Source organism: Brevibacillus sp. FSL K6-2834 (assembly GCF_038592925.1).
Classification (GTDB): Bacteria; Bacillota; Bacilli; order Brevibacillales; family Brevibacillaceae; genus Brevibacillus; species Brevibacillus borstelensis.
Map to the genome: position 1 here is coordinate 1,335,172 of NZ_CP151945.1, position 57,671 is coordinate 1,392,842.

The window sequence follows — 57,671 nt, forward strand, 5'->3', positions numbered from 1 at the left end:
CGGTGAAACGCGGGAAGCCGAGGATCGGATCAAGTCCGACCGTGGCGAGCAAAAGCCCGACCAGACCGGCAATCAGTCCTTTGACCAGCGATTTGCCGGAAATGCTGGCAATGATGCTAAGACCGAATACAGCCAGAGCAAAGGTCTCCGGTGCGCTGAATTCGAGAGCGATCGTAGCCAGAACAGGGGAGAGAAACATCAGGATGATGATGCTGATCGTGCCTCCGATAGAGGAGGAGAGAGTCGCGGCACCGAGTGCTTTTCCCGCCATCCCTTTTTGTGCCAGGGCATAGCCGTCCAAAGCGGTAGCCGCGGCTGCGGGAGTTCCTGGTGTTTTCAACAAAATCGCTGTAATCGAGCCGCCGTAGACGCCGCCGAAATATACGCCGGACAGCAGCAAAAGACCTGCGACAGGCTCCATTCCAAACGTCATCGGCAAGATCAGTGCGACTCCCATGGTGGCGGTGAGTCCGGGAAGAGCCCCTACCACGATCCCGATAATGACGCCGACGACAGCCATCAGCAGGGCAAAGGGGTCAGTCAGGATGTTCGTTAACCCGTTTACAAATAGATCAAACATGCGGTTCCCTCCTTATTCTCTACTCGAACAAGACGCCTGCAGGAAGGGGAACCTGCAGCACTGTTTCAAAGATGAGGTAGATAAACAGCGTAACCAGGACGGCTACGAGAATCGACGCAATCGGCTTCCGATAGCCGAACAGCCACATGAAACCGAGCAAAAACACTGGTGTCGCCAGATGGAAACCGCCGAGGTAGACGAGTGCCAAAAATACGAACATACAGACAAAACCAAGAATGGTCCGTCTCCAGGACGTAGGAGGCCCGGCTTCTTCGGCCGCCTGTCCGGGACGGAATGCGGCTGCGATCAGCACCAGCGACATCAGGATCAGGCCGCCGGCGATCAGGCGGGGAAAGAATCCGGGGCCGACATCTGTATCGCCGACCGACGGAAATTGCCCCGACGTGATCCAGACCGCTACGGACAAAAGAATGAGAGCAATACCGACAAACAGATCAGTCTTCTTCACGAGCTACCCTCCCTAAAACGGAGGACACGGGGAGTGCACTACAGCATCGCCCGTGTCCAGCGCTTCTTACTTTTTCAACCCCAGATCGGAGACGAGTTTCGTAAACAGCTCACTGTCTTTTTTCACAGCTTCTGAAAAGGCTGCATCGTCAGCATAGGATACGCCCAGGTTCATTTTTTCCAGTACATCTGTAAACGCCTTGTCTTCCGTTACTTTTTTCGCGGCGTCTTTCAATACGGTGACGACGTTGTCCGGTGTATCTTTCGGAACCGCGATTCCTCTCCATGTACCGATGGACAGATCGATTCCTTTTTCTTTCATCGTCGGTACGTCTTTGAACTTCGGCAGGCGCTCGTCAGCCATGACGGCCAGCATTTTCAGCTTGCCCGCTTCCACCTGTGCAGCTACTTCTGCCGGGCTGACGGAAACAGCTTCGATGTGCCCGCCGAGCAGAGCTGTCACAGCAGGATTGGCCCCGTCAAAAGGAATGTGGTTGAATTTGGTATCAATTTTCTGTTCCAGCGCGGTTGCAGCCAGATGCCAGATCGCGCCTGTACCGGAGTTTCCGATACGCACCTTGCCCGGGTTTTCCTTGGCGTAGGCGACAAATTCCTCGATCGTGTTCCAAGGAGCGTCTGCACTGACCGTAATGGCTGCCGGGTCCGCATTCAGGCGGGCAACCGGTTTGAAGTCATCCGGCTTGAAGGTGGCCAAACCGAGTGGAGGAAGCGTTGTCATTTCCACTGTGACCAGCGTCAGCTTGTAGCCGTCCGGCTTTGCCTTGGCTCCCTCGCTCATGCCTACGGCACCGCCGCCGCCTGTCTTGTTCACGACGCCGATGGATTGGGGCAGAACTTTGTTCGCAGAGTCCGCAAATGCCCGGGCGACTGCATCGGTTCCGCCGCCGGCTGCGTAAGGAACGATCAGTTCGATTTGCTTTTTCGGATACGCTTCTGCCTCTCCTGCTGCTTGATCGCCAGAGGGAGCAGAGGAGTTGCCAGAACCGCATCCGACGAGAGATGCGATAAGAGCGGTAGCGGCGAGACCAGAGAAAATGCTTTTCAATTTCATGATGTCATCCTCCAATAATTAAGGAATGTGTTCATAGTGTTCCTTTGAAAGCAGTACATGGGCAGTGCGTAGACAATTTGTTTATAAGTCATTTGTTCCTTAATGAGGAACATTGTTCCTAAATACTGTGAAAAAAATTACCCTCGGAATCCAAGGTGTTTGGAGATTTCACGAGCGTAAAAGACGACGCGATCCATGCAAAACTTCACTTTCTCTTCATCCATGCGCATCGTTGGGCCGGATACGCTGAGACCGGCGACGGACTCGCCATTGTGGTTGAGAATGGGAGCTGCGACACAGTATATGCCGGGCTCATGCTCTTCTTTGTCAAGCGAGTAGCCTTTTTCTCGGATTTCCTGGAGATTCGCGAACAGATCATCGATCGTGGTGATCGTGTTTTCGGTAAACTTCTTCAGACCCTTCTGCTCGACGATTTTTCTGACGTCACTCTCCGGAATATGGGCAATGATCGCTTTTCCGACACCCGTGCAATGAACGGGGGCACGTTTGCCGATCAGCGAATACATGCGGATGGTGTAAGGGCTTTCAATTTTTTCAATATAGACCACTTCTCCATCCTCCAGCACGACCAAATGGGAGGTTTCGCCCGTTTCCTGCACCAGCCGGCTCATGATCGGGTTGGCAATTTTTCGTATTTCCAATGATTGTGATACGATCGACCCCAGTTCAATCAGCTTCAGACCGAGAAGATAACGCTCGCTAAGCGGGTCTTGTCTGACGAATCCCTGGTTTTTCAGGGAAGAGAGCAAGCGGTGTACAGTGCTTTTCGCGAGTTCCATCCGGTTGGATAATTCAGTAATACCCAAGCCGTCCACATTTTCCTTGAGCAGGTTTAAAATGTGCAGAGCTCTATCGACGGATTGAACCGAAGAGGTATCTCTTGGAGTCTTGATCTTTCTCCACCTCCTGATTGTTCCATAATAAGGAACAGTGTTCCTATTTCGTATTCTCTGAATTCATTATAAAAATAGTCGAATCTCATTGTCAATAAAAATCGAGAAAACGATTTCAATGAAAGTGCATACTACTGATAGGAAAAATGAGTCAATGCGAGAGGGGGGAACAGTGATGAGGAAAAACTTTATCCGCTACTTGATCTATGTATTTGTGGCCGTGGCTGTGCTGGTAGCGATTGCCGCCTGGTATCTCGATCCGTATCAGCCGGATGATGCCGCGATGCAGGCTATGCGTGACGGGGATGGCGTCAACGTAACTGAACGAGGGGGGCTGATCGTCTTTGAAGGCGGTGAAAATATTCCTCCCGGGATCATCCTGTATCCGGGCGGATTGGTCGGTCCGGAGAGCTATGCGCCTCTTGCCAGGCTGATGGCTATGTCCGGCCATCGGACCGTTATTGTGAAAATGCCGCTGAATCTTGCCTTTACCGGGGTTGACCGTGCGAATGATGTGCTGCTGGCTTATCCGGAGGAACCGTTCGTGATCGGCGGGCATTCACTCGGCGGGACGATGGCCTCACGGTATGCAGCCAGTCATCCCGAGCGTGTCTTGGGGACTTTTTTTCTGGCATCGTATCCCGATCAAAAAGGGAGCTTGAAGGAAAAAACCATTCCGGTGCTGTCTCTGATCGGATCAAGAGACGGTGTGGTGAACAGCTCGGCCTATGAAATGGCCCGTCAGTATCTCCCTGACAATACGGTCTACTTGAAGATTCCCGGGGGCAATCATGCTCAATTCGGAAGCTATGGGGCCCAAAAAGGAGACCAGCCCGCCGCAATTCCCCCGGGAGACCAGTGGCAGCAGACCGCCGCTGTGCTGAAGGAATGGATGAAATCGACGGTCGCCGGATTGGATCGAAAATGAAATGACAGCCGTCTCATTGCCTGTCGATTCCGCGGTGTATCGCCGGCTCAGAGATGATCCCGGAAACCACCCCTGTAATGCGTATGTTTTCGGAGGGCAGGATCAGAGGCGGAAGATCGTTCGTGCAGGTAAAAACGCATTCTACCGGATTGACGTCTTTGGCAATACGAACGATATACTGTCCCTCTTGACGTACGAGGACGGGCCTGCCTGTGATCGGTTCCATGGAAAAATCAGAGATGAGCAGGGCATCTCCGCTGGAAATGCCGAGTCCGGCAAGACCGTCGTCCTGCATCAGCAAGGCAAAGCGGGCTACATGATAGCTCGCTGCGGCAATCCAGGGCATCAAGGAAAGCTCTTCGTCATCCAAAGACAAGTCAAAAAAGCGGGAGCTGTAAGCGTCTCCGGCCAAAAATACTTTTTTCATTCCGAACTCCTTTTTCCTTTTTATCGGTTTATTACCAATTGATGGGGTGGCCTTTTGCGTAAAGCCTGCCCAGCAAGCGGTCGAATCTTTTTTGGGCCAGGGCGAGAGGAACGCGAAAGATTCGGGCCAGCAAAAAGGGAGCCTCATAGCGGTTGCAGTTTTCCAGCAGTGGCACAAACATCGGAAACGGCATGAGCAGATGCTCGGCAAAGTGATTCGCTTGCGCTTCCTGCCAATGGATCATCGATGTGCTCCCTATCGGCTGGATTCCTTCATGCAGCAGCAGATGTCCAAGCTCATGGGCGATTTTTTCCCGTCTCGAAGGCAGAGGGAGGCGCTCGTCTACAGCGATCACGTAGCGGTTGGGCAGATAGGGATGCGGATGCGCCCGACTGCGTCCGGTGATGTTCCACAGCTCGATCCCGTACGCTGCACAAAGCTCGGTCAGGTGAATCTCTTCCGGCTGCTTGATGTCATGAAGCTCCAATAAATCATAGACGCGCGACTCTAGCCAGGTCTGCGGCTCGAAGACGTCGGAGACTAGTGAGAACATGAGTGACGACCTCCTTGATTAGGGAACGTTTGTTCGTTTTTGTGGCGGAAAGAATGCCCCTGTTAAGAGAGAGTCCTGCAAAAGTCCACCTAATATCTGTAAACCGTAACCCTAGTGCCCTTAGGTACTGGGGTTTTAAGTATCGAGAATGTAGCTGTAGTGGGGAGAAGCATGTTTCCGATCTGCGCTCCGGTCTACGTCCTGCAAGGATGTGAAACTGTCCGCTCCACAGCGATCCCGGGGGAAGCGCAAAACGGCGCGCAGCTCCGGGGTTTACTCATAGATTGCGCTTCTGTTTCCCCGGGCTCGCTGTTCCGCTTGGCTGGACTCCGCCAGTCGCTCCGCCTGGAAACATGCTTCTCCTCCGAAACAGTAGGTTTTCAACAGGCTGAAACCCAATGCCCCTTCGACACTGGGTTTGTTGTACAATGAAAAGAAAACGAAAGAGTTGGAACCATTGCTACAGCCCTCTAAACAAATCACGGCATCCTTCCATGCCGAATTATATAAACTAATTCCCGCGGATCACCCTTTACGTAAAATCAATGAAATCGTAGATTTCACATTCATTCATGAGTTGGTTCGTTCCTCTTATTGTGAGCATTACGGAAGACCTGCTAACGAACCCGAACTCCTGTTTCGTCTATTGTTTTTACAAGTTCTCTACAATCTTTCGGATGAACGCATCATTCAGGAAACGCAGGTAAACCTCGCTTATAAGTGGTTTTTAGGTTTAAATCCAGAAGATCCCCTTCCTGACCCCTCTCAATTATCCCGCTTTCGTAATCATCGGTTAGGGGCCGGAGCCGTGGATGAGGTGCTTAAATCAGTTGTACGTCAGTGCATCGAAAAAGGACTTGTGAAGTCAAAGACGATCATCATGGATTCCACCCATACACTGGCAGCTTCACAAAAACAAAAGCCGCTTGAAGTACTGCGGGATGCGGCGAAGCGCTTATTCCGTGTTGTGGTGAAAAAGCATCCAAAACTCGAAAAGAAACTCCCACGGTTACCGGAGTTGAAGAAAGATCAAGAGGATGCTGAGAAGATCATGCTTCACTACTTGGCGGAACTTGGAGAGACTGTCGAGACTTTGTTACCCGATCATGAGGGTTCCATCTCGGAGAAGGTCAAGATCGCCAAGGCCATCGTGGAAGACGAACGTCTCCTCGCCAATAAAGGTATTATGTCGGCCATTGATCCAGATGCACGCTTTGGATGGAAGAGTAATACGAAATCCTTTTTTGGCTACAAAGAGCATATTGCCATGACCGAAGAAGAAATCATTACGGCTGTGGAGGTCACCGGAGGAAGTACGGATGACGGAAAACAATTCAAACAACTTTTGAACCAATCGCTTGACGTAGGAATAGAAGTACAAGAAGTGATTGCTGACACCGCATATTCGGGTAAAGATAACTTGGACGAGATGAAAGCCAAGAAGATTCAACCCGTCGTCCCACTAAACCCAATCGTACATAACGGAGGGCTAAGGCAAGAAGGTTTTGAGTACAACAAGGATGCAGACTTTGTTATTTGTCCGGCAGGACAACATAGTATCCGAAAGGCTGTCCAAGGAAGCAAGAGTGGCAAAAGTCGTTCTCTCGTTTTCTACTTCGATACGGAGAAATGTAAGACATGCCCACTTAGGGAAGGCTGTTTCAAACCAGGAGCGAAGAGCAAGACCTACTCCATCCGGATCGTGGCGGAAACCTACAAGGCGCAAATCGAGTTTGAAAACAGCGATACGTTCAAAGAACGTATTCGTCGCAGATCGATTATTGAGCACAAAAATGCTGAATTAAAAAGGTATCATGGGATGACCAAGGCCAAGTACCGTGGTCTCTTTCGTATGCGAATACAGGCAATACTTACGACTTTCGTCGTAAATGTAAAACGGATGATAAAATTGGCAGAAAAAATGCAGCCCGCCTCTTAAAGGAGAATGGGCTGCATTTTTCGTTAAAGTCCTTTTTTGTAAAAAATAGTGTGGGTTACCCGATCCGCAAACCTCAAAAGAGGTATTTTGCAGGCCTCTCTTAAGAGGGGCTATTTTTATTTTTCTCTTTTTATTTTTTCCGTAATCGCATACAGGGATGGAGTGCGGGATTCTTTCACCTGATGAACCCGCATCTGTTTTTTCAAATCATACCAGTATCGGCGAATCTCTTTTTTCTCTTCTTCGGACGCTTCCAGATAACCGTCGAGAAAATAATAGTCATCCGGGTCGTCGATTTTTTCCTGCAGCAAATCCTCCAATGATCGGTTGTGGCTCTGGACCGCGGCAGCAGAGGAGGAAGCAAGCTCATCGTCCACGCGGCCAAGCAGCCAGTCTGTGGAGACCTGAAGGATGTCTGCCAACTGCGCCAGCATCTCATTTGGCGGTGAACTGTGGTTGTTTTCGTAGTTGCTGATCGTGCCTTTGGTTGTCTGGACTTTTTCCGCCAGTTCTTCCTGCGTCAGTCCTTTTGCCTTGCGGGCTGTTCGTAAGCGCTGGGAGAGCATGAACGAACCAGTCCTTCCTGTTAGTGAGTACAACTATATTGTACATGATTGGAGATATTTAGGGAAGTGTGTATGAAAAAATTGTGATAAATGTATTGACTAACAAGATACTTGTACTTTATGATCGGATTGTCCTGTATGAATGTGGAAAAAGTACAAATATCCTGTAAGTGAGGAGTGAGATGATGGAAACATGGTTTGCATTTTCTACAGCAAAAGTAAATTGGCCGGCTACACAGCGGAGAGTGAAAAAAGCGCTCGATCTGGCGCGCGATTTTATTCGCATGGGATTTCATCCGGGGATCGAGGCACGGACGACAGCGGGCTGGCACTCAACACCCTCTACGGTCACGAACAAGTTTCGCAGCAGCACAGAGGACGCAGCCGTCCGCAACGCGACGATCGAACAGGAGCGGCGGGAGTACGTCGAGCGAATCCTCGCAGCGGTCAATCGCCTGTCTTCCCGGGAACGGGAGCTGATCTGGACGCGCTGGTTTGACGGCGAGGACCGGACGGATATAGAGGCCTACATCATGCTGAATATGACGCATTCATCGTACTACCGGACCCGCAGCAGTGCGTTTCGCAAGCTGGCCGGGGGGCTTGGCATGGAAGTATATCACGAAGAGGAGAGTCCCGCGTGAAACGATTTCGAAACGGATGCGGCACACATGTTTTTCCTCTGCTTGTTACGATGGCAGTGTGACATTGTGTGAAAGGAGGGATGAGTGATGGAGGAATTGCATCTGGAGTCGATCTTGCAGCAGGGGCCGTTCGCGGCTCTTTTTGTTTGGCTCTTGTTTTATGTGATGAGAGCCAACCGGGAGCGGGAAAACCGCTTGCAAGACCTGCTGGACAAGTTCAGCGAAAAATACGACGTGATTATCGGCGAGCTGCGCGATATCAAAGAAAAGGTAGGTGAGTAACGTGAAACCAACACGCATAGGAAAGTGGAGGCGTCTGGCTGTTTGGGGGTGCCTGATCCTGGTGGTCATGACGATGCCCGGCTTTAGCCAGACGGCCCACGCGCATGAAATCATTGAATTGTTTCAGAGGAGCTACAATCCGAATCCTGAGCCGGAAAGCCCCGAAAGGACGCAACAAGCGCTTGATTACATTTCCAAGAGAAAAAAGGACAGGATGTCACACACAAGCGCTAGTGCGGCACGGCAGCCTCAAGCTGGTGCGGCTGCGGTCCGCGATACGTTTGAACCGAATGACGACTATCCGGAAGCCTACCCGGCAAAAAACGGGTATTCTTACTTGTCATTGCTTTCGACAGAGTCCGATTTCGATTATTACCGCTATGACTCCGGAACCTACTCCGGCATGTTGACGGTCAAGCTTACCGTCCCGAAAGACAAGAACTACGACCTGATCGTCATGGAAGGGACCAGCAAAAACGTCGGCTCAAGTCTCGGGCGGGAACCGGGGGCGGCGGAGAAGGTTGCCTTCGAGGCTAAAGCCGGGACAACGTATTATTTTGTCGTCTTCAGCATGGATCAGCACTTCAGCACGACGGACCGATACAACCTCATAGTCGGCAACCCGTCCGAGCTCGCATGGGGAACGCCGGTAGATATCGATGTTCCGGAAGGCGTGGTGCCGGGTTATCGGATTACGGCTCCGGCGACGGGAAATTTCCGCTTTTTCACATCTCCTTATGCGGGGACGGGATTGCCAAACGACACGCTGCTTTTGCTTTTCGAGGATGAGCTTATGCAAAAACTGTTGGGCGGAAATGACAATGCGTCAGAAGATACCGTCTTTTCAGAGCTTGACGTCAATCTGACCAAAGGCTTGACCTACTACCTGTACGTGGCTCCTTCGGCAAACGACGGCCAGGTCCACGCCAGGCTGACGGCTGCATCCAAGCCGAATGTGTCCGCAGAAGTCCCGATTCTGCACGAAACCGAAGCCAACGACGGCAGCGTGGCGGAGCAGCAGATCATCACACTGGAGGGAAGCGTATTTGCTCCAACTGTCTCCTCGCGCCGGGTCAGCTTCAACAACCTTCCGGAAGGCTTGGAGACCCAGGTGGTCAGACTGAACGATAAACAGCTGGCAATCCGTTTCAGCGGAAAAGCGCTCTCGCATGAAAACAAGGATTCCGGCGAAGCATCCGTGACTATCTACAAGGAGGCGATTGTCGGGGCTCTGGAGGATGTGACGACGAATCCGTTCTCCTTTGCGTTTACCGACACGCCTGCTGTCACCCTGCAGGCACCCAGGGATCTGGACGTCGCTGCCTCGCAGTATCAGCTCATAAAATTTACCCCGCCCGCGACGGGTACCTATGAGATTTACACCGACTATTTTCTGGGAAATCCCGCGGAGGGCACCAGCGATACGATCCTCTCGGTCTACGAGGACTACGAGCGGACCCGCCATCTGGCGACCAATGACGACGGCAAGAAGCCGCCTTTTTCCAGTGTCACCCTGCTTCTGAACGGAGGACAGAACTACTTCCTCAGCGTGTCAGGCTGGAACGGGAAAGCAGTTCACGCCAGGCTCGCTGTCCGCTACCTCGGCGTCGAGTACGTGTACAACGAAAAAGGGCTGCTTGTCCAGATGAAGCAGGACGGCAAAGTCCTCGTCGATTTCTACTACGACAATAACGGAAATTTGATACGAAAAGTCGTTCGCTAGAAGAACGAAAAGGAGGCAAACTATGAGACGAAACAAGTCAATCGGCATCGGCTTCAAGCTGCTTTTGTCGGCGGCTTTGCTGATTCCAAGCGTCGTTCAGGCCCAAGGGGCGGTGCAAAACGGGCTGCTCCATAGCGGCAAGGCGAATGCAGCCCCTGACGCAACGAAGCTGCCGAGCACAAAGGAATGGCTGGCGCAATTCACCAAGGCTGCCCAGGAGACAGCCGAAACGACGCTCGAACCGGCAGAAATTCCTTCCTATAAGGACGAGGAGATCAGGGCAATGGAGTGGGACCCGTTTGCCGCCGACGCGATCATCCGCATGAAGGCTGAGCTGGATCGCACCAGCCTGCAGGTAGCCGCCTGGTTTTATCCCCAGGTGGACCGGCTGCTGTCCCACAATGAAAAGGTAGAGAAGTACGGCTGGACCGATCGGGATGTGATGGGAGTGATTGCAAAGATCCCGGCAGATAAGTATGACAGACTGGTCAAAGAGGTTCCGGTCGTCGGAGAGCGTTACCGCAAGTGGCAAAGCATGCAGGCAAAGCAGGTTGAAAAAGAAAAAGTAGAAAAAGCTACCGTTTCGAAGCAGGCAAAAGAGACGGATTCAGCCAAGGCTCCTAATGCGAGGGTGTCTGATCCTGACCTGCCGGATGCCGTGTACGATCCGACCGGGCTTACGTATCAATACAAGCGTTCGATTGATTCGCCGGTAGACGATGTACGCCGGTCTTCCACTATCACAGAGACAGACCTCGTCCTCGAAGGCAAGCACGGGATGGATTTGAGGCTGGAGCGGACCTATTCGCAGTTTGATTCCATTCTGCAGCGCTTCTATTACAGCACCCGTGGCAACCGGAGTACCACAATCGGCAACAAGCATGCACATACGTACCATATGCCGTTAGGTTGGAAACTGAATATCCCCATGTTCGAAGAGATGGATCATGGAGATACGAGTTGTAATTACTCTTCAAGCAGTTCTCAATACGTGTGCGACTATCGAGGAGAAGGAACACGCTATATCTTTACACTGGATGACGGAACGGTACTAGAGTCTTCGTCAAAGAAAGGGGACTGGGTGAACTATCCTTACAGCGGTGCAGAAATGTATTACTACAAAGATAAACCGTCCCAAAATGGCGTCAAAGAAATTGCTACACTCAACTACAATGGCTACTCTTATCAATTTACAAAGGAAAACTTTGACTCTGAAGTATCTGAGTCGATAGATGTCATTACCAAAAGAAACGCATATGGGGATACAATTGTGTACAAAATTCCGGCAAACCGCGACCCAATCGTGATCACGGATAGTGTCGGACGATACATTGAATTAAAAAAGGCGGGCATCATCCAGCATATCAAGGTGTATGCCGACTCCACCAAGAGCAAACTGTTGAAGCATATCGAGTATGCATGGGGAACAGACACGACTCCAGACCGGATCATCGAGCATGATATTAACGGAGGAGGCAGCAAGGTTATTGCGGAGTACTCCTACCTTGATCCCTATTTATTTGGACAAGCCGAGTTTAACCTTCGTGGAAGCTACTATCTGCCTGCGACAAACGAACAGATTCCACTGGACTACAATGGAATAGAGAATTCAACCTATCTGAAGGAAGACAGGAACGCACGAGACTACGTGAACTATCAACTGCTCCATCAAGTAAAGTATCCAGTAGAAGGTCTTACAATGACCTACTCCTACAGCTCCTATGATCCAAATGCGGATGATTTTCTGAGCCGCGGCGTCGTCCGGAATTATTACGACAAAGAAAAGCTCACCTATGTCACATACCATCCGGTGACCTCCGTTAATATCCGTTTTGCCAAGACGCCGCACCCCGATCGTCCGGCTACAGAAACGTATTCGAAAACCATCTACTATCCAATCACGAATAAAGAGATATGGAAAACGAAGAAGGACGAATCTGTCCGATTGAAAAATCAGACGAAGCGAGACGGAGCGGTCGCAGTCTCCCGGATCGTGCAGGAAGGCATGCCCAACCAGGAAAAAACGTTTGCAGTCAATCCAGATAAAACGTTCTTGCTCCGCTCTGTCAAAACCTACATCGGCACAGGGGCGGACACGGACAAGATCAAAGGCAGTCTCAACATGACTGCGGATGGAAAAACGTATCGCTACCACCCGGTATCGTATGTGAGCCACATGTATCGCGGCAGAGAAACGAAGCCTCTTTACACATACGAGTTTCTCGGAAGGCCCGCTTCCATGACGCCGGACGCCGACGTGTATCAGTTCTTGCTCTCGCCAGATGTGGCAAGTGTGGAGAAGGTAAGAAAAAGACTGGCACAGTACGCACAGGTGACAGAATACAGCTACAATGCGTACGGCGATCTGGTCAAGCTCATCGATCCAAAAGGAAATACGACCAGTTGGACGTATCTGCCGCCGACGACATTTCGCCTTCGCCTGCTTTCGGAGATGAGCCGAACTGCCGCAGACAATCCAAAGCATTTTCACAAGGAAACCTTTACGTACAACGCTGACAAGCTGCTGGAGGAGGAATACATCCTCGATTCCTACCCGGACGGTGCCGACATCAAAACCGAGGGAATCGGACGATTTTACACCTACGAGAACAAGCGGATATCCTCCATTCAGCATATGACGATCGGTTTGGACAATAAAAACCTGGTCCAAAACTTCCCTGCCTACGACAGGTACGAGCTGAATCCGACCGAAATCAATATGCAGGTCGAGACTTCCCCTGGAGTCAAAACAAAGCTGACCTACCGCTTCGCCTACGACGAGCTGGGCAGAGTCACTGGGCGCACCTACCCAGACCAAAGCCAGGCTGCCTACGAATACGACTTCCTCGGACGGCTCACGCGCGAGCAATTTGCCAATAAGGGGGAAACCCGCGCAATCACCTACAGCTACGACGATGACAAACGCAAGGTGACAATGACCCTGCCGGACGGCACGAAGAAGTTCACCCATTTTACTCCCGGCGGTGAAGTGGAATACGAAGGCCAGATTGGAACGAACGGTCAAATCCGCCCGCTGCAATACAACACCTATTCGCCAGATGGAGAGCGCTTGCTGTCGAGTGCTCCTTACGCCATGGACAACCGGGCGACCACATATGTATACAATGAGGACGGCTCGCTCTGGCAACAACGCGAACCTGTCGGCACGACAATCTACCTGCGGGCGAATGCCCTCGTGGACGCTGGCAACAGCCGCTACCTCCCGACTGATACGGGCAAGAGCCTGGGACCAAACGGACTTGGAACAACCCAGTTTTACGATAGACACGGCCAACTGGAAAAAGAGATCAGCGAGACGGCGGACGGACAGCAAAAGCGCACCACTGCCTATGTGTACAACGCATTCGGACAGCTCTCGCGCAAGACGGAGCAGGAACAGAGCGGAACGTCGCGCTCCTGGTCGTACCGCTACAATCCAAGCGATAAGCTCGTATATCTGCTCGATCCCGAAAAGAACGAGTACCGATACGGCTACGACCCATATGGAAACCTTATCCAAGTAACGGAAAACAACACCCAGACGACCAAGTACCACTACAATGCCCTTTCCTGGAAAATCAGCGAAACGGACGTTTCATCTGGAGCCGCGGAGACATTCGGCTACACCCCGAACGGCAAAGTTTCGGTGTTCACGGACAAAGCGGGCAACCGCCACGAGTACGCGTACACGCCGTTTTACGAGCTGTCCGAGCTGACGACAAAAGACACGGCCGGTACGGTGAAAAACCGGGAAACCAAAGAGTATTACCCGAATACGTCTTTGGTAAAGAAAGAAACCAACAGCAATGGCCCGAACATCCAGTCCACCAGCCCGCTGTATCGCGAGTTGTTCTACACCTACGATCCGTTTCTGCGGATGAACAGCTTCACGGCATTTGGCAGACTCTATCAGATTCGCCATACGGACGCCGACGACCAGATGGATCAGTTGATCTACCCTGGAAATAAAGCGGTTTCGTACCGCTATGATGACGCTATGCGCTTGACAGAGGTTACCAGTCCGGGACTGGACGGCACCCCGAAGACCGTTCGCTACGCGTATGAGCTCAGCGACGCGGGAGACACCTACACCCTGACCTATCCAAACGGCGTGAGCCTGGTGCGCAAGCGGGATTCGTTCGGCCAGGTCGACACACTGAAGCATTTCAAGAGCGGCACGTCTGTATGGCAGGAGAAGAACAGCTACTCTTTCGGCAACGTGACGAGCATTGAGCGAAACGGCACGACCTACCGCTACGAGTACGACAAAGTGGACCGCTTGACGAAGGAAAATGTGCCAGCGGGAGAGAATCGTTATTCGTATAACGGCCGAGGCAGCCGAATGACCTTTGAAGGCACGCTGCCGGCGATGCCAAGTACAGCCACCTACACCTTTGACGAGCGCAACCGCCTGAGAGGCGTCACCAATGAAAAGACGGGAGCCAAGGCGGAATATACGTACTATCCGGACGGCCTCCGTGCGACGAAGACAGCAGATGGCGGCGAAACCCGCTACGTGTACCTGAACGGCAGAGTCATCGAGGAGCTGGACAAAAACGGCCAGCTGAAAGCCCAGAATATTTGGGGGAATGAGCTGCTCTCCCGAAAGGACGTTGCGGCGAACAAGCGCGGCTACTATCTGTACAACAGCCACGGGGATGTCGTGAAGGTCGTTGGGGAGAACGGCGAGGAACTAAACCGCTACGAGTATGATACGTGGGGGAATCTCACGGCGAAAACGGAGGGGATGTCCAACCCGTTTACCTATAGCGGGGAGATCTTGGATGGCGAGACCGGGTTCTACTATCTGCGGGCGAGGTACTACGACCCGACGGTGGGGCGGTTTATTTCGGAGGATACGTATAAGGGGCAAGTGGATAATCCGCTCACACTGAATCGGTATACGTATGTGCATAATAATCCGTTAGTTAATATTGACCCAACCGGTAACTACTGTGTTTCCGCAAATGGTAAAAATGCTCACGGAGGAGATTGTAATTCAGACAGCAGTATATATTTAGGTGAAGACAGGGACTTTGTAGGTCGACCAATTTTGGATAATGGTAAGATCAAAGGATATATTGGCGTATCTGGACCAGGAAATGGTTCAGCGGATTATTGGTCTACTTACAAAGATGATTACAGCTATGTTAGATGGGTAAGTGGTGACAATGATTATTACTATAGTCTAGAAAGTTCTACACAGCAGAGACTCAAGTACAAGCTACTGTCAGGCTATATGAAAGAACAGATTGAAATGGGGTTTCCTGATTTTATAGCAGGTCTTGATTTTGCAAAAAATGTTAGATCTGGATCAGGAATCGTCTTAAGTTTTGCAAAAAAAGGAGGAAATATAGGGAAGCAATACAAAGGTACCCCTAGAAATAATCAAGCTCAAAATAAACAGGTAAGAGACATTGTCACCAAATATAAATTAAATAAAGATCAACAAAGAAAATTACACGATGAAATTTCAGGACAAAATTATGATTTCCATACTATTGAAGAAATTGCAAAAGAAATAAAAGCAGGGAGATTTTAAATTTTTGAAAGAAAGGTGTAAAATGAAAAAAATAATTGAGAAAAAATTACAGGTTTTGATTGGATTACCGGTTGAGAATGCAGGAAGATCGGGGAACCTAACGTGGTTTAGTTTCGGTAAAACAAAAAAAATAACCTCTCTAAGAGGTATTGAAAAAAGAGTGGGAGAGCATACCCTAAATGTTCAATGCTCATGGAGGATCACAAAAGAACATGAAATAATTGTTGCTTCGAAAGACATATATATACCCAACAAGGAATGGGTGGGAAAGGATGAAGAATTTGTATGGGATAAACCGGGGATGAATCGGTATGATGAGCGAATTATAAAATTCAAGGCTTTAAATATATTAGTGGATAAAATTGAAGCTGATGATCTTGGTGGTATAAAAGTTTATTTTAGTGATCGATATTTGTTAGAATTATTCCCTGATAGTTCATCAGAGGAGGAGTTCTGGAGATTCTTTGTCCCTGGAGAACTGAACTCGCATTTTGTTGTAAAGGGTAGCGGAATTGAAGACTAGTATTGGAACCCCAGACGAATAATTTTGATATTCGTCTGGGGAATTTTTGCGGTTTATTTAAGATTCTATGTAAAAGTCGGCGTTACTAGACTCTCCATACGGATGAAGGGAGCAGAATTTAAAATCTTAATAAAAGCGCTGGAGAAGATGAAATGAAAATAACAATTGATTTTTGGGAGTTAGTTACAATTGGAATAGAGAGGATTTTTAAGGGAAGTGAATCAGAAGAAAAAATTATCGAATTACTAGGCGAACCAGAAATCTATACTCTCGAGAGAAAATCCTACCCAACATTTATGATTTATGGATGTTTAGAATTTCGTCTCTGTCACCGCCGGGTTAAAATTGACCCAGGTTCGCCGGAATGAAAATGACCCACCCCTGTAGAATACCTCTCTCTGAAATTACCGACCAAAGTAGCTTCAGAGGGGAGACATATGCTAAGGAGTGGGACTGTGATCAGATTACACGAACTTCAAGTGAGCGGCAAGAGTATCCGCGAAATCACAAGGGAAACGGGTCATTCCCGTAATACCATACGAAAATACCTCCGCGCAGAAGGAATTCCGGAACCTCGTCCGCGTAAGAAGAGAGTCTCAAAACTCGATCCGTTCAAAGCCTTGCTGGATCTATACCTCGAAAAGGGAATTTTCAATTGTGAAGTGCTGCTGCGTCTCTTGAAAGAGCGAGGTTACACGGGGGGCATTACGATCATCAAGGACTATGTGAAGCCCCGTCGACCTCCAAAACAGGCACCTGCGGTGCAACGCTATGAGACAAAAGCCGGACACCAAGCCCAAGTGGACTGGAAGATTTGCGAGTACATCGATTTAAACGGTGAAGTGCGTAAAATCCCCGTTTTTACGATGGTGTTGGGTTACTCCCGAGCGATGTACATCGAATTTACAAAGCGCTGTGACATCCACAGTTTCTTACGCTGCTTGATGAACGGTTTGGAATACTTCGGCGGTGTTCCAAAGACCATGCTAACCGACCAAATGAAGACCGTTATTCTTGGCATGGGCGATGATCGAAAGCCGAGATGGCATCCGTTGTTTGAAGATTTTGCTGCGGCTATCGGCTTGATCCCCAAAGTTTGCCGCGTACGACGTCCCCAAACGAAAGGAAAGGTCGAGAGAAGCGTTCAGTTCATCGAGCAGAACTTCATGCCAGGGCGATCATTCACCGATCTTGGTGACCTAAATCGCCAAGCCAGACACTGGTGCGATGAGCAAAACCGTCGTATCCACGGTACAACTGGGGAAAGACCGATCGATCGCTTGGCACAAGAGAAGCTCGGTATGCTTCCGTCTCCGGAACGATGGGCAAAGTACCGGTTTGAACCGAGGAAAGTAAGCCGTGACGGATTTGTGAGCTACGACGGCGTTCGTTATGGCGTTCCATGGCGGTATAGCGGACGTGAAGTAAAGGTACGAGAGGTAAACAGATTCGTCGAAATATACTGCGAGAAGCAGCTCATCGCCCGGCACGAGAAGCAGTACCAATCCCGAAGGCTAGTGATGTGTGAGGACCAATACACGAATTTGAGTACAGCTCAGGGATATGCTTATCCAAAGCCGCAAGGCGTTCAGATTCCTGTACAAGACGTGGAAGTGCGTCCGTTGGACGTGTATGAACGTCTTGTGGAGGTGGGCGCATGATTGAGCTCGAACAAGCCCGCCAGCGTCTGGAGGAACTTGGTTTGGGTCAAGCCGCCCAATCGCTTGATGCCAAGCTGGAAGCTGCCAGCCGGAGCCAAAGCACGTATCTCTCTTTCCTCAATGATCTACTGGACGCTGAGATTCAGGATCGCCAGCGCCGAAATGTAGAGGTCCGCATGAAGCTGTCTCACCTCCCTTATCGGCGTACGCTCAACGAATTCGACTTCTCGTTTCAACCGGGGATTGATGAACGACTGATTCGTGAACTGGCTGCGCTGACGTTCGTTGGGAGGCAAGAAAACGTGTTGTTTCTCGGGCCTCCCGGCGTGGGGAAAACGCATTTAGCCGTTGCTATCGCTATGGAGGCCATTGGACAAGGATTGCCTGTGTATTTCGTCTCTCTCGCGCAGCTCGTGGGCGATTTACGAAAAGCTTATGAAGAGAATCGCCTGGACAAACGAATGAGGGTATATCTCAGGCCACGCATCCTCATCGTGGACGAGGTGGGCTACCTCCCCCTCGATCCGCTCGCTGCAAACCTGTTTTTTCAGTTGGTTTGTGCACGCTACGAGAAAGGAAGCATGATTCTGACTAGCAACAAGAGCTTTGGCGAATGGGGCGAACTCATGGGCGATCCCGTTCTTGCTACAGCTGTTCTCGACCGCTTATTGCATCACTCCCACGTCGTGAACATCCGGGGGAACAGCTACCGGCTCAAAGAAAAACTAAAAACCGGAATCTATTCGACACCAGGCGCACAGGTGGGTCAAAATTATACCGGCGCTCGTGGGTCAAATTAATTCCGGCGTTGACAGTCTCCGAGAGAATAAATTAGAGACAGTTGTAATCACTTTTAATGAAGAAGAGTTAAATCTACCAAATAGAATGGTAATAGAAAATATACCTGAGAGGCAAATGCTAAAGACGGACTTTATCAGGAAGATATTAGTAGATAAAGGTGTAAAGTGGACTCTCGATAGTATTATGTCAGATGAATATCAAGAAAATTATATTTCGGAAAAAGGTGTTCGTTTTGTATTTGATTTAGTGGAATCGGGAGTATTATCTAAAATAGGAATTGAGTTAAACTACAAAGCAAAATAACAACTTTTAACCCCAAACGAGTAATCCAAACTCGTCTGGGGTTTCTTTTTTGCCCTTGTAGCCGCCTACGAAGGGGAGAAGTTATTGAGGCACTTTCTTTAAATAGAGTCTGTAAAATATTTTGTGTAAACTCTCAACCTCTAAACTACAATTAGGAGTAGAAAGGTTGGGAGATTTTTATGATGTCAAAAGAGCAGATCAAGCAGTGGATCAAAGAGAAAAACATGAAGTCAGTGGACGACGTACAGTCAGCGTTAAAGGATCTATTCGCAGACACAATCCAAGAAATGCTGGAAGCTGAAATCGAGTCCTCTCTTGGATACGCCAAGCATGACATGAAAAACAAGCGGACAACCAACAGTCGCAATGGGTATAGCAAGAAAACCGTCCGTTCTGAGTACGGGGATGTCGACATCCAAGTCCCTCGGGATCGAGAGGGTGATTTTGAACCAAACATTGTAAAGAAACATCAATCCAATGTTACAGGGATCGAAGATCAAATTCTTGCCCTCTATGCCAAAGGCGTATCCACACGCGATATCCAAGACCATCTGCAGCAGCTCTATGGCATCGAAGTCTCACCAACGCTCATATCAAATGTAACGAATAAGATTGTACCGATGATCAAAGAGTGGCAAAATCGCCCCTTGCAAGCGGTTTATGCTGTTGTTTTCCTTGACGCCATTCACTTTAAGGTAAAACAGGACGGAGCTATCGTCAATAAAGCCGCCTATATGGTCATTGGTATTGACCTTGACGGTCATAAAGATGTGCTTGGGATCTGGATTGGGGAGAATGAATCGGCAAAATTCTGGCTGCATGTCCTCAACGAACTGAAAAATCGTGGAGTCCAGGATATTCTCATTACAAGCGTCGATAATCTTCGTGGCTTTACAGAAGCCATCTCTGCATGTTATCCGAAGACGGAGATTCAGAAATGTGTTATCCATCAAATCCGAAATTCCATCAAGTATGTTTGTGAATGCTAATCTAATAATTGACCACCTAGTGGTACATTGCTCATAAAAAAGTTGACCACCTGAGCACCTCTTTCCTGTATCTTGAAGTTGTCGGACCACAAGATATAGGAGGAAAGGAAATGCTTCAGATGGCTAATTACGAGTTTATCAGGAAACAACACATTCTGCTAGGAAAGTCGATTCGCCAAATTTCTCGAGAGACCGGCTATTCCCGTCAAGTGATACGAAAGGCTTTGAAATCCTCTGAGATTCCTGTGTATCAGCTTTCAAAACCGAAGCCAAAGCCAGTCATTGATTCTGTCAAGCCCATCATCTTGGAGTGGCTGCATCAAGATGAACAAGCTCCCCCGAAGCAGCGTCATACTGCCAAACGCATTTACCAGAGACTCGTTGACGAACATGGATTCACCGGCGGTGAATCTACTGTACGACGCTACGTCAGAGAGTTGCGGGTTTCTCCCCCTAAAGCATTTGTCCCTCTCGATTTCCCGCCAGGGCGCTTTGCTCAATTTGACTGGGGTGAGGTTACGGTTCATTTACAAGGGAAACAAGTAAAGGTTCAAGTCTTTTGTATGCGTTGCACATACAGCAGAAAGATTTTTATCAAAACATTTGCTCATCAGAAGCAAGAGGCTCTTCTCCAAGGTCATGTAGATGCTTTTGAATTTTTCGGTGCTGTTCCCCAAGTCATCACATACGACAACCTGACAACAGCCGTTAAGAAGGTATTGGAGGGTAAAAATCGCGAGGAACAAGAGCGATTTACTCAGCTACGTGCCCACTACCTGTTTGAAAGCTATTTCTGTGATCCCGGAAAAGGGCATCAAAAAGGCCAGGTGGAAAACCTCGTACAGTTTGCTCAGAGGCAATTTTTTACCCCTGTACCCAGTGTTTCTTCTCTGGAGGAGCTCAATCAAATCCTCCTCGAAAAATGTATCTCTTACGAGAATACAACCGTTCCAAGGTCTTCACTAACGGTTGGAGAAGCATTTGCTCAAGAGTTGCCTATCATGCTTCCATTGCCTCCACGGCCATTGGATTGTTTCCGTGTTGTACCCGTGAAAAGCAATACGCTATCCATGATCCACATTGAGAAAAATGCCTATTCCGTCCCCGTTTCCTATGCATCGACCCAGCTTACTTGCCGAGTGTTTGCTGAAAAAGTTGAGGTGTATCACGGAAAAAGCCTGATTGCGACGCATGAGCGGTGTTTGGAAAAGGGAAAGGAGATTTTGCAATACGATCATTATCTGGATTTACTTCTTATTCGTCCAGGAGCAGTTCTTTATGCTAGACCATTGCATCAGGCAGGATTACCCGCCATTTACCAAAAGTTCTTGGACAAGTGCCGCAACCGACCAGGAGGGATGAAGGAGTTCGTTCGACTCTTGCTTTTGCACCGTGAATTCGATACTTCTCTTGTCGAAGAAGCACTGGAGGAGGCCTGCCAAAAAGGGATGTTCCAATATGATGCCGTAAGGCAATTATTGTTTCAGCGAACATTGCCGGAATACCGTCTACCCCAACTCTCGTTGGTGGAGGATAGCTCTGTTCCACGTATTCAGGTAAAGGCCCCAGATCTTAGCCAGTACAATCGTTTGTTACAGAAAAGGAGTGTGGTTCATTGAGTACGAGTTTCTTGCTTGAAACCTATGCGAAACGCCTTCGCTTACCTGCGATTAAACGTGTCTATAAGGAAATTGCCCATGATGCTGCTGAACGGCAAATTCCCTACGAGGAGTTCCTCTTAGCCCTACTAGAGCAAGAAGTTCAGCAAAGGGATGCTAACCAAATCGCCAGTCGCATCAAGCATGCCAAATTCCCTTCTATGAAAACGCTCGATCAATTTGAATTCTCAGCCATTCCGTCTCTCAACAAGCCCAAATTGCTTCAACTGGCTCGCTGTGAGTACATCGAAAAGACAGAGAACATCATGTTTATCGGAAACTCTGGCACTGGCAAAACTCATCTCTCCATTGCACTCGGGAAGGAAGCTTGCCATCATGGCTATTCCGTCCAGTTTTGGACTGCCGCTAAAATATGCAATGAGCTTATGGAAGCTCAGTCCCAAAAGCGAATTCTCCAGCTAGAGAGGCAATGGTTGAAAACAGATTTGATTATTTTGGATGAAGTCGGGTTTGTCCCTCTGAGTCGGACCGGGGCGGAGTTATTATTCCAATTTTGTGCGGCCCGCTATGAGAAAGGAAGCATGATCATTACCAGTAATCTGGAATTTACGGAATGGACACAGATTTTCAAAGATGAGCAAATGACGTCAGCCCTGGTTGATCGGCTTACCCATCGTGCCCACATCTTTGCAATGAATGGGGACAGTTATCGCTTTAAACAGAGCATTCAAAGATCGTGATCATGAAAAAGTTACCCACCCGACGGGTGGATTGATTTTTGCCATGGTGGTCAATTTTTTGATGAGCACTGTGGTCAACATTTTGGTTGACATTCACATATGTTTCCTATAAGGATCTCAAAAAGATCACGTCCGAGCTAAAACCTATCTATAAGGCTCCAACGGAGCAAGCCGCGTTGGAAGAACTCGATCAGTTTGAACAAACCTGGGGCAGTAGATATCCCTTGATGGTTCGTTCCTGGCGGAATAACTGGGACGAGATTGCCACTTTCTTTAAATATCCTCCAGAGATTCGAAAGCTGATTTATACAACTAACGTGATCGAGAGTTATCATCGACAGCTTCGAAAGGTGACAAAAGGAAAAGCCATGTTTCCCACAGATGATGCCCTTTTGAAGATGTTATATCTCGTAACCATGGATGTTCTACGAAAGTGGACGGGACGAGTTCAGAACTGGGGCCAGATTCTCTTACAGCTATCCGTTTTCTTTGAAGATCGGGTACAGCCGTACATCCGTTAACAAATGAAAGGCTTCATCCCCGAAGGGATTATCTTTCTCTCCACCAACGCGTCAAGGGTTCGCTTCGCCTTTCGCCCTTGACTCTATTGGTTTCGAAAAATGGCCCAATTAGGGGGATGAAACCTTTTCATATATTGGTTGATTGAGTTTACACAAAAATCTTGACAGACCCACAAGGTTGCTTCAATCACATGAATTATTTAAAGGTCTCCCTTTAAAAATGGGATGAGAATGTAGATGTTAGGGCATTTGTGTAGTTCTAAAAAACAGTCTATGAGGAGTTAGTCCCTTATTTCTTCGGATCCAAACAGGGAAAGGGGAAATTAATTGATTATTACCCCAAACGAGTAATCCGCGCTCGTCTGGGGTTTTCTTTATTTGACCTCGCGAAAAAAAGAAAAGTGCTACAAGAGGTGAAGACAGTTTTTTAAATATTAGGTGTGAAGTATTGCACATCGCTCTTTTTTGTTACCCCTAATTGAAATTGATCAGTTGTTGATAAAATGAAGCGGAATTAATGGCATATCACATATACTACCACTTTGTTAATGTCCACATATGGAGGACGTAGCCAAAGAGTAAGCGCAGAGAAAGCTTTTCTTTTGGGTACTTGTAGCACCGTGTTGAAATAGAGATCTCCCCCATTGAAATACCTCCATGCAAAATCGCTAGTGTGTTGAAAGCCCGTGTCCGAATCGCTATGATCAGGGAAAGGAGGAGATGCAATGCCCGTGGATCGCCGAGAAGCCGAATTTCACGGCATCCGCTCGAAGTAGAGCCGTTTATAGCTCTTGTTTTCAAGGAGGTAAAACATGGATAAAATTTTACCGAAAGAAGCGGCGTTAAAGAAGAAATGGTAGCCTAAAGATACCATAGCGGCGGGTTATCGTCATACCGTCGCCCTTAAAGCGGACGGCACGGTGACGGCTGTGGGTGATAATAGATATGGCCAATGCGATGTAAGCGGCTGGTGCGACATGGTGGCGGTTGCGGCGGGTAATGCTCATACGGGCAATGCTCATACAATCAGGCTGAAAGCGGACGGTACGGTGGCGGCTGTGGGGTGGAATGAGCATGGCCAATGCAATGTAAGCGGCTGGCGCGATATTGTGGCGGTAGCGGCGGGTTGCGCTCATACGATCGGGCTTAAAACGGACGGCACGGTAGTTGCTGTGGGCAATAATCAATACGGTCAATGTGATGTAAGCGGTTGGCGTGACATCCGACTGCCCGGCAATTAGTTTTCTTTTACATATTGTCTGGTGGATTGCAGAATTGCATCTCGGTTATACACAACAACCGGGTATGGTTTTTGATCACTGCGGATAATTTCGGCCTTGCGTCTCGATAAGGCCCGTTTCACGGTCTCCCATACGAAACCAATCCAGACTCTGGTCTAGCTGCAATCGATGATATAGGGGGAATGCCAGTCCATAACGGCGTACAGGTACATCCAGCCGACCTTCATTGGATTTTCTTCTTTCGTAATTTTCAGTATGGTTCAACATTTTTCCTCAATTGTAAACTTTTTTCTGCTGGTCGTCATACATCAAGAAACTCCTTTTTTGCTAACAAGCTTCTATGTAGCAGGATAAAGTGCCCCTGAGTCCGACCCAAGGGCACCTTTCCCGAAAACACCTGCACCTACAACCTAGGACTCACCAGAATCTTCACCTGATTTTTCTCTTTCAACAAAGCCTCAAAGCCTTGCTCCACGACATCATCCAGCTTGATTCGCTGGGTAACTAGCTTCTCGGCAGGGAAGAACCCTTTTTCCATCAAGCTGATGACGGCCGGGAATACATCGCGATACCCGATGATGCCTGTCATGGTCCGCTCCTTCATGACGATGTGGTTCGGTTTGATAGGCGCTTCTCTTTCGAAAATGCTGACAATCATGATCTGTCCGCCGATTTTGGTCGACTCGATCGCCTGGGTGAGAACAGGAGGAACGCCGGTCACCTCGAAGGCGACGTCGGCTCCGCCGCCTGTCCGTTTGTGAATTTCTTGGACGACATCGCACTCTTTCGGATCGAGGACGATCGCGCCCAGCTCTGCTGCTTTGAGCTTGCGTTCCGGCGACAGCTCGACGGCGTAAATGTCCGAGGCCCCGGAAGCCTTCAGTGCTTCGATGACGAGCAAGCCGATCGGTCCGGTACCGAACACGACAGCCTTGTCTCCGACCTTCAACTGGCTGGAGCGGACAGCGTAAAGCGCGACAGCGGACGGTTCGACCAGAGCGCCTTGCTCATAAGAGACGCTGTCGGGAATTTTATGGACCATGTGCTCATCGACGGCTACGTATTCCGAAAACCCGCCGCCACCGCCGGCGAGGCCGAGGAAGCCCATTTTGTCGCAAAGGTTGTATTTGCCTTGCTTGCACGCCGGGCATGTCCCGCACGCGAAGACGGGCTCGACGACGACGCGGTCGCCTGCTTTGATGGAGGTGACACCTTCTCCGACCTCTACGACTTGTCCGGAAAATTCATGTCCCATTACAATAGGGGCTTTTTCGTTTGTCAGCGGGTGGGCGGTGCCTTCCGGGATGAAAATCGGGCCTGCCACATATTCGTGCAGGTCGCTTCCGCAAATGCCGCACCATTCCACTCTGATTTTGACTTTCCCTTTGAGCGCTTGAGGTTCCGTAATTGTTTCCAAACGCAAGTCTTTTACGCCATGCCAGCGCAACGCTTTCATATCTTCCATCTCCTTGTCAGTTCGGATCATAAAAATAGAGTCCAGCAAGAAAAATAGGAAACGTTTCCGAAAATTAATATGTCATAAGTTTGATACATTGTCAAAGTGCTTTTTGAATGAAAGTGTTGGAATAAAATACCTTCCTGAAAAGCTTGATCACGGATGCTTTTGCGTGCGTCGATCCTTTTTTGCGGCAGGAGGGTCCGAGGCCCCGGTGTGCAGCCCGCCTCCCGTCAAAGCATCGCCTCCTATGATATAATAGATCGAGGCGACCGACGTTGGTTCGTATCGCAGAAAACGATTCCAATAAGGAAGGGACATCTCTCTTGGCCACAAAGAAAAAAGTAACGATTGAAGATGTAGCAAAGAAGGCAGGGGTAGGGATTGCCACCGTATCCCGGGCCATTAACAATAGCGGCGGGATCAGCCCGAAAACAAAGGCGCTGATCCTGCAAATAATCGAAGAAATGGGCTTTATTCCGAATACGTCAGCGCAAAGCCTGAAGGTGCGGCAAACGAATCAAATTGCTTTGGCCGTGCCGGATATCCGCAATGCAATCATTCCTGATATCGCCTGGTCTGTGGAGCAGACTGCCAAGCAGCACGGTTACCGTGTCGTGCAGATCAATACCTCCGGGAACGCCCGGGCCGAGCTGGAGATCGTGCGCGAGGTGAAAAAGCTGCATGTGGACGGGCTGATTATCATGCCGCTGGCTTATCCCAAAACGCTGGTCGACTTGATCAATAAAACAACCGTACCTGTCTCGATCATCAACTACGGAAAAAAGCTCGACGACAATGTGAAAGCGGATGTTGTCGGTCTGGCCAGTCAGGAAGGCCGCCTGGTCATGGAGCATCTGATCAAAATCGGGCGGACCCGGATCGCTTACGCGGGTGCTCCCAAGAACAAAATCGAGGAGCGCTACTTTGCCTATGAACAGTCTTTGCCGCAGGTCGATCCTTCCCTCGTCTATTTCGGCGAGGACTTCTCGTTTGAAACAGGCGTGCGTGCGGCTGATTACTTTTACAGCCTGAAACATATGCCGGATGCGATCTATGCGGTAAACGACATGGTGGCGATCGGGATCGTGAACCGGTTCAAGGAGCTGGGAGTTCGCGTCCCGGAGGATGTGGCGGTCGTGGGCATCGACAACAACCTGTGGACGACGGTCACAAGCCCGCAAATCAGCTCGGTGTCGATCATGGGGGGCGAAGTGGCTCGCCTGGCGACCGAGCTTTTGCTGAAGCGGATTCGCGACAACGGGGCCGGGGAATATGAACGCGTGCAGTTCGAGCCTCGGCTGATCGTGAGGGAGTCGAGCGTGGCTGTCATTCGCCAGTCTCCTTCGATCTCGTAAACGAAGCGGCGGGGCTGTACTGTACTGTACTGCCTTCGCATGAGCAGGCATGTCTCTGGGACAACGGCGAAAAACGTGTTACGATTTGCAAGTAGCATCATCCTGACGCGCTTAGCTGTTTTGCTTTTCGCAATGGAATGGCATTCGCGCCTGCAAAAAGCAGGCTAAAAACATGGCGAAGTCAGGTCGAAGCAATGATGGCAGCCTGCCATGTACATGCAGAAGGCAGCCATTTCGGACCGATTCATCTCCTATCCTATTAAAAGCACAGGTGAACAATATGCATATCTTATCAGTAGAAAACCTTTCCAAAGGCTACGGCGAGAAGGTCCTGTTCGACGGGATTTCCTTTCACATCGCGGAAGGCCAGCGGATTGGCCTGATCGGCGTTAACGGTACAGGCAAATCCTCGCTCCTGAAAATAATCGCGGGACTCGACACGGCAGACAGCGGGAAAGTAATCCACGCCAATCACTTCCGCGTCGAGTATCTGCCGCAAAACCCGAGCTTTGCGGAAAACTCCAGCGTCCTCGAACAAGTATTTTACGGCGACTCGCCGCTGATGCAGCTGCTGCGCGAATATGAGCAGGCGCTGGCGGAGCTGCAGGCAGATCCTGCCGATGAACAGAAACAGACCCGGATGCTCAGCCTGCAAGGCCGGATGGATACAGCGAACGCATGGGAGGCGAGCACGCTCGCAAAAACGATCCTGACGCAGCTCGGCATCCACGATTTTTCCCAGCAGGTCCAGGAGCTGTCCGGCGGGCAGCGCAAGCGGGTGGCGATGGCACGCGCGCTGATCCAGCCGGCGGACCTGCTCATCCTGGATGAGCCGACGAACCATATCGACAACGAAACGGTGGAGTGGCTGGAGGAATACCTTTCCCGCTACCAGGGAGCCCTTTTGCTTGTAACCCACGACCGCTACTTCCTGGACCGCGTCACGAACCGGATCTTTGAGCTTGACCGCGGCAAGCTTTACAGCTACGAGGGCAATTACGCGACCTTCTTGGAAAAAAGGGCGGAACGCGAAGAGAATGAAGCGGCTGCGGAGAGCAAACGGCAGAATCTGCTCAGACGGGAGCTGGCCTGGCTGCGCAGGGGGGCCAAGGCCCGCACGACCAAGCAGAAGGCTCGCGTCCAGCGGGCGGAAGAGCTGCGGGACAGACAGGTGGACGGACCGGCGGACAAGCTGGAAATGGCGCTGGGAGCGAGCCGCCTGGGGAAAAAGGTGCTGGAGATTGAGCACATTCGCAAAGGCTACGGCCCTAGGCAGCTCATCGACGATTTCAGCTACATCGTCCTGCCGCAAGACCGTGTCGGGATCATCGGTCCCAACGGCAGCGGAAAATCGACGCTGCTGAACATTCTGGCCGGCCGGCTTGCCCCTGATGCCGGAACGGTGGAAACGGGCCAGACCGTGAAGCTGGCCTATTACACGCAGGAAAACGTAGAGATGGATGAGAAGCTGCGGGTGATCGAGTACATCAAGGAAGCGGCGGAGGTCGTGCACACGAGTGACGGGGAAGTGATTACCGCTTCGCAAATGCTGGAGCGCTTTCTGTTTCCGCCGCATTTGCAGTGGACGCCGATCTCTCGCCTGTCCGGCGGGGAAAAGCGCCGCCTCTATCTGCTCCGCACGCTGATGGGAGAGCCCAACGTTCTCTTTTTGGACGAGCCGACGAACGATCTGGACATCCAGACGCTGAGCATTTTGGAAGACTATTTGGAGCAGTTCCCGGGGGCTGTCATTACCGTGTCCCACGACCGATATTTCCTCGACCGGACCGTGGACCATCTGTTTGCGTTTGAAGGCGAGGGGCGGATACGCCAGTTTACCGGAAACTACTCGGAGTACCTCGAGGTCCGGCGCAGAGAGCTGGAGCAGGAAGCTGCGGACAAGCGAAAAGCCGGGAAGGCGCAGGCGGAAGCCAAAGCGGCTGCAGCCGACGAGAAAAGCGCCTCCGGACGCGGAAACAACCGCACGCGCAAGCTCTCCTACAAGGACCAGAAGGAATGGGAGACAATCGAGGACAAGATCGCCGCGCTGGAGGCGAGAAGCGTGCAGCTCAAGCAGGAGATTGCCTCGGCAGGCAGCGATTACGGCAAAGTGGAGAAGCTGTACGCGGAAGAGCAGCAGGTTGCGGCAGACCTGGAGGCTGCGATCGAGCGCTGGGCCGAACTGTCCGCCTTGATCGAAGAGCTGGAACAAGGGAAATAACTGCCGATAACAGAAAAGAAACCCTTCCCGATTGCAGTATGGGAAGGGTTTTTGTCATATTTGGATAATTTTGATTCCGCTGATGATGATGAGAACCGAGATCGCATAGCGCAGGAAAACGGTGGGGACCTTGCAGGACAAGCGGCTTCCCAGCAAGACGCCGGGCACCGAGCCGAGCAGGAGCCAAAAGACAGTTGCCAAATGAACAGTGCCGAAGCTCATGTGCGCCAGACCAGCGGCCGTGGTCAGCAAAAAGGCATGGGCGATGTCGGTGCCGACTACTTCTTTGCCGGAGAGCTGAAAGAAATACATGAGTGCGATGGCAAAGAGCGAGCCGCTGCCGATGGACGTCAAGCCGACCAGAAAGCCGAGAAAAGCGCCGATGATGATGAGCGGGGTACGCTTTTCGCGCGTGCTCATGCTTTGCCATTTATTCCAGGAAGGACTTTTGCGGCTGAGCCAGCTTTTGGCCAGGATGGCCAGGGGGATCAGGATGAGGACAAAGCCGAGTATTTTTTTCAGGATGAGGTCTGCCCCTTGGACATGCTGGTGCACCCAGTTCATCAAATTCACGGCGATAATGCCGCTCGGGATGCTGCCGATCGCAAGGTAGAGCACGATGGGAAAGTGAACGGTTTTTTGCCGCCAATGCTGCCAGGTCCCGAAAATCTTGGTGATGGAGTTGTAGACCAGATCAGTTCCGACAGCGATAGCGGGCTGTATCCCCAGCAGGAGCAGGATCGGGGTCAATAGCGCGGCGCCCCCTACACCAGTCAGGCCGACCAGAAATCCCACCAGGAGGCCGACGACTGTCAAGTGAAAATCCATCAAGCAACCATCCTCTGTATTTCTAGTATGCATGCCTATCATCAGGATAAGCAGATGCCCGGATATCGTGCGCCTAAATTGGGCAGCGCCGCGCCTAATTCACTGTTTGATTGTTTGACAAATCACCCGTTTTCAACTACATATAATTCTATTATTATTAAGGATATCAAAATAATTGTGAAAAAGGGGAAGGCTATGGCGGAATATTTCACGGAACGTAAGGCTTTGCAAATGACTCTGCAGTCGCTTTTGGAACAGCGGGCTTTGCTGCGCCGACAATATGTGGATCAAGACAAACAGCTCGGGCTTGACATCAAGCAGATTTTGGCGCGAGTAAGAGAGCTTGACCAAGCGGAAGGCAATGAAGAACCGCTGCTGGCGGAAGAAGCAGAGAACGGAACCGTCGGCATGAACGTGGAAGTGATGGAACGGCTGAAAGGGCGAAAAACGCATACCCGTCATGACTATGAAACTGTAGCCAATCATGTAGAAACAATCTTGCGGGAGATGTCGGCATTAACGTTGAATGAGCTCTGTGATGAGTTGAAAAGACGGAGCGGAGTCGAATTTGCCAGCCCGTACATTGGCATTCACAAGACGATCAAGCATTTGCCGCAGGTCAAGGTTCAAAAGGACGGAAGAAAACTTGTTTTTTCTTTGGCGACATAGACGGGCAGCAAAAAAGAGGGCAGTTGTGCATTCCGGCACAAAAGCCCTCTTTTCCTTTATCAGGAAATAAACTTCCTCTATTAGGAAATAAAACACACTTGCAGCAAGATTAGCCTTGGAAGGCTTTCAGCATCCACACATGCTTTTCGAGACTGGTCTGGATGGACAGGAGCATGTCTGCGGTGCCCTCATCGCCGAGTTCCTCCACTTTCTTGATGCCGTCTTTTAATTCATCGATTACAGTGGTAAAATCCTCGATCAGTGTTTGAACCATTTCTTCAGCAGTCTCGCGGTCGCTTGCTTCTTCGATGCTGGCGTCTCGAATGCACTCTCCCAATGTGGCAACGGGTTTTCCGTTACGGGCCAGGATGCGCTCAGCGAGAGTATCGATGTGTTCGGAAGCTTCGTTGTACAGCTCTTCGAATTTGTCGTGCAGGGTAAAGAATGCAGGTCCTTTGACATTCCAGTGGTAGTTTTGCAGCTTCATGCGCAGGATCGTCCAGTTGGCTACTTGTTTATTTAGTACAGAATACAGGTTTTCCATTGTTCATCCGCTCCTTATTTATAATAATTATTATCTGATACCTATTATAATATAAAAAACAGTATTGTCAACCGCCTTTCTCCTTTCCGCACGAAAGTTCTCAAGAACAGGAAACGAAGAAAGGATTGAGCCAATCATCAAGCGAATGATTGCGCGTCATTCTTGAATATGAGAAGCCGATTTCTCATTTCACTGTGCATTTCTGTATGAAAAGAAGGGAGATCGGGGGCATTTCTCTCTGTTTCGGCTGGCATTGTTCTTGCAACTTCTCCAAGGTGAAAAACCAAACCGGAAAGGATGAGGTGCATGGAACGCAAATCACGGGAAGAATCTCTTGAGCTTGCCAGTGAAATTCTTTCATTCATCGAAAGCGAGACACTGACAGTCGAACAGAAAAAGAAAATTGTAAGCGATTCGGTCGAGAACTTTACCAACCATGTGACCAAGGCTATACTTGCGCACCGCAAGTCTGTTTCGACCGACTATTCGGTCGTGGAGTGGGAAGATGAAGGAGCCATTTTCCGCGACACGATGGGGGATGAATACATTGATTGCCTGGGAGGCTACGGTGTATACCTGCTCGGCCACCGCCACCCGAAAGTGGTCAAGGCGGTAGAGGCCCAGTTGAAGCGCTACGCTCTGCACAGCCAAGAGATGGTGGACCCGCTGCGGGGCTATCTTTCCAAGCTGGTGGCGTACATTACACCAGGAGATTTGCAGCACTCCTACCTCGTAAACTGCGGTACCGAGGCAAACGAAATGGCCCTGAAGCTGGCGAGGCTGGCCACGGGGAAAAAATGCTTCATTTCAACGGAAAGAGGCTTCCACGGCAAGACGCTCTTTTCCCTTTCGGCGTCGGGGAAATCTACATTCCGCGAGCCGTACATGCCGCTCGTTCCCGGTTTTCAGCACGTTCCGTTCGGGGATGCGGACGCGGTGGAGCAGGCGATTCGCATGCTGATCGCTACTGGCGAAACGGTGGCTGGCGTGATCGTCGAACCGATCCAGGGAGAGGGCGGCGTGAATATTCCGCCGGATGACTACCTGCCGCGGCTGCGCCAAATCTGTGACAAATACGAGTGTCTGTTGATCGTTGACGAGGTGCAGACCGGCATGGGGCGGACCGGCACTCTGTTTGGCGTCGATCACTGGGATGTCGTACCGGATATCATGTCACTGGGCAAAGCTTTCGGCGGTGGTGTCATGCCGATCGCTGCCATGGTCGCCAAGAAGAAATGGTGGGGAAAAATGGAGGAAAATCCGTTCCTGCTGGGCTCCTCCACCTTCGGCGGCAACCCGCTCTGCTGCGCGGGGGCTATCGCGGGCATTCACACGATTCTTGCCGACAACATCCCGCAGATGGCCAAGGAAAAGGGCGATTACATCATGCTGCGCCTGAACGAGATCAAGGAGCAGTACCCGGAGGTCATGGTCGACGTACGCGGACGGGGCCTGTTGATCGGGATGGAGTTCGCCACCAACAACCTTGGCTATACGCTGGCCAAAATGCTGTTCGGCAAGAAAATCCTCGTCGGCGGTACGATCAACAACGCGACGGTGATTCGCATCGAGCCGCCTGCAGTCATTTCGTACGAACAGATCGATTACGTGTTGGCTTGCATTGAAGAGGGGATCGCCCAGCTTTCCAAAGAAATGAAAGTGGCGCGGTAGTTTGGCAAAAAGGAAGGGAGCGGTTTATGGATGCTCCCTTCTTTTTTCATTCGGTTGGCGGATCTTTATAGGCAGGAGAGCGGGGGCGTCGCAAGGAACTGTTAGAGCGGCAGACAATCGATAAAGATGCCAATAAAGAAGGAGCTGACCGTTATGGCGATGTCTCAATACTATAAAGATTTGAGAGAAGCGTTCGGGCCCGGCCTGATTTTCATGCCTTGCGTCGCTGCAATGATCCGCAATGAAAAAGATGAAATTCTGTTTGGACGCAAACATAACGAGGAGAATTGGGGCCTGATCGCCGGGGCGATCGAGATCGGAGAAACACCAGCGGAGGCCGTACGTAGGGAAGTGCTGGAGGAGACCGGTTTGGAGGTAAAGCCGGAGAGAATCATCGGAGTGTTTGGCGGGGAAAAGCACAGATTTACATACCCGAACGGACATCAGGTGGAATACTTGACGGTTGTTTTTGAGTGCGCGGTTGTCGGAGGCGCTCTTCACCCGGAAAACGACGAAATGTGCGAGCTCGGGTATTTTCAAGAAAACGGGATTCCTCCCCTCGCCAATTACTATCCGCGGGAGATCTTCCGAAAAGAAGAAGCAAAGCAAGCGATTTTCGAGTGAGGTTGACACACGGAAAATAACAAACGCCCCAGCCTTGGAAAGGTTATATCAAGGCTGGGCGTTTTGAAATGTGGTTCGGCCTTTAGACAATTGGCCGGGACGTTTCGCAATGTAGCACGGTCTGGGGCAATTAGCCGGGACGTTTCGCTATGTGGCACGGTCTGGGGCAATTAGCCGGGACGTTTCGCCATGCGGCACGGCCTCGGGCAATTGGTCGAGACGTTTCGCCTATGTGGCACGGCCTCGGGCAATTGGTCGAGACGTTTCGCAATATGCCACGGCCTCGGGCAACTAATGTGCGAGGGCGGAGCAATTCGTATAGCGACACTGCCGCCAGCTCACTGCGAGCTTTTTACTTCGGACCAGATGCGGTCGTACAGTTTAACCGAATCGCCGATATCCTTCAGGCTTTCCACCCGCTTCATCTCTTCGGGCGGGGGATAGATGGCGATATTTTCCAGCGTCTCCTTGTCGATCAGCTTGCGGGCCTCGGTATTCGGATTGATATAGGGAAAATCCTTGGCGATTTCCGCGCTGATTTCCGGTTCGAGCAAGAAATTGATGAAGGCCTCCGCCGTTTTCTTGTGTTTCGCACCTGCAGGTATGACGAAGTTGTCAAATGTTATCATCAGTCCCTCTTTGGGCAGGACTGTCGTGATTTGCGGCTTTTCCCGCTGTGCCAGCGCGATTTCCGGTCCCCAGACGAGGGCGACGTTCACTTCGCCGTTGATCATCAGCGTCTTCGGGCTGTCGCTGTCAAAGGCCTTGATATTGGGCATCAGCTGGAGCATTTTTTGCTTGGCCTCCTCGAGGTGGGCAGGATCGGTGTCGTTGCCGGAGTAGCCCAGCGTTTTCAACACCATGCCGAGGATGAACCGCTGATCGTCCACCATCACGATCTGGCTCTTCAATTCGGGTTTCCACAGGTCCGCAAAGCTGGTGATGCTCGTCTTGATATTGTCGGGGTTGTAGGCGAGCGAGACCGTATTGCCCATGTAGGGGACGCTGTATTTGTTGCCGGGATCATGCTCTTTGTTTACGAGGTCGGGCTCCAGATTCTTGAAATTGGGAATATTGTTCAGATCGAGCGGCTCGATCAGTCCTTGATTGGCCATCGGCTGGATAAAATAGTCGCTCGCTACCGTCAGATCGTAAATGCCGCCCCCTGCGGAAACCTTGGCCAGCATCTCTTCATTGGAGGAAAACGTACTGTAGTTTACTTTTACCCCGTATCTCTCTTCAAATTTTTTGATGACCGAGTCGGGCAGGTACTCAGACCAGTTAAACACATTGAGTTCTTTGTCCAGACCGTTTTCTCCGCCTTGCGATGACGGCGTGGAGCTGCAGCCAGCCGCTGTCAGTGCGATCGTCAGAAAGCCGGCCGCCACTATTTTCCGAAAGCCTTGCTTCATATCAAATCCCCCTTTGTAATAATATGGAAACTAAAGAGCTGAGCGTTTGAACTACTCCTTGCGCATCCGGATGCGTTCGGCAAAGATGACGATAGCCAGTGTGACGACGAGCATCAAAGTAGACAGAGCGTTGATTTCCGGAGTCACGCCGAATTTGACCATGGAGAAAATCTTCAGGGGCAGCGTCGCGCTCGCAGGCCCTGCCACGAAAAAGCTGATGATCACGTCGTCAAGAGACAGCGTAAAAGCAAGCATCGCGCTGGCCAAAATGCCCGGAGCGATGACCGGCATCGTCACTTTGACAAACGTCTGCCAGGGCGTAGCCCCCAAATCCATCGCCGCCTCCTCGATGCTTTTGTCAAATCCGGCCAACCGGGCCCGCACCACGACAACGACGAAGGGAACGGAAAAGGTGATGTGCGCTGCGATCAGGGTGAAATAGCCGAGCGGCACCTTCAACTGGGCGAACAGCGCGAGCATCGAGATCCCCATGACGATTTCCGGGATGACGATGGGCAGGTACAGCATCGCGTCCAGAGCCGTTTTGCCGCGGAAGTGGTAGCGGTACATCCCGACGGCCGCCAGCGTGCCGATCATCGTCGCGGCCAGCGTGCTGATCAGCGCTACGATCAGAGAGGTCTTCATCGCTTCCAGCACGTCGCTGTTCTGCATCAGCTTTACGTACCAGTCGAAAGTAAAACCGGTCCAGACCGCATTCAGCTTGGATTGGTTAAAGGAATACAGAATCAAAATGGCAATGGGCATATACAAAAACAGGTAGATAAGCGAAGCGTAGAAAACGGAGAATTTGCGGCCGAGCGAGTAGCGCATCCTAGAGCAGCTCCTTTCCCTCTTTGTCTTTGGTGATCAGGATGTAGGCTGTGATAAACAACAGCGTCAGTCCCATCAGGATAATGGAGCTTGCCGAGCCGAATGGCCAGTCGCGGGCGGTGAGAAACTGATTTTTGATCAGGTTTCCGATCAGGACGGTCTTGCTTCCTCCCATCAGGTCCGGGATGAAAAAGAGGCCCAGCGACGGAATGAAGACGAGCAGGGAACCGGCCATGATCCCTGGCGCGGTGAGAGGCAGGGTCACCTTCCAGAAGGTATGGACGGGCTTGGCGCCCAAGTCCGAGGACGCCTCCAGCAGCGATTTGTCCAGCTTTTCGATCGAGGCGTACAGCGGCAGCACCATAAACGGCAGCATGGTGTAAACAAGCCCGATCAGAACGGCAGTCTCGTTGTACAGAAGCGGCAGGGGCTGACTGATGATCCCGAGCTGCATGAGGATTGTATTGATGACCCCTTCGGTCCGCAAAAGGACGATCCAGGCGTAGGTTCGGATGAGCGAGTTTGTCCAAAAGGGAACAATGATCAGCAGCATCAGAATGTTGCGGTAGTTGATCGGAGAGCGGGCGACGATATAGGCGAACGGATAGCCGAGAACGAGGCAAATCGCCGTCGTAAAAAAGGCCAGCACACAGGAAATCCACAAAATTTTAAAGTAGAGCGGGTCGAAAAAACGGACGTAGTTCTCCACTGTCAAAGGCAGTTCAATCCCGCCAAATGAGCTGCGGGTAAAGAAGCTGACGCCGAGAATCAAGATGAGCGGCAGCAGGAAAAGGGCACTCATCCAGATCAGGATGGGCCCGATTGTCCAGGTCTTTCCGTAATCGCGGACAGGCCGGTTCGGGGTCGTGGCTGCAGGTCTGCTGGAGGTGGCGGAGCCGATTACAGGGGCCTTCATCGGGTTAACACCACCCCGTGCTCCGGCTGCCAGTTGACGAATAGTTCGTCGCCTTCGTTTACCGGCAGGAGCTGATCCGTTTTTTCCACGGCGACAAAGGGAATTCCCCCGGGCAAGGTGACGACAGTCCGCGTAATTCCGCCGCAGTAGATCCGCTCTGTCAATCGGCCGGGAAGCTGTACGAGCTGGTCAATCCCGGTTTCTACCGGTGCAAGACTGAGAGCCGATTTTTCCGGGCGGATCGCGACGGTCACCTTCTCATTCTCGGGAAGCTGCAGAGAAGCCGCGGCTACCTCCATGCCCCCGCAGTCAATCAGCATCCGGCGGGAATCCCGCAGTTTGACTGTTCCGGTCAACAGGTTGGTCTCGCCGATAAATTCCGCGACAAATCGCGTCGCAGGCCGGTCGTAGATGTCGGCAGGGGTGCCGACCTGTTCGAGGACACCCTTGTTCATAACCGCGATGCGGTCAGACATGGTCAACGCTTCTTCCTGGTCGTGCGTGACGAAGACAAACGTGACCCCGAGCTGCTTTTGCAGATGCTTCAGCTCGACCTGCATCTGCTTGCGCAGCTTTTGATCCAGGGCGCCCAGCGGCTCGTCGAGCAGCAGCACCTTTGGATTGTTTACCAGCGCCCGGGCGATGGCAATCCGCTGCCGCTGGCCGCCGCTCAGCTGCTCCGGCTTGCGGCTGGCGTACTCTTCCAATTGAACGAGGCGAAGAGCCTGTTTGACCCGCTGGTCGATCTCTTCCCTGGCGACTTTTTTGACACGCAAACCGAACGCTACGTTTTCGTAAGCGTTCAGGTGGGGGAAGAGGGCGTAGCTTTGAAAGACGGTGTTGACATCGCGGGAGTAGGCAGGCAAATCCTGTACGAACTCGCCATCCAGCTTTACCTTGCCGGATGTCGGATGTTCGAATCCGGCAATCATTCTGAGCGTAGTGGTTTTGCCGCAGCCGCTGGGGCCGAGCAAAGTGAGAAATTCACCTTTCTGGATGTGGAGGGACAGATCGTGTACGACTGTATGTTGACCAAAGCGTTTGACGACGTTTTGAAGCTCCACCATAGGACCTAGCATGGGAACCCCCCTCGTTTTTTTCTTTTCGCACCTCTTGTTACAAGCAAAAATAATGCCAATTTTGAATATTCCAACATATAGGTCGATCAGACACGAAAAAAGAAGCAGAAGGCAGGAAAATCATCGCCCGTTGCTTCCTAGAAATTAGAATACTTTCTCATCATTGAGAAGTTTATGTCCCTCCAGTTTTCTGTATAGAGTCGCCAGGCCGATATCCAGTTTTTCTGCCACCAGCTTTTTGGCTTCCAGAGAATATCCGTATTGCTGCAGCATGCTGTACAGGATTTGCCGCTCGTGGCGCTGGAGTCGCTCCTTCAACGGCTGATCGGCTTCGCCGGGACCGGTGATGCCGCTGACGCTGTGGTGCTGGCGGATGCGCACCGGAACGCTGTCCAGTCCGATGTACGGCGAGACCTCCATGTTGACGGCGTACTCGATGGCATTTTCCAGCTCGCGGACATTCCCGGGCCAGTGATAATGCATGAACAGTGCCCGAACCTCCGGGGTGAAATCGAGAATCGGGTGGCCTAAAAGCTCCCGGTACTTCGCCAGGAAGTGATCCATGAGCAGCGGGATGTCTTCTACCCGCTCGCGCAGAGGCGGCATGTGCAGGGGGATGACGTTCAGCCGGAAGTAGAGATCTTCGCGGAATTCACGGTTTCGCACCATTTCCTCGAGGTTTTTGTTCGTGGCGGAGATGACCCGGATGTTGACAGGGATTAGCTGGTTGGACCCGACCCGTTCGACCTGCTTGCTCTGCAGGACGTGGAGCAGCTTCACCTGGAGATGCAGCGGCAAATCGCCGATCTCGTCGAGAAAAATGGTGCCGCCGTCGGCCAGCTCGAACTTGCCCGCCTTGCCTTCCCGCTTGGCTCCGGTAAATGCGCCCGCCACATAGCCGAACAGCTCGCTTTCCAGCAGCGCCTCGGGAATCGCCCCGCAGTTGACGATAATGAACGGACCGTCCCGCCGGTTGCTTGCGGAGTGGATGGCGGCGGCTATCATGCCTTTGCCGGTGCCGCTCTCGCCGGTGATCAAAATGTTGGAGGTACCGCGTGCGACTTGCTCCGCCTGTTTGATCACGAGCGACTTGGAGCGGCTTTTGCCGATGATTTCCGAAAAGTACAGGTCCTTGTGCTCGTTGGTCAGGACGTAGGCGAGGCGACGCATGTCCGCCATCCGGCGAAACGAGGCGACAACCCCCGCTACCCGGTCGGCCACGCGGATGGGACGGGCTGTTACGATGAAGTGCATGTCATGCTCCCCGAGGCGGTAAATCTCCTCCTGCTCGACATAGCCGACGCCGGTTTCAAGCACTTGCAGCATCGGCGAGTCGGCCCAAATCGTTTGCAGGGGAGTGCCGATGAGCTCCTGTTTGTTCTTTTGAATAAGCTGCTGGGCCGTTTTGTTGCAATTGCTGATCAATCCGCGCTCGTCGATGGCGATAATGCCCTCATGGATGGATTCGATCAAGGTTTCCAACTGGGTGAACGTCTTCTTCCACTCGTTCCAGGCTTCCTGCTCGGCGATCTTGCCGGTGAGCAGCTCGGTCATCCGCTGCAAAAAGGTAAGGTACGGCAGCCGATTGTGGATGAGCAGCCTCCTCTGGGTTTCGGTGAAGGCGATCAGGCCGATCACGCCGATCACCTCGCCTTTGTAATGGATCGGCGTGCACAGCTCCGCCAGCTCTTCGGTGACCCCCTGCAGGACGGACGGATCGTAGGAGGGATCGCTGCGGGCGTCCTCGATGAAGAACGGCTGGTTGGTGGTCAGAACCCGGCCGTACAAATAGCCGGCGTTCACTTCGCCGCCCTCCTCCTTGGTGTTGATGCGGTCTTTGTACTTTCCCGTCCCGGCGATAATCGTCATCGTGTCATCGACAATCTCCGTCTCGATCTGCAAAGCGGCTGAGATGGCTTCGGCCACCTGCTGCGTGATCTCCTGGAATTCCCGCAATAAACTCATTTGCATTTCTCCTCCTGTCTGCAGGCAAAACAGTTGCAATACGAGGTCCCCAATCCTTGTAGACGGGGTTTTATTCACAAGACGGAAGCAGAAAAACAGATGCAAAACCCACTTCGACAACAGCAGATAGAATCCTCTCAATTTTGGGAATATTTATAATAAAAAACCGGGCGAGCACCCGGTTGCTTGATATTTACGTGCGAAAACGGTTCACCAGAACCTTTAGTTGTTCCGACAGCTCCGCTAGTGTGAGAGCCGAGGCGGTCACCTCCTGCATAGCAGCCGTTTGCTCCTCCGAGGCGGCCGAAACAGCCTGCGTCTTTTTCGCAGAAAGGCTGGCAATTTCGGCGATCCCTGACACGGCATCGAGAACGGATTCAGTCGTGCTCGACATGTTTTGGGCGCGTCCTGACACTTCCCGAATCATCTCAGTCAGCGAGAGGATCGACTGGCGAATTTCGGCGAAGGAAGCGCCGGCATTGTTGACGGTTTCGATTCCCTCGGCGACCTCGGCGCTGCCGGAGGCCATCGTCTGTACGGCCTGCTCCGCTTCAGCCTGAATGCTGACGATCAATTGCTCGATTTGTTCGGCTGAACGCGCAGACTGTTCGGCAAGCTTGCGCACCTCGTCCGCAACGACAGCAAATCCGCGCCCGTGTTCACCTGCCCGGGCTGCTTCAATCGCGGCATTCAAGGAAAGCAGGTTGGTCTGACCGGCGAGCTCTGTAATCACGTCGGTAATCTGCCCGATCTCCTGGGAGCGCTGCCCGAGCTCCTGCACGACAAGCGAAAGCTGGTTCATGGTATGGAAGATGTTCCCCATCTGCTTTACAGCTTGCTGGATCGCGATATCGCCTTCTTCGCTCTTTGCGCCGGTGTGGATGGCCGCGGCGGATATTTCCTCTGACTGCGCGGCGATCAACCGGGCATTCGAGGAAATATCCGTGATCGCCAGAAGGCCGTTATTTACTTTTTGCACCTGCTCCTCGGAGCCGATCGCGACTTCTGACACATGCTCCGCAATCTGGCGTGAGGCTTCGCTAATCTGTGCTGCGCTGGAAGAAAGATTTTCCGAGGAGGCGGCAACCTCACGCGAAGTCAGCGCGACGGTGTCGAGCAATTCTTTCAATTTGGCGCTCATGTGATTGTAGGAGACTGCGATCCGGCCGATTTCATCGCCAGATGGGTCGCTTAGTTTTCGGGTAAAATCGCCATTCCCGGCATTTTCCAGGACTTCCGTGATCGTGCCGAATCTTTTTTTCAGGCGGCGGGTAAACAAGAAGAACGCAGCTTGGACAATGAGCAGCACGACGATCAATGCCCCGGCAAAAATCGCCATAAACTTTTTCTGGGTGCTGTCGATCAACTCCTGGGAAGCGCCGACATACCAAATGCCGATGACCTTTCCGCTGCTGTCTGTAATCGGCTGATAGGCGGACTGGTAGCGATGGCCGACGACGTTTGCTTCTCCCAGGTAGATCTCGCCATTGGTCAGGACGGTCTGAATGACAACGTCCGATGCCTTTGTGCCGACTGCGCGCTGTCCGTCCTTCATGACATTGGTCGTGACCCGCGTATCGCCCAAAAAGATCGTGACCGTATCGCCGCCTGTCAATTTGCCGATCTCGTCTACCAGCTCGAAATTGTCGTTGATCCGCGTCTCCCCCTTGTAAAGGACCCCGTTCTGCACCGACCATGCTCCGGGAATTTTTTGATCCAGGTAACCATAGCCCAGCGCCAAATCCGACTTGGCCTTATTCAGAGCAGCAGTCTTGATGCCGCTCTCCAGCTGTGTTTGAGCCGTTATCAGGACAACGGCGGAAACCAGCAGCAGAGCGGCTACGAATAGCAAATTCATTTTCGCTCCGAGGGATAATTTGTTGAGAAATGGCATGTGACCGCTCCTTTCTTTGCTATCTTCGAAGTATATTGATAGTATCGAGAAACCGACAATAAAGTTAATTCTTTTTTTCTCTGTGAAAATATAATAGAGTTGAATATTTTGGGTAAAGGAATTGATCGCGTGCGGAAGAAATCGATAGCCGGAGTCATTCTGGCAGGAGGAAAAAGCAGCCGAATGGGCCAGCCCAAAGAGCTGTTGGCATGGCAGGGGAGTACGCTCATCCAATATTTGCGGCAGGAAGTGAACGCGGCTGGATTGCCCTGTCTGATCGTGTCCAATACGCCGGAAGCCCTGCAGAGGGAAGGGGAGAAGGGCCAGGGAGCGGAGGTAGCGGAAGCAGCGGTAGAGGTAGAGGTCACACGCGACCTGGTGCCGTCAGCGGGACCGATCAGCGGGATCGTCAGCGCGTTTCGTTTGCGCAGCGAGGAGGCATTGCTGGTGCTTTCTTGCGATTTGCCGTTTGCGGACCGGACACAGCTCGAACGTTTGATTCAATACGCTGGAGAGGTAAGCGAATGGGATGCGATTGTGGTAAAGGAGGAGCTGCTGCACCCGCTGTTTGCGCTGTACCACAGGAGGTCTCAGCCGAGGTGGGAGGAGGCGCTGCAAATGAAGCAGCATCGCTTGATGGAGGTGCTTCGCGGGCTTCAAGTGGTGACGACTCCGCCCGGCTTGCTCGACCCTTGGGCGGCTTTTAATGCCAATACGCCGGAGGAATACCGCATCGCCCTGCAGGAAAAGCAAAAAAGAGAGACCGGGCAGCCGTAACGGCCCGGTCTTTCTCTTTACACAAAGCTCAAGCTGTCGGTACGATGACCCTATGAGGATTCGTGTACACGTTCATCCTGTCATTGCGGATAAAGCCGATCGCCGTAATGTTCAGCTCCTCCGCCAGCTGCAGGGCGAGGTCGGTCGGGGCCGATTTGGACAAAATGATGCCCGCTCCGATCTTTGCCGCCTTCAGCAAAACCTCTGAGGAGATCCGGCCGCTGAAGGTGAGAATTTTATCGGCGGTCGAAATATTTTCCCGCAGGCAGTACCCGTAGATCTTGTCCAGTGCATTGTGCCTGCCGATGTCGGAATACTGGAGCAGCACCTGGTCCGGCGTGCACAGCGCGGCGTTGTGCACGCCGCCCGTCTTGCGGTGAATGTCGGACGAGGCTTGCAGCACATTCATGAGCTGCAAGCATTGCTCCGGTGTGACGGTGACGCCGTCTTCAGCCGGTTTGGCAGTACGCGCGTCGCTGAAGAAATAAAACGACTGCCTGCTTTTGCCGCAGCAGGAGGTGATGCGGCGCTTGGAGTAAAAGCTCTGGGACAGCATGGTCTTCTGATGGGTGTCGACGTACGCGAATCCTTTTCCCTCGTCGATGGTGACTTGCTTGATGTCCGCATAGGAGCGGATCGCGCCTTCTGCGGCAAGAAAGCCGATTACCATTTCCTCCAGATCGGCGGGCGTGCAGACGATGGTGGCAAACTCCTCGTCCCCGAGAAAAATCGTCAACGGGTATTCGGTGACAACCTCGTCGTCTTCCCACTCGGACTTGCCCACCTGTACCTTCAGGACAGGGCGCGTAATTGTTTTGGACAAATCGGACATACTGGCCTTGGCCTCCTTTTGAACCGTTATATCAAAAAAAATTTAAGGAACGTATTGTAGAGTAAGCGCTCACATGGTAGTATACTATTTGAGGTTTTGGTTGTCACAGAATTTTCACCTTTTTACGAAACAGTTCACAAATTGACGTGGGATAGCGTACCTGTCGCCGGTTCTTTTGTCGGACTGCCTGTAAGTGAATACCAAACACTAGCTGTTGATGCTGAAGTAGCGACCCTGCTGATGATTAACTGTCGTGTTTCATCTTTTCGCCCATGTGCCGGTTTCCGGCTTCCAGTAGCGAGGATGGACCGGCAGTTTTTCTTGTTTTCGGGGCGTGCTTCGGTATCGCCTCTCAAGTTGATGATGAAGGAGATGAATTGGCATGCAGCAGAAAGTGAAAAACCGCTGGTTGATTGCAGCGGCTGCGGTGGGAATCCACCTCTCGATCGGTTCTGTTTACGCGTGGAGCGTATTCACCAAGCCGATCACCAGCCAATTTGGCTGGGAGCTGTCCAGTGTACAGCTGACGTTTAGCATCGCAATTTTGTTCCTGGGGCTGTCCGCGGCATTCCTCGGGCACTATGTGGAGAAGCATGGACCGCGCAAGGCAGGCATTCTTTCTTCAATCTTTTTTGGCGTAGGTATTACCGGTTCGGGTCTGGCCATCAGCATGGAAAGCCTGCCGCTTTTGTACATATGCTACGGCGTATTGGGCGGAATCGGACTGGGCGTCGGGTATATTACTCCGGTTTCCACGCTGGTCAAATGGTTCCCTGACCGCCGCGGTTTGGCAACAGGACTGGCGATCATGGGATTTGGCTTTGCATCGATGATTGCGGGACCGATTATTCAAGCACTGATCGAAAGCGTAGGAATCGCGAATACATTCTTTATTCTCGGCATCATTTATTTCGTCGTTATGTTTGCTTCCGCTCAATACCTGGCTCCGCCGCCACAAGGATGGGTGCCGGCAGGATATTCCGCACAAGCAAGCGAGGGACAAAAGCAGATCAAGAAGGACCTGTGCCAGCTGACCGCCAACGAAGCGGTGAAAACGCGCCGATTCTACTGGCTGTGGCTGATGCTTTTTATCAACGTGACCTGTGGTATCGCGATCATCTCGGTTGCGTCTCCGATGGCGCAAGAGATTGCCGGAATGTCTGTCGGCATGGCGGCAACCATGGTTGGCTTGAACGGCTTGTTCAACGGAGCCGGCCGCATCGGCTGGGCATCCCTGTCTGACTATATCGGCCGTGCCAATACCTACACCGCCTTCTTCGCGATCCAGATCGTCCTGTTCTTCCTTTTGCCGAATTTGACGATCCAGACGCTGTTCATGATCGCGATGTTCATCATCATGACCTGCTATGGCGGCGGCTTCTCCTCGATCCCGGCCTACATCGGCGACCTGTTCGGCACGAAGCAATTGGGCGCTATTCACGGCTACATCCTGACAGCATGGGCGGCAGCGGGACTGGCTGGTCCGATCTTTGCAGCCTGGGTACGTGAAAAGACTGGCAGCTACACCGGCACGCTGAGCGTATTTGTGGCAATGTTTGTGGTAGCTCTCGTCATCTCGCTGATCGTCCGTCTCGACATCAAAAAGCTGAAAGAAGAAGCGAAGCGCAAAGAAAACGCTGTTGAACTGGCTAGCTGATAAGTGGTAAAGTTTTAGGTAAGATCAATTAGTTAAAGGTGACTTGCATCGATGAATAAATATGAAGCTGAGTTCAGCAATCTGGTCAGAACCTTCCGAAAGCGACACATGGGCAAGGGACCGAGCAAAATCGTCACGACGTTTTGCAAAAATTGGGCGATTTGCGAGATGGAGGGGAACCTCTCTCCGGTAGAAAAGTTCATTGCGACTGCTGATGAAGGGAAACAGATGCTCCGTGCGGCCCGGACGGAAATGGTAAAGGAAATGTACCGGAAAAACCGTCCGATCGACATGGAGGCATTTCTAGGTGCGGCCCTCGTGGATTTATTCGTCGATATTGACATTGAACGCGATTTTGGGATGTCCATCTTCGTGTTTGACCAAGACATCGAAAAAAAGTTCAAAAACGAGCCGTAAGCCTGAGCGCAGCAGCGATCCTGTGAGCGTTTGGACAAGACGGAGTATCGCCTCACACACGCAAGGTACTTGGTAGCGCTCCTGCCGAAGAACCACCGTGGACATTCCTTTCGCTTTGATGGGACTGTTTCGCGGTGGTTATTTTCTTGCAAATAATGAAAACGCTTTTTTTCGGATGATGGATAGGAAGGAATACGATTGTTTCGGCGGAATAATCGTTAATAAAGAAAGGAGCGAGTGTCATGGGAAAGACGAAGCACAACGGTCCCATTAAGCTTGATACATCCTGGAAACCTTCTATGTGGGCATCTCTGGTTCCAATGGGACTTGGCAAGGTAAAGCCGCATCACATCCGAGATACGGTGAAGGTCATCTACGAGAATCGGGATAACCTCGCATACGCATACCGCATCCTGACGCAGGGAGTGTGCGACGGCTGTGCGCTCGGTGTCTCCGGCTTGTCCGATCAGACGCTGAAGGGCGCTCATCTGTGCACGACGCGCCTGAACGTGCTGCGGCTCAATACGATGCCCGCCATCGATCCGAAATGGCTTGAAAATGTAGAAGAAATGAGGAAGCTGTCCAGCGCAGATTTGCGCAAGCTGGGCCGCATCCCCTACCCGCTCTCCCGCAAGCCTGGTGAAAATCGCTTTGCCCGCATCAGTTGGAACGAAGCCTTAAACCGCATCGCCTCCAAGATCAGAGGCATTTCTCCCAAGCAGCTGGCGTTTTTTCTGACCTCCCGCGGCATAACCAACGAAGTGTACTATACGGCAGCAAAAGTGGCCCGTTTCCTCGGAACGAACAATATCGACAATTCCTCCCGAATCTGCCACTCTCCGAGCAAAACGGCATTGAAACGCTCACTGGGCATCGGAGCGTCCAGTTGCAACTATCAGGACTGGATCGGGACAGATGTGCTCGTCTTTTGGGGCTCGGTGCCAGCGAACAACCAGCCTGTATCCACCAAGTATATGTATGCGGCCAAGAAAGCGGGGACGAAGATCATCCTGATCAACCCGTACCGGGAGCCGGCGATGGAAAAGTACTGGATTCCGTCCATTCCCGACAGCGCTCTGTTCGGCACCAAAATCGTCGACGATTTTTATCAGGTCAATATAGGCGGCGACATCGCCTTTATGAACGGAGTCATGAAGATTTGGTTTGAGATGGAGGAGGCCGAGCGGGGAGCGGCGCTCGATCACGACTTTTTGGCCCATCATGCAAACGGACTGGATGAATTGAAGGCGCATGTCTTGGCTCAGGACTGGGCGGCGCTGGAGAAATCGGCGGGAACGAGCCGGGAGCGGATGAAGGAGTTCGCCGTCTTGCTGGCACGCGCGAAATCGGGAGTGTTCGTCTGGTCGATGGGCTTGACGCAGCACCGTTTTGGCACGGACAACATCTCCCAGGTGGCCAATCTGGCAATCCTGCGCGGCTTCATTGGACGGAAGCACTGCGGCGTGATGCCGATCCGCGGGCATTCCGGGGTACAGGGCTCGGGCGAGATGGGAGCCGACCCGTTCAGTCTGCCCGGAGGAGATTTTGATGAAAAAAGCTGGAGCCGGCTCGAGAAGATATGGGGCTTTTCGATTCCGAAGTGGCAGGGGGACATCGTCGGCGTCTCGCTGGAAAATGCTTTGCTCCCAAACGGCCACGAGCGGAAAACGAGGCTGTTTTACACCAGCGGAGGAAACTTTCTCGAGACGATGCCTGATCCTTCTTATATGAAGAAATGTCTGGAGAACGTCGAGCTGCGGGTGCATCAGGACATCATTTTCAACACTTCTACGCTGGTGGACGCCAAGGAGGAGGTCATCGTCCTGCCGGCGATGACCCGCTATGAACAGCCGGGGGGAGGCACCTCGACCAGTACGGAGCGGATGGTCTATTTCAGCGCCGAGGTAGAGGGGCCGCGGATCGGGGAGGCCCGGGCGGAATGGGAGATTTATGTCGATCTGGCCTGCCGTGTAGACCCCAAGCGCAAGCACTTGATCCAGTTTTCCAGCGCGCAGGAGATACGGGAGGAGATCGCCCTGGCCAATCCGAATTACGACGGCATCCAGCATCTCAAAAAGCGGGGCGATGTCTTCCAATGGGGAGGGGCGTGGTTGTGCGAGGACGGCGTCTGTCCGACTCCCGACGGGCGGGCCAATCTGATTCCGATCGAGCTGCCTGAGCTGCAGAGGCCGAATGGTCAATTTTTCGTCACGACCCGCAGAGGCAAGCAGTTCAATTCCATGGTATATAGTGAGAGAGACCCCTTTAACGACGCGGATCGCTACGACGTTCTGATCCATCCGGAAGATGCCAAAAGCTTGCATATTCGGGAGGGGGAGCCGATCGTCGTGTATAATCAGTTTGGAACGTTTCAGGGCAAGGCGAAGTATGCAGATACGCTTCAGGGAAATATCCAGGTGTATTGGCCAGAGGGGAATGTGCTCATTCCCAAAGGCGTTTACGAAAAGTACGCGGGCATTCCCGAATACAATACGACTGTGAAAGTGGAAAAAGCGGACCGATTTACAGCAGGCAAGGATTTGAAGTACGCGGAAAAGCGGGTGGAGGATCTGGAAGTGGACGTCGGCTAATCGGGCTTGCGATACGCGAGGCAGGGAACATCTAGGAGGAGGAACAAACCATGCGCTTTCAGCGACAAACGATCAGCGTGGAGGAAGCGGTCGGCAGGCTGCTGACCGACCTGGGCAGGCTGGAGGAAGAACAGGTCGACATATACGAATCATACGGACGCATTTTGGCCAGAGATATTACGGCTACGAGCGATCTGCCTCCATTTGACCGCTCCCCGTTGGACGGATTTGCCGTGAGGGCGGAGGATACAGCAGGTGCTACCGTGGAGCAGCCCGTCCCGCTGCAGGTAGTGGAAACGATTGCGGCCGGCGATGTACCGGCAAAGGAAGTGACACCGGGGACGGCGAGCCGGATCATGACCGGGGCGATGCTGCCGCCCGGGGCCAATGCAGTCATCATGTTCGAGCAGACAGAGCAGCCGGGTGAAATGTCGCGGGAGGTCAGAATCAAGCGCCAGCTTGCGCCGGGTGAAAACCTCTCGCGCCAGGGGGAGGAAATGCAGCAGGGCAGCGTTGTAGCCAAAGCGGGCGAGCGCATCAATGCAGGTACGCTTGCCATCCTGGCTACATTCGGCTACGCCCGGGTACCGGTGGTCCGCAAGCCCCGGGTCGGCCTGCTGTCGACCGGCACGGAACTTTTGGAGGTAGACGAGCCGCTCGTGCCGGGAAAAATTCGCAACAGCAATGCCATCATGCTGTCTGCCATGATCGCGGAGACAGGCGGGATACCGGTCCTGTTCGAAGGGCTTCCCGATGAATTGCCGCTCGCCAAGAAGCGCATCGGAGAGTGCCTGGAGCAGGTCGATTTGTTGGTCACGTCCGGAGGCGTTTCCGTGGGGGATTACGATGTCATGGCTTATCTGACAGACGAGCCGGATGTGAGCCTTTTGTTTAACAGAGTGGCGATCCGTCCCGGCAGTCCGACCACGGCGCTGCTCTACCAAGACAAGCTCATCTGCGCGCTTTCGGGCAACCCGGGCGCTTGTTTTCTGGGCGCTCACCTTTTCCTGCTCCCTGTTTTGCGGTCGCTTTTGGGTGAGGGCAAGGTCCAAACGAAGCGGATCAAAGCCTTTTTGGGCGAGACGTACGACAAGCCCTGCCCGTATCCCCGGTATTTGCGGGGGAAGTTGACGGAGGAAAAGGGAAGCTTGTACGTATGGCCTGATTGGAACGACAAAGCGGGAAACCTTTGCACCATGTCAAAAAGCGAATGCTTTGCCATTATTCCGCCGGGAGGCAGAGGCAAGCTGGCCGGAGAGGTCGTCGAGGTCATCTGTCATGTCATGCCGGGCTGGTCGAGGGAGGAGTGACGAATGGCAAGGGAAGCGGTCGTCCTGCAGATCGTGGGCTACTCCGATTCGGGCAAAACGACATTGATGGCCAAGCTGATCCCGCTTATCGAGGAGTCTGGCATTCGTGTAGGCGTCATCAAGCACGACGGCGGGCATGACTTTGAATGGGATCAGCCGGGCAAGGATACGTGGAAGTACAGAGAAGCGGGAGCCTCGCTGGTGACGATCACATCGCGGACAAAAACGGCGATGCTGGAGCAGCGGCCGCTGCCTTTGTCAGAGCTGATCGAGCGGATGGCAGCAGCAGGTGCCGAGCTGGTGCTGGTCGAAGGCTTCAAGCGGGAGAACTACCCGAAAATGGTCGTCCTGCGCCGTCCAGAGGATCAGCAGCTGCTCTCGCTCGTATCGGGTGTGGTCGCTGTGATCAGCTGGGATGCTTTTGCACATCCAGAGGTGCCTGTGTTTTCGGTGAATGACCGGGATCGGGTCGCCCGGTTTGTGCTGGATTATTACGAGGCTGGAAAAAAAGGGACGGGCTGATTGCTACCTTTTACTACGGGCAATCCTTCGAATGAAAATGGGTTGCTGTACAAAAAGGCGTACTTAAAAAGCCGTTCTTAAAAAATCGTCTTCAAAAAGCCGTTGTCCTGCTACTTGGGAAAACGGCTTTTCTTTGTTTCATGCCGCCCGATCCCTGTCTCCCCGTATCCAGTGGTGAGCGTTTACTAATGGATACAGCTTGCGCATCCGGAGGCACATTCTGACGTCAGGCGGATATGTTTGCTCCTTTATCAAATTTTTTCTTCCATCCCAAAATATTTTCTTCCTATAATATAGAGACAGCAAATGAAGACATCCTTGCTTCTACAAAATTTTGGAAATACTCTGCACATGGTGAAACCATTGGGTTACAATGACAGGGGGAGGGGTACATAATGACAAAGCAATTACCACAGCGTTGGGATTTGGATGTGTTTTTTCCAGGCGGAAGCGCCTCGGAAGCGTTTCGTACATTTTTGGGCCAACTGGAAGACGAGGTTGCCGCACTGCGCGCTCAGTTAACACAGAAAGGACTTTCCCTTTCTGAGCCGTCACCGTTTCAAGCCGTACTCGCTACCGTGCAAAGCATTGCGGTTCGCCTGAAAGAAGCGGGCGCGTTTATTTCCTGCCTGACAGCCCAGAACGTCCGGGACGAGCAGGCTACGCTTCTCGGGGGACGGGTCAAAAGTCTGTCCGCTGCGTTTGCCTCCGTTTTGACGACATGGGATGTTCACCTGCTGAACATTGACGAGCAATCATGGAATGCGATCCTGCAGCTACCGGATGTGGAGCCGATCGCCTTTCCGTTGAACGAACGGCGCAGACGGGCTCAGGAAAAGCTGACTCCTGAACAGGAGATGCTGGCTACCGATCTGGCTGTCGACGGATATCATGCCTGGCAAGATTTGTCCAATGCAGTCGTAGGGCGCATGACGATTGAAGTGGAGATCGACGGGGAGACGAAACAACTGTCAGTCGGTCAAGCGGCCAATCTGATGAACCATCCGGATCGTTCCGTCCGCGCTCTCGTATTTGCCAAGTGGGAAGAAGCTTGGGCGAAAGAAGCAGAATTGTTTGCCAAAGCGATCAACCATTTGGCAGGCTTCCGTCTCGCGCTGTACCGCCATCGCGGCTGGGAATCCGTTCTGCGCGAGCCGCTTGACATCGGCAGAATGCAGGAAAAAACGCTCGATGCGATGTGGCAGGCGATCAACAACCGCAAGGACCGCCTGGTTGCGTACCTGGAGCGGAAAGCGAAGCTGCTCGGTGTGGAAAAAGTGAGCTGGTACGATGTGTCCGCACCGATCTCCAAAGAACATAAACAGGTTTCTTATGATGAAGCGGCTGCCTTTATCCTCGAGCAGTTCGGCCGTTTCCACCCGGCGATGGCTGAATTTTCCCGCCGTGCATTCGAGGAAGGCTGGATCGAGGCAGAGGATCGCGCAGGCAAACGTCCCGGGGGTTTCTGCACCAGCTTCCCGGTGAGAAACCAATCCCGCGTATTCATGACTTACGCTGGAACTGCGAAAAACGTATCGACCCTGGCGCACGAGCTCGGTCATGCTTATCATCAGCAGGTCATGAGCGGTTTGCCGCAATTGGCGCAAAATTACGCGATGAACGTGGCGGAGACGGCGTCCACCTTTGCGGAAATGATCGTCGCCGATGCGGCTGTGAAAAACGCTGCCAGCGACAAGGAACGCATCTCCCTTTTGGAGGACAAACTGCAGCAGACCGTCGCTTTCTTTATGAACATCCACGCTCGCTTCCTGTTCGAGACGCGTTTTTACGAGCAGCGGAAAAAAGGACTGGTCAGCGTCGGCGAGCTGAATCGCCTGATGGTCGAAGCGCAGAAAGAAGCCTACTGCGATGCGCTCTCCGAGTACGAGCCGCATTTCTGGGCGTCCAAGCTGCATTTCTATATCACCACCTATCCGTTCTACAATTTCCCGTACACCTTCGGCTATCTGTTCAGCCTGAGCGTATATGCACGCGCGCTGCAGGAAGGGCCCGGCTTTGCCGACATGTACGACGCCCTGCTGCGCGATACGGGGCGGATGACCGTCGAGGAGCTGGCTATGCGCCACCTGGGCGAGGACATTACGACTGTGGAGTTCTGGCAGACAGCCGTCGATCTGGCGGTAGCCGACATCGATGAATTCCTGCGGTTGACGGAAAAAGAGACGGTGTAGGAAACGTCCCAATAGCAAGATCCGGCCGCTGTATGGTCGGATCTTTTTTCGGTGCGGGAACGTTTTCCTTCGATGGGAAGGGCCAGCTTGAGCGTACAGAGACATCAAAAATGTCCTGCTGCCAAACCATTTTTTATCAAAAATAGGAGAAACAAATCATTTCCATATCCGTAAATATTGATATTCTGTTACGTGGAGGTGAAAAGGATGGCTCGACTGGAATACCGTCTGCTTGACGAGGAAAAGGATTATCCGGTTTTGTACTATTACGACGGGATTGACAAGGACGAGATTTCCTTGCGGTTTGCCTGCGATTACCTGGTCAAGGGTCACGTCGTGTTTGAAAAGACGTCCTGCGCGACTGAGCCGGGGTGCTACGTCATTTATGTCCGGTATTCTGCGGAGGAGCAGGCCGTGGACTACGTCGATACAGCGGCAGCACGCTGGGGCAGCACTCAGATTGAGTTGCGCGAGTACAAGGAAGGAACCAATGTATACCCGCTTATACATACGTACTCCTTCAAGGATGACGACGATGTTCTATTGCTGTTGCAAAGCGACTATATTACCTTGAACGGTCGCGAATGGGAAAAGACATCTGCTGAGGTGGATGAAGATCGGCGCGTGTACGTTTATTACGCACGGCCGTCAGCGTAGGAGGAAAGATGATGACACAAACCAAGACGGCTAAAGTAGTCGGACTGTTCGTGGCTGCGGCATTGACGATCAGCGGCTGCTCGTCGGGGGGCTATGACGACGATTGCTATGACGCGGACAATGATGGATATTGTGATGATGGCGGGGGCGGTTCGAGATCGAGCTCCTCTCACTATTACCATTCCAGCAGCAGTAAAGACAAGAGCAGCTCATCAGGCATCAGCAGCGGTTCCAAGGGCGGCATCGGCAGCTCCGGAACGTCCAGTTCGGGGTGAGAGATGACAGCGCCGCACAACATTGATCGGGAACGTTTATACGGTCCTCTGAGGACGGAAGGCGTGTTTACATGGGATTGGATGTACGGCGAAGAATACGCGTTGGCCGACATTCATCTAATCACAAATGCTTTTCGCGAGGAACTGGCCTTGGCGACGAAGCAATTGGCCGTAATTTTCGCAAAAACGGTGCCCGTGCTGCAAAAGGCAGATGACTCTCTGTTGCTTGAGCTGGGTGTGCCGCAACCGGCACTGCGAGCTGTGCGAACCGCCATCCCGCAGATTCCTGCGACGGTCGTAGGCCGTTTCGACTTTGCCCAGACAGCAGAAGGGTTGAAAATGCTGGAGTACAACAGCGATACGCCAACGGGGATTGTGGAAGCCTTTTGCGTCAATGAGCACGTCTGCCATGCTTTTGGAGTAAATAACCCAAACCGGGGGATGGAGAAGAGATTTGCTCCGTCATTTCAGAACATACTGGAAGCTTACAAAGAACGGGGGTACCGGACGAAGCACATCTGGTTCAGCGCGCTTGACTGGCATGAAGAAGACAAAGGGACGACGCAATACCTTCTGGAAAAGTCCGGGTTGCCAGCCCGCTTTGCCGGACTCGAGCAGCTGCGCGTCTTTGAGGACCGGCTGTACGTGCTCGAGGGCGAGGACCTGACACCTGTTGACGTGCTATACCGGCTGCATGCCCTGGAAAAGCTCGCAGAGGAGAGAGACGAGGACGGCTACCCGACCGGCGAGCATGTGCTGCAGCTGATCGCAGATAAAAAGCTGGCGATTATCAATCCGCCTTCGGCCTTTTTGCTCCAGTCCAAGGCTGTTCAGGCCCTGATCTGGAATTTGCATGAAGCGGGCGAGTTTTTTTCGCAGGAAGAGCATGACATTGTTGCAACGTATATGCTGCCGACCTATTTTGAAAACCGGTTCGCGGGCGTTGCCGATTACGTCACCAAGCCTGTCTTTGGGCGGGAAGGAGGCGGGGTCGTGCTGTTCGATGCGGAAGGCAGCGTCGTAGAGAAGGACCAGGAGGAGTTTTACTGGGACCAGCAGATGATCTACCAAAAGCGCGTGGAGCTTCCCGTCGTTACGGTAAGAACATCTGAAGGACAACGCGAAGGGCGGATGCTCTGGGGCTCGTTTTTGATTGGGGGAGAGGCATCCGCGATCATCGCCCGTGTCGGAGGGCCGATCACCAACAACATGTCCTACTATTTGCCGGTAGGCCTACAAGAATAAAGGAGGGAGAAGAGAGCGACATGGACTCACAAGTGGGGTATCTATTAAACTTTCTTTCTTATTTGGCTGTCACCATTCCCATTTTGGGAGTAGGTATTTTTGTATTTACTTTTACGACTCCGTACAAGGAATTTGAACTGATCAAGAATGGATCGCAGACAGACGATCCGAAAAAAATGGCTGCAGCCAAAGCGGCGGCCCATGATCTCGGGGGAAAAATCATCGGGCTTGCGATCGTGCTCGGATCTGCGGTTTACCATTCCGTAAACCTGCTGGACCTTTTGCTCTGGGGGATTGTCGGGGTCGTTTTTCAGGTTCTCGTCTTTTACCTGTTTGAATGGCTCACTCCATTTAAAGTCGTTTCGGAAATTCCAAACGGAAACGTATCAGTCGGCATCTTTGCTTCCCGCTTGAGCATTGCGGCGGGGCTGCTGCTGGCAGCGTTGATCAGCTACTAGTAAAGGAACCGTCAGGGTGTATGCCCCGGCGGTTTTTTTGTCGCTCGTAAATCGGACAGCCCCTCGCTTTCTTAAAGAAACCTTTACCTTGCATTGATTCAGGAGTTACGAATGTTCCGTACAGTTGAGGGAGAGGGAGAAAGAGAAAGGAAATAAGGAGAGCGCTGTTGCAGGAGGCTATGCGTACAGCAAAAAACGTTTGGGAGGGATCGTCATGGATACGGGAAGTCATCTGTTGCTGGGAGTTACTTTGGGGGGCCTTGCCCACCTGAGTCCGGGCGTCGCGAGCGATCCGGTATTGGCGCAAGCGGTCATGGCTGCGACTGTGATTGGTTCAAATGCACCCGACTTTGACACGGTGGTCCGGGTCAAGGGACAGACAACCTACATCCGCTATCACCGGGGGGTTACGCATTCAATCCCGGCATTGTTCCTGTGGCCGGCTGTTATTTCCTTGCTGGTGTCTGCCGGTTACGGTTTGTGGGGTCATCTCTGGCTCTTGTATGGGTGGGCTTTGGCTGCGGTCATCCTCCACGTTTTTCTCGATATGCTGAATACGTACGGCGTCCAGTGCCTGCGTCCGTTGTCACAGCGCTGGGTCCACCTCGACATTCTGGCCATTTTCGAGCCGTTCCTGTTTGTGCTGCATGCGGGTGGGCTGGTATGGTGGATTTTCTTTCACGGAGAGCCGGGAACGATTTTCGCGATTGTCTATCTGGCATCATTCGGCTATATTGCCGTCCGGGCTTGCCAGCATCAGCTGCTGATTCGCCGTGTGAAAGGCCGGTTTGGCCTGGACGGGGTGTATCATGTGATCCCCAGCTTTCATCCGTTTTTCTGGAGGTTTGTCGTGGAAACGGACCGCCACTTCTATACGGGAAAAGTGGAGTATCAGCACATATATGTAGAGGAGGTTTACCTGAAGGAGCAGAGGAATGAGATTATTCGGGCCACGATGGGAGTCGACGGGGTCAGGGCCTTTCTCGGGTTTGCCCAGCGGGTCCATGTGACGTGGAAAGAGATTCACGACGGTTATGAAGTGACCTGGAGCGACGTGCGGTTCTGGTACGATCGCAAGCTTCCCTTTGGCGTGGATGTTCGTCTGGACCGGGAGCTAAACGTCGTTTCTCTGAAAATGGGCTGGCGGAAGAAAATGTGGAATCCGCCGTTTGTGTGACTTGGTGCACGGGAGCTGTCCCGTGTTTTTTTCCGTGTTGTTTCCATCCTCCTTGGCTAATTGCCGGAGCCTTTTTGTCATTGATTGATGTTTGTGAGGGAGAATGTGAAACTCCCAACCTGTTCGTTAAAAAAGGTTGGGAGTATTTATAGCTGGTTGGACGATTAATACGATGAATACCCGATCGAATGTTTTAAGGTAGCTACCGCTGTGTTGTACTGGTAGATGGATTCAACATGCCTTGTCTCCAGCTCCAACAATTCGCTCTCCTGCTGGGCCAACTCCGAAAGAGCCGCCTTCCCGTTGTGATAGTTTGACAGAACGGCGCGATAACGCTTCTCTGCCGATTTTCTGCTTTCAGCGCTTTCCTCCATAGCTTGTCTGGCCGCAACTGCTTTCTTGTAGCTTTCCGCGATTTCCTGATCCGCCTTTGCTTTTGCTCGCTGCAAAAGAAGCTCCGCTTTTTTTCCGTCGTTTCTAGCCATTTTGCCGAGGTATGTACTCAAAGCGGAATAATCTTTGAGGTAATCGATTTTTTCCTGGGCAAATGTTTTCTCGGCTATCGCTTTTACGATGTCCGGGCGTTTTTCGTACGCGGCTTTCTGGATTTCCTCAAGAACGGGCAGTTTGTCATTCGTCAAGTCATCGGCTGCCTCCAGCTTCCACTCTTTGGACGGATTCTCATTCAACAGTTCGTTTAGCTTGGCTAAAGCTTGTTTATGGTTGGTTTCGAGATTTTCGATGTTTTTTTGCGTTTCTTCACTTGGAGCGGAAGACCAGAATTGTCGCTTGATGCTTTTCTTTTGCAAGTCGAGCTGTGCTTTGCCAAACAGCGCGTCAAGGTAAGCTTTTTGCACTTGCAGGCGCAAAGTGTTTTCTTGTGCTTTCATCGCAGCCTGGCTATGGACGAGGTCCTTGCGTGCCTTCGCCATTTCCTCGTACTTCTTTTTTGCCTGATCAAGCGTTTTTATCGAGCCGCTCTTGATGGCGCCTTTTTCTTGCAAAGTCTGGCGTGTCTTGTAATAGGTTGAATCGGCATCAAGCCGCAGCATGGCCAGATCGATGCTGTTGTTTAGCGCTATGTCTTCAGCCTGAGCAAGCGTCAATGCTGCTGCTTTTGCCTGTTCAGTCTGGTTTCGTGTGAATGCCGCTGCCTCAGCCTGTTTTGCCTGGTTTACCGTTGACGGCGCTGCATCCGTCTGTTTAACCTCGCTAAGCGCTGCTTTGTCTGCGCTAGCTTGTTCGGCATGTGCAGCAAACGGAACACCAAGAGCGATGTGCGATCCCGACAGGAAAGCGGTGATCAAGGTTGTACTGTAAAGACGTTTGATAACTGTAGATTTCATATGAGACCTCCAAAGTAAATATATGATAACGATTATCATTATCAATATCGTGTTTAGTATATATTTTCCTGTTCACATTCGTCAACATGAAAAACGCACTCACATTTTAAAAATTAGCAGATAACCAGTCGCATCACGTCCTTGTAATGCCAGATGCAAAACGGGAAGGACGCCAGGGATCCAGTGCTCCTATTGACAAAAAACAAACAGGAGGGGTAAAGTTGAATCATCAAATAAATATTCGATGGTGATCGAATGAAAAATATGTATTCTATAGATATCGAATTCTCTCCTGTGTACGAATGTATAACCAGCTTTTATGCATACACCCATCAAAAGGAAGTGAAAAGCTATTTTCTCGAACCTGCCTGGAGAGAAAAAACAAAACAACTGCTGCCAGCGTCCTTTGCTGCAGAACTGGAGGATGAGCGCTGGGAGGTGCTCCACCGGATCGTTCTTTTGGCTGCACAGTCACCCCGAAAGGAGACGGTCGGCGAATTCCTTGACTGGCTGGGCTCGCTGCCTGCCGGAGAGATGTATGAGCGGATGGCACCGTGGGTCGACTCTATTCCACTCAATTTGGGAGAAATTCGTGATCGCTCCTTGAGGCTTTTGTCTAGCTGGAATGAGCATTACTTTTCCCGTCAGGAGCAGGCTGTTTTGGCTTCTTTGAAAGAAAGCGCGGGATACTTGCGGGAGCGGGCAAAGAGC

49 protein-coding genes and 3 pseudogenes (2 of these 52 only partly in view) are annotated in these 57,671 nt (G+C 51.9%); 34 read left to right on the top strand and 18 right to left on the bottom strand.

The window, feature by feature from the left end; genetic code table 11:
• The 4 genes from NST96_RS06745 to NST96_RS06760 form a co-directional block, all read right to left on the bottom strand.
• A protein-coding gene (locus tag NST96_RS06745) for a tripartite tricarboxylate transporter permease (protein WP_003392128.1) crosses the window boundary here: on the bottom strand, window positions 1-580 show its 5' portion. Its footprint begins 914 nt before the window's first position; 580 of the gene's 1,494 nt are visible here — the first part of the coding sequence; its start codon is at window positions 578-580; the stop codon falls past the left edge of the window.
• A gap of 19 nt (window positions 581-599) precedes the next feature.
• Window positions 600-1,049 (bottom strand): tripartite tricarboxylate transporter TctB family protein, encoded by a 450-nt coding sequence (locus NST96_RS06750; protein WP_003392126.1) that lies wholly within the window; start codon window positions 1,047-1,049, stop codon window positions 600-602.
• A 66-nt stretch (window positions 1,050-1,115) separates the two neighbouring features.
• Window positions 1,116-2,120: a tripartite tricarboxylate transporter substrate binding protein gene (locus tag NST96_RS06755; RefSeq protein ID WP_003392124.1), complete on the bottom strand. Its 1,005-nt coding sequence runs from the start codon at window positions 2,118-2,120 to the stop codon at window positions 1,116-1,118.
• 137 nt (window positions 2,121-2,257) lie between these two features.
• Window positions 2,258-3,052, bottom strand: coding sequence for an IclR family transcriptional regulator (locus NST96_RS06760; RefSeq protein ID WP_311135373.1), 795 nt, complete (start codon window positions 3,050-3,052; stop codon window positions 2,258-2,260).
• Between the two features lie 157 nt (window positions 3,053-3,209).
• On the opposite strand from NST96_RS06760, the gene NST96_RS06765 reads away from it, so the two are divergent.
• Window positions 3,210-3,962 (top strand): alpha/beta fold hydrolase, encoded by a 753-nt coding sequence (locus NST96_RS06765; protein WP_031933487.1) that lies wholly within the window; start codon window positions 3,210-3,212, stop codon window positions 3,960-3,962.
• Between the two features lie 13 nt (window positions 3,963-3,975).
• Here NST96_RS06765 and NST96_RS06770 read toward each other — a convergent pair whose 3' ends face one another.
• Together NST96_RS06770 and NST96_RS06775 are read right to left on the bottom strand one after the other, a co-directional pair.
• Window positions 3,976-4,389, bottom strand: a complete 414-nt coding sequence (locus NST96_RS06770) for a hypothetical protein (RefSeq protein ID WP_003392118.1) — start codon at window positions 4,387-4,389, stop codon at window positions 3,976-3,978.
• A 31-nt stretch (window positions 4,390-4,420) separates the two neighbouring features.
• Window positions 4,421-4,942 (bottom strand): ImmA/IrrE family metallo-endopeptidase, encoded by a 522-nt coding sequence (locus NST96_RS06775; protein ID WP_003392115.1) that lies wholly within the window; start codon window positions 4,940-4,942, stop codon window positions 4,421-4,423.
• 478 nt (window positions 4,943-5,420) lie between these two features.
• Between NST96_RS06775 and NST96_RS06780 the strand changes: the two genes are divergently transcribed.
• Entirely contained in the window at window positions 5,421-6,881 is a 1,461-nt protein-coding gene (locus NST96_RS06780; RefSeq protein WP_327927883.1) for an IS1182 family transposase, read from the top strand.
• Window positions 6,882-6,997: 116 nt separating this feature from the next.
• On the opposite strand, the gene NST96_RS06785 is transcribed toward NST96_RS06780, so the two are convergent.
• Entirely contained in the window at window positions 6,998-7,447 is a 450-nt protein-coding gene (locus NST96_RS06785; RefSeq protein ID WP_003392113.1) for a helix-turn-helix transcriptional regulator, read from the bottom strand.
• Window positions 7,448-7,632: 185 nt separating this feature from the next.
• On the opposite strand from NST96_RS06785, the gene NST96_RS06790 reads away from it, so the two are divergent.
• From NST96_RS06790 to NST96_RS06855, 14 genes and pseudogenes are all read left to right on the top strand, one after another.
• Window positions 7,633-8,091: an ArpU family phage packaging/lysis transcriptional regulator gene (locus NST96_RS06790; RefSeq protein WP_024985526.1), complete on the top strand. Its 459-nt coding sequence runs from the start codon at window positions 7,633-7,635 to the stop codon at window positions 8,089-8,091.
• A gap of 87 nt (window positions 8,092-8,178) precedes the next feature.
• Window positions 8,179-8,373, top strand: a complete 195-nt coding sequence (locus NST96_RS06795) for a BhlA/UviB family holin-like peptide (protein ID WP_003392110.1) — start codon at window positions 8,179-8,181, stop codon at window positions 8,371-8,373.
• A gap of 1 nt (window position 8,374) precedes the next feature.
• Entirely contained in the window at window positions 8,375-10,096 is a 1,722-nt protein-coding gene (locus NST96_RS06800; RefSeq protein ID WP_172920236.1) for a hypothetical protein, read from the top strand.
• 22 nt (window positions 10,097-10,118) lie between these two features.
• Entirely contained in the window at window positions 10,119-15,638 is a 5,520-nt protein-coding gene (locus NST96_RS06805) for an RHS repeat-associated core domain-containing protein (RefSeq protein WP_342405808.1), read from the top strand.
• Between the two features lie 22 nt (window positions 15,639-15,660).
• Window positions 15,661-16,161, top strand: coding sequence for a hypothetical protein (locus NST96_RS06810; RefSeq protein ID WP_172920234.1), 501 nt, complete (start codon window positions 15,661-15,663; stop codon window positions 16,159-16,161).
• Window positions 16,162-16,313: 152 nt separating this feature from the next.
• Window positions 16,314-16,529 (top strand): hypothetical protein, encoded by a 216-nt coding sequence (locus tag NST96_RS06815; protein ID WP_340701174.1) that lies wholly within the window; start codon window positions 16,314-16,316, stop codon window positions 16,527-16,529.
• Between the two features lie 69 nt (window positions 16,530-16,598).
• Window positions 16,599-17,822 carry an IS21 family transposase gene (gene istA / locus NST96_RS06820; RefSeq protein ID WP_024982953.1) on the top strand — a complete coding sequence of 408 codons (1,224 nt, stop codon included), beginning with the start codon at window positions 16,599-16,601 and terminating at the stop codon, window positions 17,820-17,822.
• Window positions 17,819-18,622, top strand: a complete 804-nt coding sequence (gene istB, locus NST96_RS06825; protein ID WP_024982952.1) for an IS21-like element helper ATPase IstB — start codon at window positions 17,819-17,821, stop codon at window positions 18,620-18,622. The genes istA (NST96_RS06820) and istB (NST96_RS06825) overlap by 4 nt, the downstream gene beginning before the upstream one ends.
• Window positions 18,609-18,926, top strand: coding sequence for a hypothetical protein (locus NST96_RS06830; RefSeq protein ID WP_340701175.1), 318 nt, complete (start codon window positions 18,609-18,611; stop codon window positions 18,924-18,926). Before istB (NST96_RS06825) ends, NST96_RS06830 begins: the two co-directional genes overlap by 14 nt.
• Window positions 18,927-19,108: 182 nt before the next feature.
• A pseudogene (locus tag NST96_RS06835) lies at window positions 19,109-19,903 on the top strand (IS256 family transposase); the annotation flags it as partial.
• A gap of 122 nt (window positions 19,904-20,025) precedes the next feature.
• Window positions 20,026-21,534, top strand: coding sequence for an IS21 family transposase (istA, locus tag NST96_RS06840; protein WP_342405809.1), 1,509 nt, complete (start codon window positions 20,026-20,028; stop codon window positions 21,532-21,534).
• Window positions 21,531-22,274, top strand: a complete 744-nt coding sequence (istB, locus tag NST96_RS06845) for an IS21-like element helper ATPase IstB (RefSeq protein WP_342405810.1) — start codon at window positions 21,531-21,533, stop codon at window positions 22,272-22,274. Before istA (NST96_RS06840) ends, istB (NST96_RS06845) begins: the two co-directional genes overlap by 4 nt.
• A 98-nt stretch (window positions 22,275-22,372) precedes the next feature.
• A pseudogene (locus NST96_RS06850) lies at window positions 22,373-22,795 on the top strand (transposase); the annotation flags it as partial.
• An 869-nt stretch (window positions 22,796-23,664) separates the two neighbouring features.
• Window positions 23,665-24,036, top strand: a pseudogene (locus tag NST96_RS06855) (chromosome condensation regulator); the annotation flags it as partial.
• A 403-nt stretch (window positions 24,037-24,439) separates the two neighbouring features.
• On the opposite strand, the gene NST96_RS06860 reads toward NST96_RS06855, so the two are convergent.
• Window positions 24,440-25,492 (bottom strand): 2,3-butanediol dehydrogenase, encoded by a 1,053-nt coding sequence (locus NST96_RS06860; protein WP_024983531.1) that lies wholly within the window; start codon window positions 25,490-25,492, stop codon window positions 24,440-24,442.
• A gap of 326 nt (window positions 25,493-25,818) precedes the next feature.
• Between NST96_RS06860 and NST96_RS06865 the strand changes: the two genes are divergently transcribed.
• Together NST96_RS06865 and NST96_RS06870 are read left to right on the top strand one after the other, a co-directional pair.
• Complete coding sequence (locus NST96_RS06865) at window positions 25,819-26,850, top strand: LacI family DNA-binding transcriptional regulator (protein WP_122958367.1); 1,032 nt, start codon at window positions 25,819-25,821, stop codon at window positions 26,848-26,850.
• 280 nt (window positions 26,851-27,130) lie between these two features.
• Window positions 27,131-29,071 (top strand): ABC-F family ATP-binding cassette domain-containing protein, encoded by a 1,941-nt coding sequence (locus tag NST96_RS06870; protein WP_342405811.1) that lies wholly within the window; start codon window positions 27,131-27,133, stop codon window positions 29,069-29,071.
• Between the two features lie 54 nt (window positions 29,072-29,125).
• Here NST96_RS06870 and NST96_RS06875 read toward each other — a convergent pair whose 3' ends face one another.
• Window positions 29,126-29,899 (bottom strand): sulfite exporter TauE/SafE family protein, encoded by a 774-nt coding sequence (locus tag NST96_RS06875; RefSeq protein WP_003388205.1) that lies wholly within the window; start codon window positions 29,897-29,899, stop codon window positions 29,126-29,128.
• On the opposite strand from NST96_RS06875, the gene NST96_RS06880 reads away from it, so the two are divergent.
• The gene (locus tag NST96_RS06880) at window positions 29,888-30,568 is read left to right on the top strand and encodes a hypothetical protein (RefSeq protein ID WP_227278045.1); all 681 of its coding nucleotides are present in this window, start codon (window positions 29,888-29,890) and stop codon (window positions 30,566-30,568) included. The genes NST96_RS06875 and NST96_RS06880 overlap by 12 nt on opposite strands.
• 109 nt (window positions 30,569-30,677) lie before the next feature.
• On the opposite strand, the gene NST96_RS06885 is transcribed toward NST96_RS06880, so the two are convergent.
• The gene (locus tag NST96_RS06885; RefSeq protein ID WP_003388203.1) at window positions 30,678-31,112 is read right to left on the bottom strand and encodes a DNA starvation/stationary phase protection protein; all 435 of its coding nucleotides are present in this window, start codon (window positions 31,110-31,112) and stop codon (window positions 30,678-30,680) included.
• Between the two features lie 306 nt (window positions 31,113-31,418).
• Here NST96_RS06885 and NST96_RS06890 point away from each other — a divergent pair, with 306 nt between their 5' ends.
• Both NST96_RS06890 and NST96_RS06895 read left to right on the top strand, forming a co-directional pair.
• Window positions 31,419-32,783: a putrescine aminotransferase gene (locus NST96_RS06890; protein WP_327926048.1), complete on the top strand. Its 1,365-nt coding sequence runs from the start codon at window positions 31,419-31,421 to the stop codon at window positions 32,781-32,783.
• A 153-nt stretch (window positions 32,784-32,936) separates the two neighbouring features.
• Window positions 32,937-33,407: an NUDIX domain-containing protein gene (locus NST96_RS06895; RefSeq protein ID WP_003388201.1), complete on the top strand. Its 471-nt coding sequence runs from the start codon at window positions 32,937-32,939 to the stop codon at window positions 33,405-33,407.
• 338 nt (window positions 33,408-33,745) lie between these two features.
• On the opposite strand, the gene NST96_RS06900 is transcribed toward NST96_RS06895, so the two are convergent.
• The 6 genes from NST96_RS06900 to NST96_RS06925 all read right to left on the bottom strand — a co-directional run bounded on the left by NST96_RS06900 (window position 33,746) and on the right by NST96_RS06925 (window position 41,504).
• Window positions 33,746-34,819, bottom strand: coding sequence for a spermidine/putrescine ABC transporter substrate-binding protein (locus tag NST96_RS06900; protein WP_024983526.1), 1,074 nt, complete (start codon window positions 34,817-34,819; stop codon window positions 33,746-33,748).
• Between the two features lie 51 nt (window positions 34,820-34,870).
• Window positions 34,871-35,650 carry an ABC transporter permease subunit gene (locus NST96_RS06905; protein ID WP_024983525.1) on the bottom strand — a complete coding sequence of 260 codons (780 nt, stop codon included), beginning with the start codon at window positions 35,648-35,650 and terminating at the stop codon, window positions 34,871-34,873.
• Window position 35,651: 1 nt separating this feature from the next.
• Window positions 35,652-36,452 (bottom strand): ABC transporter permease, encoded by an 801-nt coding sequence (locus NST96_RS06910; protein WP_141334252.1) that lies wholly within the window; start codon window positions 36,450-36,452, stop codon window positions 35,652-35,654.
• Window positions 36,453-36,562: 110 nt separating this feature from the next.
• Window positions 36,563-37,645 (bottom strand): ABC transporter ATP-binding protein, encoded by a 1,083-nt coding sequence (locus tag NST96_RS06915; protein ID WP_003388199.1) that lies wholly within the window; start codon window positions 37,643-37,645, stop codon window positions 36,563-36,565.
• A 144-nt stretch (window positions 37,646-37,789) separates the two neighbouring features.
• Window positions 37,790-39,610, bottom strand: a complete 1,821-nt coding sequence (locus tag NST96_RS06920; RefSeq protein WP_003388198.1) for a sigma 54-interacting transcriptional regulator — start codon at window positions 39,608-39,610, stop codon at window positions 37,790-37,792.
• A gap of 193 nt (window positions 39,611-39,803) precedes the next feature.
• On the bottom strand, window positions 39,804-41,504 hold the full coding sequence (locus NST96_RS06925; RefSeq protein WP_342405815.1) for a methyl-accepting chemotaxis protein: 1,701 nt from the start codon (window positions 41,502-41,504) through the stop codon (window positions 39,804-39,806).
• 129 nt (window positions 41,505-41,633) lie between these two features.
• Between NST96_RS06925 and NST96_RS06930 the strand changes: the two genes are divergently transcribed.
• A complete protein-coding gene (locus NST96_RS06930; protein ID WP_342405817.1) occupies window positions 41,634-42,281 on the top strand; it encodes a molybdenum cofactor guanylyltransferase in 648 nt (215 codons plus the stop codon).
• A gap of 28 nt (window positions 42,282-42,309) precedes the next feature.
• On the opposite strand, the gene fdhD is transcribed toward NST96_RS06930, so the two are convergent.
• Window positions 42,310-43,113 (bottom strand): formate dehydrogenase accessory sulfurtransferase FdhD, encoded by an 804-nt coding sequence (fdhD, locus tag NST96_RS06935; RefSeq protein ID WP_003388194.1) that lies wholly within the window; start codon window positions 43,111-43,113, stop codon window positions 42,310-42,312.
• Between the two features lie 382 nt (window positions 43,114-43,495).
• On the opposite strand from fdhD, the gene NST96_RS06940 reads away from it, so the two are divergent.
• The 11 genes from NST96_RS06940 (at window position 43,496) to NST96_RS06990 (ending at window position 55,614) form a co-directional block, all read left to right on the top strand.
• Window positions 43,496-44,770 (top strand): OFA family MFS transporter, encoded by a 1,275-nt coding sequence (locus tag NST96_RS06940; RefSeq protein ID WP_003388193.1) that lies wholly within the window; start codon window positions 43,496-43,498, stop codon window positions 44,768-44,770.
• A gap of 51 nt (window positions 44,771-44,821) precedes the next feature.
• A complete protein-coding gene (locus NST96_RS06945) occupies window positions 44,822-45,187 on the top strand; it encodes a DUF2294 domain-containing protein (RefSeq protein ID WP_003388192.1) in 366 nt (121 codons plus the stop codon).
• Window positions 45,188-45,429: 242 nt separating this feature from the next.
• Entirely contained in the window at window positions 45,430-47,778 is a 2,349-nt protein-coding gene (locus tag NST96_RS06950; protein WP_003388191.1) for an FdhF/YdeP family oxidoreductase, read from the top strand.
• 50 nt (window positions 47,779-47,828) lie between these two features.
• On the top strand, window positions 47,829-49,088 hold the full coding sequence (glp, locus tag NST96_RS06955; RefSeq protein ID WP_171505776.1) for a gephyrin-like molybdotransferase Glp: 1,260 nt from the start codon (window positions 47,829-47,831) through the stop codon (window positions 49,086-49,088).
• A gap of 3 nt (window positions 49,089-49,091) precedes the next feature.
• Window positions 49,092-49,610: a molybdopterin-guanine dinucleotide biosynthesis protein B gene (gene mobB, locus NST96_RS06960; RefSeq protein WP_342405822.1), complete on the top strand. Its 519-nt coding sequence runs from the start codon at window positions 49,092-49,094 to the stop codon at window positions 49,608-49,610.
• Window positions 49,611-50,005: 395 nt separating this feature from the next.
• Window positions 50,006-51,802: a M3 family oligoendopeptidase gene (locus NST96_RS06965; RefSeq protein ID WP_024983519.1), complete on the top strand. Its 1,797-nt coding sequence runs from the start codon at window positions 50,006-50,008 to the stop codon at window positions 51,800-51,802.
• Between the two features lie 207 nt (window positions 51,803-52,009).
• Window positions 52,010-52,459, top strand: a complete 450-nt coding sequence (locus NST96_RS06970) for a hypothetical protein (protein ID WP_171505778.1) — start codon at window positions 52,010-52,012, stop codon at window positions 52,457-52,459.
• Window positions 52,460-52,470: 11 nt separating this feature from the next.
• The gene (locus NST96_RS06975; protein WP_003388186.1) at window positions 52,471-52,734 is read left to right on the top strand and encodes a hypothetical protein; all 264 of its coding nucleotides are present in this window, start codon (window positions 52,471-52,473) and stop codon (window positions 52,732-52,734) included.
• Window positions 52,735-52,737: 3 nt separating this feature from the next.
• Entirely contained in the window at window positions 52,738-53,979 is a 1,242-nt protein-coding gene (locus tag NST96_RS06980) for a glutathionylspermidine synthase family protein (RefSeq protein WP_342405826.1), read from the top strand.
• 20 nt (window positions 53,980-53,999) lie between these two features.
• On the top strand, window positions 54,000-54,437 hold the full coding sequence (locus NST96_RS06985; RefSeq protein ID WP_003388183.1) for a DUF350 domain-containing protein: 438 nt from the start codon (window positions 54,000-54,002) through the stop codon (window positions 54,435-54,437).
• A 214-nt stretch (window positions 54,438-54,651) separates the two neighbouring features.
• Window positions 54,652-55,614, top strand: coding sequence for a metal-dependent hydrolase (locus tag NST96_RS06990; RefSeq protein WP_031932164.1), 963 nt, complete (start codon window positions 54,652-54,654; stop codon window positions 55,612-55,614).
• 164 nt (window positions 55,615-55,778) lie between these two features.
• Here NST96_RS06990 and NST96_RS06995 read toward each other — a convergent pair whose 3' ends face one another.
• Window positions 55,779-56,960 carry a TolC family protein gene (locus NST96_RS06995; protein ID WP_003388181.1) on the bottom strand — a complete coding sequence of 394 codons (1,182 nt, stop codon included), beginning with the start codon at window positions 56,958-56,960 and terminating at the stop codon, window positions 55,779-55,781.
• A 255-nt stretch (window positions 56,961-57,215) separates the two neighbouring features.
• Between NST96_RS06995 and NST96_RS07000 the strand changes: the two genes are divergently transcribed.
• A protein-coding gene (locus NST96_RS07000; protein ID WP_003388180.1) for a winged helix-turn-helix domain-containing protein crosses the window boundary here: on the top strand, window positions 57,216-57,671 show its start. Its footprint extends 474 nt past the window's final position; 456 of the gene's 930 nt are visible here — the first part of the coding sequence; its start codon is at window positions 57,216-57,218; its stop codon lies beyond the right edge, outside the window.

Coding starts and splice junctions, on each gene's coding strand:
- NST96_RS06900 (WP_024983526.1), bottom strand. CDS start 34,819: ATGAAGCAAGGCTTTCGGAAAATAGTGGCGGCCGGCTTTCTGACGATC.
- NST96_RS06775 (WP_003392115.1), bottom strand. CDS start 4,942: ATGTTCTCACTAGTCTCCGACGTCTTCGAGCCGCAGACCTGGCTAGAG.
- istA (WP_024982953.1), top strand. CDS start 16,599: ATGCTAAGGAGTGGGACTGTGATCAGATTACACGAACTTCAAGTGAGC.
- NST96_RS06945 (WP_003388192.1), top strand. CDS start 44,822: ATGAATAAATATGAAGCTGAGTTCAGCAATCTGGTCAGAACCTTCCGA.
- NST96_RS06795 (WP_003392110.1), top strand. CDS start 8,179: ATGGAGGAATTGCATCTGGAGTCGATCTTGCAGCAGGGGCCGTTCGCG.
- fdhD (WP_003388194.1), bottom strand. CDS start 43,113: ATGTCCGATTTGTCCAAAACAATTACGCGCCCTGTCCTGAAGGTACAG.
- NST96_RS06920 (WP_003388198.1), bottom strand. CDS start 39,610: ATGAGTTTATTGCGGGAATTCCAGGAGATCACGCAGCAGGTGGCCGAA.
- NST96_RS06895 (WP_003388201.1), top strand. CDS start 32,937: ATGGCGATGTCTCAATACTATAAAGATTTGAGAGAAGCGTTCGGGCCC.
- NST96_RS06910 (WP_141334252.1), bottom strand. CDS start 36,452: ATGAGTGCCCTTTTCCTGCTGCCGCTCATCTTGATTCTCGGCGTCAGC.
- istA (WP_342405809.1), top strand. CDS start 20,026: ATGCTTCAGATGGCTAATTACGAGTTTATCAGGAAACAACACATTCTG.
- NST96_RS06860 (WP_024983531.1), bottom strand. CDS start 25,492: ATGAAAGCGTTGCGCTGGCATGGCGTAAAAGACTTGCGTTTGGAAACA.
- istB (WP_024982952.1), top strand. CDS start 17,819: ATGATTGAGCTCGAACAAGCCCGCCAGCGTCTGGAGGAACTTGGTTTG.
- NST96_RS06870 (WP_342405811.1), top strand. CDS start 27,131: ATGCATATCTTATCAGTAGAAAACCTTTCCAAAGGCTACGGCGAGAAG.
- NST96_RS06815 (WP_340701174.1), top strand. CDS start 16,314: ATGAAAATAACAATTGATTTTTGGGAGTTAGTTACAATTGGAATAGAG.
- mobB (WP_342405822.1), top strand. CDS start 49,092: ATGGCAAGGGAAGCGGTCGTCCTGCAGATCGTGGGCTACTCCGATTCG.
- NST96_RS06985 (WP_003388183.1), top strand. CDS start 54,000: ATGGACTCACAAGTGGGGTATCTATTAAACTTTCTTTCTTATTTGGCT.
- NST96_RS06990 (WP_031932164.1), top strand. CDS start 54,652: ATGGATACGGGAAGTCATCTGTTGCTGGGAGTTACTTTGGGGGGCCTT.
- NST96_RS06925 (WP_342405815.1), bottom strand. CDS start 41,504: ATGCCATTTCTCAACAAATTATCCCTCGGAGCGAAAATGAATTTGCTA.
- NST96_RS06810 (WP_172920234.1), top strand. CDS start 15,661: ATGAAAAAAATAATTGAGAAAAAATTACAGGTTTTGATTGGATTACCG.
- NST96_RS06805 (WP_342405808.1), top strand. CDS start 10,119: ATGAGACGAAACAAGTCAATCGGCATCGGCTTCAAGCTGCTTTTGTCG.
- NST96_RS06970 (WP_171505778.1), top strand. CDS start 52,010: ATGGCTCGACTGGAATACCGTCTGCTTGACGAGGAAAAGGATTATCCG.
- NST96_RS06995 (WP_003388181.1), bottom strand. CDS start 56,960: ATGAAATCTACAGTTATCAAACGTCTTTACAGTACAACCTTGATCACC.
- NST96_RS06980 (WP_342405826.1), top strand. CDS start 52,738: ATGACAGCGCCGCACAACATTGATCGGGAACGTTTATACGGTCCTCTG.
- NST96_RS06950 (WP_003388191.1), top strand. CDS start 45,430: ATGGGAAAGACGAAGCACAACGGTCCCATTAAGCTTGATACATCCTGG.
- NST96_RS06765 (WP_031933487.1), top strand. CDS start 3,210: ATGAGGAAAAACTTTATCCGCTACTTGATCTATGTATTTGTGGCCGTG.
- NST96_RS06790 (WP_024985526.1), top strand. CDS start 7,633: ATGGAAACATGGTTTGCATTTTCTACAGCAAAAGTAAATTGGCCGGCT.
- NST96_RS06875 (WP_003388205.1), bottom strand. CDS start 29,899: ATGGATTTTCACTTGACAGTCGTCGGCCTCCTGGTGGGATTTCTGGTC.
- NST96_RS06755 (WP_003392124.1), bottom strand. CDS start 2,120: ATGAAATTGAAAAGCATTTTCTCTGGTCTCGCCGCTACCGCTCTTATC.
- glp (WP_171505776.1), top strand. CDS start 47,829: ATGCGCTTTCAGCGACAAACGATCAGCGTGGAGGAAGCGGTCGGCAGG.
- NST96_RS06890 (WP_327926048.1), top strand. CDS start 31,419: ATGGAACGCAAATCACGGGAAGAATCTCTTGAGCTTGCCAGTGAAATT.
- NST96_RS06965 (WP_024983519.1), top strand. CDS start 50,006: ATGACAAAGCAATTACCACAGCGTTGGGATTTGGATGTGTTTTTTCCA.
- NST96_RS06975 (WP_003388186.1), top strand. CDS start 52,471: ATGACACAAACCAAGACGGCTAAAGTAGTCGGACTGTTCGTGGCTGCG.
- NST96_RS06770 (WP_003392118.1), bottom strand. CDS start 4,389: ATGAAAAAAGTATTTTTGGCCGGAGACGCTTACAGCTCCCGCTTTTTT.
- NST96_RS06905 (WP_024983525.1), bottom strand. CDS start 35,650: ATGCGCTACTCGCTCGGCCGCAAATTCTCCGTTTTCTACGCTTCGCTT.
- NST96_RS06940 (WP_003388193.1), top strand. CDS start 43,496: ATGCAGCAGAAAGTGAAAAACCGCTGGTTGATTGCAGCGGCTGCGGTG.
- NST96_RS06885 (WP_003388203.1), bottom strand. CDS start 31,112: ATGGAAAACCTGTATTCTGTACTAAATAAACAAGTAGCCAACTGGACG.
- NST96_RS06785 (WP_003392113.1), bottom strand. CDS start 7,447: ATGCTCTCCCAGCGCTTACGAACAGCCCGCAAGGCAAAAGGACTGACG.
- NST96_RS06915 (WP_003388199.1), bottom strand. CDS start 37,645: ATGCTAGGTCCTATGGTGGAGCTTCAAAACGTCGTCAAACGCTTTGGT.